The sequence below is a fragment of the Pseudoalteromonas holothuriae genome (assembly GCF_945859825.1).
In the GTDB taxonomy this organism is placed as follows: domain Bacteria; phylum Pseudomonadota; class Gammaproteobacteria; order Enterobacterales; family Alteromonadaceae; genus Pseudoalteromonas; species Pseudoalteromonas holothuriae.
Genome location: NZ_CAMAPC010000002.1, coordinates 1 through 57,671, shown reverse-complemented (window position 1 = coordinate 57,671; position 57,671 = coordinate 1). Strand labels below are relative to the sequence as shown.

General features: G+C 39.1%; 40 protein-coding genes and 1 pseudogene. 17 read left to right on the top strand and 24 right to left on the bottom strand.

The annotated features are described in order from the left end of the window. Positions 1–260: 260 nt before the first annotated feature. Positions 261–1,094: a VC0807 family protein gene (locus OCI93_RS02535; protein ID WP_410007611.1), complete on the top strand. Its 834-nt coding sequence runs from the start codon at positions 261–263 to the stop codon at positions 1,092–1,094. 28 nt (positions 1,095–1,122) lie between these two features. Here the strand turns inward: OCI93_RS02535 and OCI93_RS02530 are convergent, their stop codons facing one another. Next, on the bottom strand, positions 1,123–1,890 hold the full coding sequence (locus OCI93_RS02530) for an alpha/beta fold hydrolase (protein WP_261625860.1): 768 nt from the start codon (positions 1,888–1,890) through the stop codon (positions 1,123–1,125). Between the two features lie 181 nt (positions 1,891–2,071). Next, positions 2,072–2,959 carry a LysR family transcriptional regulator gene (locus OCI93_RS02525; protein ID WP_261625706.1) on the bottom strand — a complete coding sequence of 296 codons (888 nt, stop codon included), beginning with the start codon at positions 2,957–2,959 and terminating at the stop codon, positions 2,072–2,074. 98 nt (positions 2,960–3,057) lie between these two features. Here OCI93_RS02525 and OCI93_RS02520 point away from each other — a divergent pair, with 98 nt between their 5' ends. Both OCI93_RS02520 and OCI93_RS02515 read left to right on the top strand, forming a co-directional pair. Then, entirely contained in the window at positions 3,058–4,593 is a 1,536-nt protein-coding gene (locus OCI93_RS02520) for an NADH-quinone oxidoreductase subunit L (protein ID WP_261625705.1), read from the top strand. A 10-nt stretch (positions 4,594–4,603) separates the two neighbouring features. Beyond that, complete coding sequence (locus tag OCI93_RS02515) at positions 4,604–7,009, top strand: DUF2309 domain-containing protein (protein ID WP_261625704.1); 2,406 nt, start codon at positions 4,604–4,606, stop codon at positions 7,007–7,009. Between the two features lie 98 nt (positions 7,010–7,107). On the opposite strand, the gene OCI93_RS02510 is transcribed toward OCI93_RS02515, so the two are convergent. From OCI93_RS02510 to OCI93_RS02475, 8 genes are all read right to left on the bottom strand, one after another. Beyond that, a complete protein-coding gene (locus tag OCI93_RS02510) occupies positions 7,108–7,941 on the bottom strand; it encodes a DUF6279 family lipoprotein (protein WP_261625703.1) in 834 nt (277 codons plus the stop codon). 187 nt (positions 7,942–8,128) lie between these two features. Next, entirely contained in the window at positions 8,129–8,524 is a 396-nt protein-coding gene (locus OCI93_RS02505; RefSeq protein ID WP_261625702.1) for an ACT domain-containing protein, read from the bottom strand. Between the two features lie 56 nt (positions 8,525–8,580). Next, positions 8,581–9,633 (bottom strand): lipocalin-like domain-containing protein, encoded by a 1,053-nt coding sequence (locus OCI93_RS02500; RefSeq protein ID WP_261625701.1) that lies wholly within the window; start codon positions 9,631–9,633, stop codon positions 8,581–8,583. Between the two features lies 1 nt (position 9,634). Next, positions 9,635–12,052 (bottom strand): FtsX-like permease family protein, encoded by a 2,418-nt coding sequence (locus OCI93_RS02495; RefSeq protein ID WP_261625700.1) that lies wholly within the window; start codon positions 12,050–12,052, stop codon positions 9,635–9,637. Continuing rightward, the gene (locus tag OCI93_RS02490) at positions 12,036–12,689 is read right to left on the bottom strand and encodes an ABC transporter ATP-binding protein (protein WP_261625699.1); all 654 of its coding nucleotides are present in this window, start codon (positions 12,687–12,689) and stop codon (positions 12,036–12,038) included. The genes OCI93_RS02495 and OCI93_RS02490 overlap by 17 nt, the downstream gene beginning before the upstream one ends. A 505-nt stretch (positions 12,690–13,194) precedes the next feature. Further along, positions 13,195–15,621, bottom strand: a complete 2,427-nt coding sequence (locus OCI93_RS02485) for a PAS domain-containing hybrid sensor histidine kinase/response regulator (RefSeq protein ID WP_261625698.1) — start codon at positions 15,619–15,621, stop codon at positions 13,195–13,197. Between the two features lie 213 nt (positions 15,622–15,834). Then, the gene (locus OCI93_RS02480) at positions 15,835–18,288 is read right to left on the bottom strand and encodes a penicillin acylase family protein (RefSeq protein WP_261625697.1); all 2,454 of its coding nucleotides are present in this window, start codon (positions 18,286–18,288) and stop codon (positions 15,835–15,837) included. A 660-nt stretch (positions 18,289–18,948) separates the two neighbouring features. After that, positions 18,949–19,563, bottom strand: coding sequence for a hypothetical protein (locus tag OCI93_RS02475; RefSeq protein WP_261625696.1), 615 nt, complete (start codon positions 19,561–19,563; stop codon positions 18,949–18,951). 682 nt (positions 19,564–20,245) lie between these two features. Between OCI93_RS02475 and OCI93_RS02470 the strand changes: the two genes are divergently transcribed. Next, a complete protein-coding gene (locus OCI93_RS02470; RefSeq protein ID WP_261595267.1) occupies positions 20,246–21,403 on the top strand; it encodes a helix-turn-helix domain-containing protein in 1,158 nt (385 codons plus the stop codon). 333 nt (positions 21,404–21,736) lie between these two features. Next, entirely contained in the window at positions 21,737–22,288 is a 552-nt protein-coding gene (locus tag OCI93_RS02465; RefSeq protein ID WP_261595266.1) for a GNAT family N-acetyltransferase, read from the top strand. 27 nt (positions 22,289–22,315) lie between these two features. Here the strand turns inward: OCI93_RS02465 and OCI93_RS02460 are convergent, their stop codons facing one another. From OCI93_RS02460 to OCI93_RS02450, 3 genes are all read right to left on the bottom strand, one after another. Beyond that, entirely contained in the window at positions 22,316–24,145 is a 1,830-nt protein-coding gene (locus OCI93_RS02460) for a serine hydrolase domain-containing protein (RefSeq protein WP_261625695.1), read from the bottom strand. A 442-nt stretch (positions 24,146–24,587) separates the two neighbouring features. Continuing rightward, the gene (locus tag OCI93_RS02455) at positions 24,588–25,727 is read right to left on the bottom strand and encodes a glycoside hydrolase family 18 protein (RefSeq protein WP_261625694.1); all 1,140 of its coding nucleotides are present in this window, start codon (positions 25,725–25,727) and stop codon (positions 24,588–24,590) included. Beyond that, positions 25,708–26,319, bottom strand: coding sequence for a LysE family translocator (locus tag OCI93_RS02450; protein ID WP_261595263.1), 612 nt, complete (start codon positions 26,317–26,319; stop codon positions 25,708–25,710). The genes OCI93_RS02455 and OCI93_RS02450 overlap by 20 nt, the downstream gene beginning before the upstream one ends. Positions 26,320–26,971: 652 nt before the next feature. Here OCI93_RS02450 and OCI93_RS02445 point away from each other — a divergent pair. The 7 genes from OCI93_RS02445 to OCI93_RS02415 all read left to right on the top strand — a co-directional run bounded on the left by OCI93_RS02445 (position 26,972) and on the right by OCI93_RS02415 (position 35,505). Next, on the top strand, positions 26,972–29,101 hold the full coding sequence (locus OCI93_RS02445; RefSeq protein WP_261625693.1) for a TonB-dependent siderophore receptor: 2,130 nt from the start codon (positions 26,972–26,974) through the stop codon (positions 29,099–29,101). Positions 29,102–29,251: 150 nt separating this feature from the next. After that, entirely contained in the window at positions 29,252–30,073 is an 822-nt protein-coding gene (locus tag OCI93_RS02440; protein ID WP_261625692.1) for a nicotianamine synthase family protein, read from the top strand. 5 nt (positions 30,074–30,078) lie between these two features. Then, the gene (locus tag OCI93_RS02435; RefSeq protein ID WP_261591847.1) at positions 30,079–31,338 is read left to right on the top strand and encodes an MDR family MFS transporter; all 1,260 of its coding nucleotides are present in this window, start codon (positions 30,079–30,081) and stop codon (positions 31,336–31,338) included. 12 nt (positions 31,339–31,350) lie between these two features. Beyond that, the gene (locus tag OCI93_RS02430) at positions 31,351–31,803 is read left to right on the top strand and encodes a hypothetical protein (RefSeq protein WP_261591846.1); all 453 of its coding nucleotides are present in this window, start codon (positions 31,351–31,353) and stop codon (positions 31,801–31,803) included. 154 nt (positions 31,804–31,957) lie between these two features. Then, positions 31,958–32,680, top strand: a complete 723-nt coding sequence (locus OCI93_RS02425) for an ABC transporter ATP-binding protein (protein WP_261591845.1) — start codon at positions 31,958–31,960, stop codon at positions 32,678–32,680. Between the two features lie 25 nt (positions 32,681–32,705). Continuing rightward, positions 32,706–34,148 (top strand): ABC transporter permease, encoded by a 1,443-nt coding sequence (locus tag OCI93_RS02420; RefSeq protein WP_261625691.1) that lies wholly within the window; start codon positions 32,706–32,708, stop codon positions 34,146–34,148. Further along, a complete protein-coding gene (locus tag OCI93_RS02415) occupies positions 34,135–35,505 on the top strand; it encodes a DUF3526 domain-containing protein (protein WP_261591843.1) in 1,371 nt (456 codons plus the stop codon). Before OCI93_RS02420 ends, OCI93_RS02415 begins: the two co-directional genes overlap by 14 nt. A gap of 74 nt (positions 35,506–35,579) precedes the next feature. Here OCI93_RS02415 and OCI93_RS02410 read toward each other — a convergent pair whose 3' ends face one another. The 7 genes from OCI93_RS02410 to OCI93_RS02380 all read right to left on the bottom strand — a co-directional run bounded on the left by OCI93_RS02410 (position 35,580) and on the right by OCI93_RS02380 (position 42,940). Beyond that, on the bottom strand, positions 35,580–37,253 hold the full coding sequence (locus OCI93_RS02410; RefSeq protein WP_261625690.1) for a putative bifunctional diguanylate cyclase/phosphodiesterase: 1,674 nt from the start codon (positions 37,251–37,253) through the stop codon (positions 35,580–35,582). Next, positions 37,250–38,251 carry an ATP-binding protein gene (locus OCI93_RS02405; protein WP_261625689.1) on the bottom strand — a complete coding sequence of 334 codons (1,002 nt, stop codon included), beginning with the start codon at positions 38,249–38,251 and terminating at the stop codon, positions 37,250–37,252. The genes OCI93_RS02410 and OCI93_RS02405 overlap by 4 nt, the downstream gene beginning before the upstream one ends. Positions 38,252–38,255: 4 nt before the next feature. Continuing rightward, a complete protein-coding gene (locus OCI93_RS02400; protein WP_261591840.1) occupies positions 38,256–38,687 on the bottom strand; it encodes an STAS domain-containing protein in 432 nt (143 codons plus the stop codon). A 580-nt stretch (positions 38,688–39,267) separates the two neighbouring features. Continuing rightward, positions 39,268–40,746 (bottom strand): sensor histidine kinase, encoded by a 1,479-nt coding sequence (locus OCI93_RS02395; protein ID WP_261591839.1) that lies wholly within the window; start codon positions 40,744–40,746, stop codon positions 39,268–39,270. 3 nt (positions 40,747–40,749) lie between these two features. Then, positions 40,750–41,472 carry a response regulator transcription factor gene (locus OCI93_RS02390; protein WP_261625688.1) on the bottom strand — a complete coding sequence of 241 codons (723 nt, stop codon included), beginning with the start codon at positions 41,470–41,472 and terminating at the stop codon, positions 40,750–40,752. 39 nt (positions 41,473–41,511) lie between these two features. Next, positions 41,512–42,225 (bottom strand): spondin domain-containing protein, encoded by a 714-nt coding sequence (locus OCI93_RS02385; RefSeq protein WP_261591837.1) that lies wholly within the window; start codon positions 42,223–42,225, stop codon positions 41,512–41,514. A 10-nt stretch (positions 42,226–42,235) separates the two neighbouring features. Further along, complete coding sequence (locus OCI93_RS02380) at positions 42,236–42,940, bottom strand: spondin domain-containing protein (protein ID WP_261625687.1); 705 nt, start codon at positions 42,938–42,940, stop codon at positions 42,236–42,238. A 245-nt stretch (positions 42,941–43,185) separates the two neighbouring features. On the opposite strand from OCI93_RS02380, the gene OCI93_RS02375 reads away from it, so the two are divergent. Both OCI93_RS02375 and OCI93_RS02370 read left to right on the top strand, forming a co-directional pair. After that, a complete protein-coding gene (locus OCI93_RS02375) occupies positions 43,186–44,565 on the top strand; it encodes a hypothetical protein (protein WP_261625686.1) in 1,380 nt (459 codons plus the stop codon). Between the two features lie 408 nt (positions 44,566–44,973). Continuing rightward, positions 44,974–45,480, top strand: a complete 507-nt coding sequence (locus tag OCI93_RS02370) for a cytochrome b/b6 domain-containing protein (protein WP_261625685.1) — start codon at positions 44,974–44,976, stop codon at positions 45,478–45,480. A gap of 49 nt (positions 45,481–45,529) precedes the next feature. Here OCI93_RS02370 and OCI93_RS02365 read toward each other — a convergent pair whose 3' ends face one another. From OCI93_RS02365 to OCI93_RS02355, 3 genes are all read right to left on the bottom strand, one after another. Continuing rightward, a complete protein-coding gene (locus OCI93_RS02365) occupies positions 45,530–46,531 on the bottom strand; it encodes a sphingomyelin phosphodiesterase (RefSeq protein ID WP_261625684.1) in 1,002 nt (333 codons plus the stop codon). Positions 46,532–46,787: 256 nt separating this feature from the next. Next, complete coding sequence (locus tag OCI93_RS02360; protein WP_261625683.1) at positions 46,788–47,384, bottom strand: hypothetical protein; 597 nt, start codon at positions 47,382–47,384, stop codon at positions 46,788–46,790. A gap of 878 nt (positions 47,385–48,262) precedes the next feature. Next, positions 48,263–52,321 carry a hybrid sensor histidine kinase/response regulator transcription factor gene (locus OCI93_RS02355; protein ID WP_261625682.1) on the bottom strand — a complete coding sequence of 1,353 codons (4,059 nt, stop codon included), beginning with the start codon at positions 52,319–52,321 and terminating at the stop codon, positions 48,263–48,265. Between the two features lie 291 nt (positions 52,322–52,612). Between OCI93_RS02355 and OCI93_RS02350 the strand changes: the two genes are divergently transcribed. The 3 genes from OCI93_RS02350 to OCI93_RS02340 all read left to right on the top strand — a co-directional run bounded on the left by OCI93_RS02350 (position 52,613) and on the right by OCI93_RS02340 (position 57,315). Continuing rightward, positions 52,613–52,870 carry a hypothetical protein gene (locus OCI93_RS02350; protein ID WP_261625681.1) on the top strand — a complete coding sequence of 86 codons (258 nt, stop codon included), beginning with the start codon at positions 52,613–52,615 and terminating at the stop codon, positions 52,868–52,870. Positions 52,871–52,949: 79 nt separating this feature from the next. Next, positions 52,950–54,137 (top strand): lanthionine synthetase LanC family protein, encoded by a 1,188-nt coding sequence (locus OCI93_RS02345; protein WP_261625680.1) that lies wholly within the window; start codon positions 52,950–52,952, stop codon positions 54,135–54,137. A 7-nt stretch (positions 54,138–54,144) separates the two neighbouring features. Further along, a complete protein-coding gene (locus OCI93_RS02340; protein WP_261625679.1) occupies positions 54,145–57,315 on the top strand; it encodes a lantibiotic dehydratase in 3,171 nt (1,056 codons plus the stop codon). A gap of 249 nt (positions 57,316–57,564) precedes the next feature. Here OCI93_RS02340 and OCI93_RS02335 read toward each other — a convergent pair. Continuing rightward, a pseudogene (locus OCI93_RS02335) lies at positions 57,565–57,671 on the bottom strand (IS982 family transposase); the annotation flags it as partial.

Genomic DNA, 57,671 nt, shown 5'->3' with positions numbered 1-57,671 from the left:
GGCATATACCCCTCACCTCTGCGGCCAATATTAACCCAGTGTACACAACTTGGCAACATTGATTTTCGTTTGATTTACGCGCAAAGGATTGGTTTATATGAAAATATTAATATTCTCGTACCTAATACGACAAAACATTTATCGCATCAGTCAAGTTATGTTACTTTCTCACTGCCTGTTCGACAAATAAATTAGTTAATAAGTGTGACTGGTTGGTCAAGTGCTTACGTCTTTACGCTTAGCTAAAAACTCAAGACTAAATGTCTAAACCCCAACTTATCTTAAACGAGACGCACTTTGCCCAACCGGCCTACAAATTTACCACCGCAACTGTTTGCCGCGCCCCACCTGTTTGCCGTACACTCAAACTATTATTATTTAAATTCACCGAGGCATGTGTGTCGTCAGCCAATCAAAAACCAACGGGCTTTTTTAGCCAGCTTATTTTTAACATTATTATTCCTGTGGTAATTTTAACCCGCTTTTCTGGGGCTGAGTACTTAGGGCCAACGCTTGGGGTGATTATTGCACTAATATTTCCTATTGGTTTTGGTCTGTGGGAGCGCAATAAAACCGGTAAGTTTAACTTTATCTCGGGGCTGGGCATTATTTCAGTATTGATGACGGGCGGCATTAGCCTATTGGAGCTTGACGCAAAGTATATTGCCATTAAAGAAGCCTTGATCCCCGGGCTCATTGGTGTGGCGATTATTGTCAGCCAGTACACCAAATACCCATTGCTTAAAACCATGCTGTTTAACGATAAGGTAATGGATATTCCCAAAATTGAAAACGCGCTAGAGCAAAAAGGCAACACCAGTAAGTTACCCAAAGTGCAAATCGTAGCGTCTAATATTTTAGCTGGGTCGTTCTTTTTATCGTCAGTACTTAATTACGTATTAGCGAAAATGATTGTGGTAAGCCCAGCAGGCACTGAGGCATACAATAATGAGCTAGGCCGCATGACAGCAATTAGTTATCCAGTGATTATGGTGCCCAGTATGATCTTGTTCTTTTTAGCGCTCTATTACTTGTTTTCTTCTCTTAAAAAGCTCACCGGCTTAAAGGTTGAAGAAATGTTGATTGAACAATAAACATCACGTTAATACAGTTGCTCTTGCATTAAAGAGCAACGCTCCTATAAATATCATGCTCATTTTGAGCTAATTCAAGCACCATCTTATCGATGGCTGCAATGACGACTTCTGGTTCAGTTACTTGTACAAAATGCCCACTCTCATTACACACATACTGTGTGGTGTATGGTGCTAGTTTAAGTAACTCTTTTTGATACTCTAAATGTATATCAAACGCTGCTTGTGGTACAAATGGCATTTTTTTGGCCCCTGATAGTACCGCCACAGGAATGGCTGGAAAGTCGCCAGCTTGGGTAATTTGCAACACGGTTTCATCAATACACTCATCTTCAGAGTGTTTATACTTATCGAATAGCTTTTCAATCTTTTTTACCCCCTCATTAATTACACGAAGTGGCAAAGGCGCAGTAAATAGGCGCTGCGCGGCAATTTCTTCTGGATGAGGCGCATCAACAAACACCACACCAGACACTTCATCAGGGTATGTTCGGGCATATAAATTTGCATAAAGCCCACCCAGTGAGTGACCAACTAATAAATAAGGCGGCGTAATGTCAAGTTCGGCTAATAAGTCTCTGAGCTGATCTACAATCACTTTACCCAATTGATGTTGAAGTGCTTTTTTTGATTGCCCAACACTGAGTCGATTATAAAGCAGTATTTCGTACCTATCACTGAGGATTGTATGTACTTGGTTCCAAGTATCAAACTTCATCCTAAAACCATTAAGAAAAACAATTGACGGTTTTTTAAACCCCATTAAAGCATACTCAAACCCCTGACGACTTATCATCACATCACTCCCTGATTATTTATTACTCTCAATGTCCCATAAAACAGCAGAGTATTACCAGCTTTATTATTACTATTTTATTTCTATTTCATGCATTTAGAGTTTTAAACCTAAGTTTATTATTACTATTTACAACTTAAATACCGTTCGCTGTTTGAATACTTTAAAATCAAATGATGTGCTATACATCAGCATCATTTGATTTTAGCAAGTTAAGCACCGCATCAGAGTGCTGCTTTTTAGGTAAAGAAATAGCATAAAAGTGCTCAAAGGAGCTGGGCAACGCTTGATACTCTTCTAAGCTACCATTTTTTAACTCATCTAATACCACTAATGGCGGTAATACAGCGCACGCTCCACTATCACGACTCAACAAACGCAACATCGCCATATCGTCTGCCTCAGCTAAAATATTTGCTTTGTATTGGTTTATTGCACAAATAGAATCAAAGGCTGAGCGCACTTCTGTATTGGGTGCGGGTAAAACCCAATTAACTCCCTCGTAACCCTGCGGAAAGGGCTTGGTCGGTTTTTGGCCTTTTGGCCCAACAATTGAGATGGGTTGACGACGCAACAGCTGATGTTGCCAAGCTTGTTGGTTGTTGTCGTTACCCACCATACGATTAGTCAATACAAAGTCAAACTCATGGTTTATCAAGCCATCGAGTAAATTCACTAACCCTCTGCTTGAGAGCTTAAGCTGTATATTTTGCGCTGCCAGTAACGGCGCAATAAGCCCTTCAACAAAGTTTCGTGACAAATGCGTTAACACCCCTATCGAAATAGATTGCTTAGTTGATACCACCCCAAATTTTAGTAACTGCTCAAGTTCATCACCGGTGCTAAATATATCTTGTGCATACGTCAAAACACGTTGTCCAGCATCCGTTAAGCGTAACGTACGACCCACTCTATCAAATAGCTTTACACCGTAGCGCTGCTCTAATGAGCGAATTTGCGTAGACAATGCCGATTGTGATAAATGCAGCTCTTTGGCTACCTGAGTTAAGTTACCAAGCGTGGCAACTCGCCAAAAATAATACAAATGATGGTAGTTAAGTCTATTCATAAATGTTCTCTTATTTAGAACGTTTGATTAAAATATATGTATTTTATTTTATCAAGTACATTCGGGCACAATGTGGTCACTATTGATGGAGACACCGCATGCTTGAGTATTTTGTAACTGCATTATTACTACTGGTGCCACTTGCACCAATGATAATTGGCTTTTGGTCTGGCTGGACTGTACAAAACGACACCCTTATTGCTAAAAAAGCGCTGCTGTGCTTGAAAATAAGTATTACATCTTTTGCTGTCTTGGCTGCTATTTCACTATTTTCGTCGACGAGTATTACTCCTGATCTTTGGCGTTTAACCCCTTTAACTTGGGTGATCACCACGTTGGTACTGGGGATAGGATTTGTCGTCACGCGCTTTAGTCGCCAATATATGTATGGCGAACCCCGTCTTGGTTATTACTATCGCTGGCTTTTACTTACATTATCGGCGGTATTAATCACCGTACTCGCTAATAATTTACTGCTATTGCTATTTGGCTGGGTGTTAATCAGCCTCTCTTTGCACAGATTACTGGTGTTTTACCCTAACCGAGCGAGAACCCAACTCGCTGCTCATAAAAAATTCATTATTGCTCGTATCAGTGAGCTCAGCCTAGCATTGGCATTTTGGCTACTTTACGAACAGGCAGGTAGCGCCAATATCACCACCATTTTAAACATGCTACAAACAGGTGGCCTCGCACCATCAACGAGTCTTACCTTGGCAGCGTGTTTTATCGCACTCACAGCCATACTTAAATGCGCACAATTGCCGGTTCATGGTTGGCTTATTCAAGTGGTGGATGCACCCACTCCAGTCAGTGCTTTGTTACATGCTGGCGTCATTAATTTAGGCGGTTATTTATTAATATTATTTTCCCCGGTTATGCAGCAAAGCCCGTTGGCAAATAGCTTACTGCTGGGGGTAGCGGGTATCAGTTTGTTGTTAAGCGCGCTTATCATGCAAACCCGCGTGAGTATTAAGGTTAAGCTTGCTTGGTCAACCAGCGCCCAAATGGGCTTTATGCTGGTTGAATGTGCATTGGGCTTTTATGAACTGGCGCTATTGCACCTTGTTGCCCATTCGCTTTACAAAGCGCATGCCTTTTTATTTGCCGGTAGCACCGTACAGCAATATCAACATGTATTACTCGCGCAGCAAAATAACCACTCTTACACCCGATTGGCTTTAAGTGCCATGGCCGGTGGTATGTTGGTGTTCGGCGCTTCATTACTGGTACATAGTGCTTGGTCACTGTGGCTATTACTCGGTATTGGGCTAAGTCTTCATATATACACACAAGCTTACTCCATCAAAAACCAGCTTGTGGCACTGGCAGGCGCTGTACTGATGACTGCACTCATTGTTACTTGGAAATTATTTGCCAGCAGCTGGTTTGGTTTACCCGAAGTAAAAACTGTGAGTATTTGGGCTGATATGTACTTAATAATTATTGTTATTGCACTGCTTGTACTCACTCAAGCCTTAAGCAAAAAGCAAAAAAATGGCGCAACCTCTGGTTTGCAAAATGCCTTTTTTGCAGGCTTGTATCTTGATGAGTGGTTTACCCGCTTTACCCAACGCGTGTGGCCTATCAACTTAACACCTGCGAATATGACACACTCACATAATGCCAAATAAGGACTTGACGATGAATACTGCGTTAAATACAGCACACTTATCAAAAACGCCTGCATTGCTTGAAACACTGCAAAACGTCAGTCTACAAGTTGCACCGAGTTGGCCGCTTGATCAAATGATAGCCGTTAACCCTTACTGGCAAATGCGTGATATGCCCATTGAGCAAGTAGCAACTCAACTCAAAGCCACCAGCAATATAGACTTACTTTGGCCCTGCAAGCATTATGTAGTGCAATATCATGAAGGTCACATTTCAACACAGGCGATAGAGCAAGCACTACAAGCTCATCCAACGCTTAAGCATTTAAGTGTTAGTCAGTTTGTTATTGAATCAACCAACACCGCGACACTTGAGCGCCATGATATTTCTTTTACATCTTATGTGGAGCAGCAAAGTAGCAATACTCAGTTGAGCATTTCACAAGAGTTAAACTCACATATTAGCCAATTTTGTGCATGGTATTTTCAGCACCATGACAGCCAACCATCACAGCAACTCTCTGGACATTTATATTCGCAATATCAAAACTTTGTAGCGCAAGATCAAGGCTTGTCTATGCTACTTGACATTAAGGCCCTGCATAAAAAATATGCAGACTTACCTGAGTCTGCCCAAGCACTTATCAGCCAATGTGAACAGGCTTTTGAACTACCCAATAAAGCATGGCCTTATTACGCGCAAAATTTATTGTTGCAGCTAAATGGTTGGGCCAGCTGGGTTGCCTATCTAAATTGGCAAGCCAACCTGTATGGTAAACCAGCCGCATGGCATTTAGATCTTATTGCAATTAAATTAGGGTGGGAGCTGGTTTTATTTGAACACCTGCAACAGCAAGACAGCGCTGAATTTGTTCAAACTAACCAGCATTGGCAATTTGCACTTGAGCATTTTGAGCCACGTTTATCGGCTATTGCTCAACATCAAAGTTATCAATTTGTTTGGTGGCGTGCCAAAGAAATTGAGTATCAAACAGCGCTGGCTAAAAAGCTGCAAACTCCAGCGCCTCAAAACCCCCAACAAAGTACGCAACTACAGGCAGTGTTTTGTATTGATGTGCGTTCAGAAGTTTTACGTCGCCATTTAGAGCGTCAAGACGCACATATTGAAACACATGGGTTTGCGGGCTTTTTTGGCCTACCTATAGAGCTTAAACTAAAAGATAACCCTTTAAAGCGGCCGCAACTTCCGGGGTCGCTCGCACCAGTGCTATCAGTATCTCCGATAAATACACCATATTCGCTAATTTCATCTGGCCACCAAGCTGGTAGCTGGGATCAGGTATTTAAACATCCAGCAAGCTCTCTACCAATCGTTGAAAGTGCTGGGTGGCTGGCATTGGTCAATATTATTAAACGCACCATTTACCCAAAAAAATCTAACAAGGTACTGTGCGCGGTAGGTCAAACTGATGACTGGCTAATAGAGCAAGAGGGACTTGAGTTAAGCACGGCACAAAAAGCAGATTTAGCACAAAAAGTACTGCACTTGCTCGGCTTTAAAACCTACGCCCCGGTGGTACTTTTGGTGGGCCATGCTAGTCACAACGAAAACAACTTACATGCCGCAAGTTTGGATTGCGGCGCATGTGGTGGCCAAAGTGGTGAAGTAAATGTACGCGTTCTGTGCGCGCTGCTAAATGATGAAAATGTGCGTAACGAGCTTGCTAACAGGCATGTTGCCCTACCAAACACGACCCGTTTCACTCCCGCGATACACAATACCACCACGGATGAGGTAACCTTGTTATCGCAAGAAAGAGAGCAAATAAGCCAGTGGCTTAACCAAGCTACCATCGCCACTCAAAAAGAGCGTGCGATAAGTCAATCACAAGCTAATGAGCAAGATATACAATCGTTACCGCACACACTAAATCGCCGCCAACTTGATTGGTCAGAAACGCGCCCAGAATGGGGGCTTGCAAATAACAGTGCATTTATTATCGGCCCGCGTGAGTTAACGCGTGCCACAGATTTTAATGGCCGCACATTTTTGCACTCATATGACGAATCTCTTGATACAGACGGCAGCACCCTAGAGTTACTACTTACCGCGCCGATGCTGGTCACCAACTGGATAAATATGCAATATAATGCCTCGGTCACCGCACCAGATAAACTAGGCAGTGGTAACAAAGTGCTGCATAACGCGGTAGGTGGGCATATCGGTGTATTTGAAGGACAAGGTGGTGACCTAAGAGTAGGTTTGCCTTTACAATCAGTACACAATGGTCATGAATGGATGCACGAACCGATGCGACTCACCGTGGTCGTGCGCGCATCTAAAACCGCCCTTGAGCACATTATTAACAAACACCCAGACGTGAAACAGCTTATTGATAACGGTTGGATTTACTTATGGCAATGGTCAAATACAGGCCTGCAACAATGGTCTAATGGTAAGTGGAAAGTGCGTTAAAATAACACTATCAGCAGCGCAATAAATATCAGGTATTTATTGCGCTGCTTGCTCTCAATCAAATGAAAAAAACGAAGTTAAACACCCTCGTGTATCGATTATTTTTTTAGCGATGTTAAGTCATCAATAAGGTCTTCTAGCTCTTCAACTAAATGACGGCGTTGCTTATCAGACATAGTACTGAAAATATCAGCTAAAAATTGGTAGTCATGTTGCCTATTGTGGGCAATGCGCTGTTTTAGTTCAGCAGATCTCAATTGTTCTGGCTCACTCAATAAATTTAATAACCTTGCTTCAAATTCTTTATCTCTATTTGGCTGCATAAACAAGGCCTTGAGTTGCGCTTGATAGTCAATCCTATATTGATACCACAATTCAGCAGTTGTCATTTGCTTATCATACAATGTGACAATCATATTTTCTTGCTCGTCACTTAAATTACCTAACCAGCGCTGTAAGTTATTTTCTCGATTTTTCAACCAACGCTTCTTGCGCTTTTTAGCTGAGCGCTTGTCTCGTTTTTCTTTGCTGTCTAATTCTGATTCAGCCAACTGTGCGAACAACTCAAGTGCTTGCTCTTGAGTAAGCATGGGTGCCATGGCCACCAAGTCAGGTGTTAATTTATCTCTTAGTCGAACCCAGTGAGAGCGCATTTTATTTTGCAGGCTTTCAATACGCTGTGCAGAGATATTACCCGTTTCGACATCCGCCTTTATTTCATTTAGTTGAGCCACATACTTATCTAGTTCTTCACTTTTATGCCAGCTTAACCATTGCTGCAAATGCTCATCAAAGTGCTCCTCTTGCTCATCTGTCAACGAAATATAATCATCTACATACCAGTAAGTCAGCCAGTCTGCATTGCGATAGGCAAACTTTGTTGAGCACCCTGCAATGGTGAGTAACGCGAGCAATATTATTATTTTTTTCATTTTTAATCCTCTAAAGCACTTAATGGCTATTAGTCTATACCTGTGCTTTGCAAAAACGGATTAAAAAAATGTCTACAAATATGTCAATGCAATACATTTGGTGTTTATCACACTCAAATATGCTTGCAAACTCACTGTTTGTAGCAATTATTGCAAAATATAGTGAGTACTTTTTGTTACAAATGCCTTATTGCACAGACTTTAATGCAGCCAAAGCCTGTGATGCTTTTTCAGTTTGTACAAAAATATGGTCATGATAAAAACCTGCTATGACATTTGCACTGATATCATAGCTTGCCAATTTATTTGCAAAAGCAGCGGTTAAACCAACTGCATCAAGGCTTGAATGGACGCTTAACGTAATACATTTAAATACCGACTCATAGGAGTAATTAAATTGATCAGCCATAGATTTGCTAACCACCAGCGTCATGCCTTCTTGCTCCAAAAACATCGCCTTTGGGCTTAATTGTGCGGCATCGCCATATTGACCACCGGCAACACTAATAAACACATACTCCTCATCCAAAAGCTCAGGCTCCATGGTGCTAAGTAATATGGCTAAGTTAGTTTCTCCTGACATTACGACCTCTATTTGTTCATTAATTTTTTAAATACGTAATAATTACGCGTGAATCCTCAATAGCCAGTCAGCTCAGCGTACCCTTTTCCTTCAAAGCCACCCGTTGCTGTCACACGTCCTTCCCAATATGGAAATATCAGCTTGTTTCGCGCATCTTTTGTTACCGTTTCAATAACGATTGGCTTGTGACCTTTTAGAGTAACTTGCCATTTACTCGGATATTGGCTGCCATCAAGCTTAATATGTTCAAGTACTGACAAGGAAATATGCGCTTTAGGGATAGCGCTAGTCTGACCATCTTTTGCTATGTGTGTGCCACTACAATACTCATAATTTTGCGCTTTGCCGCGAATACAAAACAACATTAAGCCCTGCTTATTTGGTGTGTCACTGACCAAGCTAAACCAGTCCCAACCAAGCTGCTGTTTATCAATTAAACTGGCTGACCACTCTCTGTCATACCAAGCGTTGCCAGTCACTTTATAAGTCTTTCCGGCAAAGGTTACACTGCCATTAACGTCTAAAAACGGGTAACTAAAATAATACGACGCGTGACCACTTTGCGTTTTTTGACTATAGCCTTGCTCTCCATGCAAGGTAATTGGGCTGTTACTTAATGATAAATCAACGCCCTCCCCCTCATACACAGCCTGTAGTCGAAGGGGTAAAAAGTCTTCACCTACACTGCTTAAATGCCAATCATCAATTTTGGCACTAAATGGCACGCTGCTTATTTGCGCTTGCTGTGCACGGGCAAAGCGTTCGTAGGCTTTATGCTGTTGTTTGTGTTGAACGGCAAAATGAGCAAAATACAGATTATTATCCCACCAAGGGGAATTTATTTTACTTGGTAATAGCGCGCGAAATAACGTCCATTGCACACCAAAGCTCTCACCACTTTCGCTTTGCAAATTAGCGGTTACATACCACCACTCAATACCTTGTTCCACATGCGGGCCATGATCTTTTGGAAACACCAAAGGCACCCCTTTTTTAACCACAGCTCCCTGCGCTGAATGCCAAGCATGCTGGTTTGGTTGGTTTGGTTGGTTTGGTTGGCATGCCCACAGTAATACACATGGCAATATTAGCCACAACTTTGAAACCATATTATGAGCGCTCCTTTGCACACAGTTGCGTTAATCTAGCGACAGGCAAGTACGCGCATGCCACAGCGACCAACACCAGCGTTAGGCAGGTTAAAAGTAGTGCGCCCACATCTAAGCTAAAATAAATCGTCCAACCGAATGCTATCGGCATCACAAACTCCAGTAACGCCATGCCTAATAGTAAACCTAATGGAATCGCAAAACAGGCCGTAAATAAAACAATACCCGCCGTTTGTAGTAGCTTCATAACCAGCATTTGTTGGCGTGTTACCCCTAAATTTCTAAGCACCACGAGCTGCTTTAATTGCTGTGCACTGAGACTAAGTAGGCTGGTGCATAAGCTTGCCAGTGCAATGGCTAAAATAAAGCCATTGAGCGCTTTAGTCACGACAAACGTATCGTCAAATAATGATTTGGCAATGCTTTTAAAGCGCTGATTAGGTGTAATTTGTGTGCTATCAATATGCAGCTCATTGACAAGATATTCGCTAAACTGGGCAACAGAAGTGGTACTAGCAAGCTTTATTGCATAGCCATAAAAAACGCTATGTAGGCCACTTTCTCGCATTCGCGTTTCAAGCGTTAACAACGACATACTTGGGTTACCATAATCGTAAAAAAAACCGCTAACACGGCAAGTGAAATGTTGTTCATTTTGTACAAATGTCAGTGTTTTACCTAGTTCAACACCATATTTAATTGCACTTTGCTCATTAGCTAAACAACCATTGTGTTTGAAGTGCTCGATGCTTACCCGCTCACCCGTTGTCATCGAAATATGTTGATAAAACTGTGCGTTTTTACCATAACTGGCCAACTTGGTTGGTTGAGTGCCCACTCGCCCCTCGCTTTGCAAGTAACTACTCAATAGTGCAACCTGTGAATGTGCTTTTAACTCACTGACAAGGGCATCATTTTGCGCTTTTAGAGGCAAGTAAATATCGGCGCTGAGTTGTTTTTCTAAGTGTGCATTAAGCGTTTCGCTAAAGCTTTTTACCATCACTTGCATACCAATGGCGCTACCCAAGGCCACTAAAATTGCCACAATAGCGATATGTAAATCTTTAAGATGTGTGCGAGTATCAGCATGTAACCATTGATAAAGTGGGTTAGTTAGCGAAAGAGGTATCCAAAGCAAAGCCCTTAAACATTTTGGTACTAACAATACAAACAACAGCATTAAACACAAACATAATGCCAGCGCTTGAAACTCAGTATGTGCAAACAGGCTTAGCCAAATAAGCAACGCAGTTATAACCACTAATATCAGGTAAAAAAAAGCGTTACTTTGTTGTGCAAAGCGCCTAGTTTGCGCCACCAACATCACAACAAATGCCATTAAATTAAGAGCAAACCCCAGTAATACATTAAACCACTGCCAACTAACAACCAATGCCTTATCAAGCTGATATAATCCAACTAAAGTGCGATTAACATCAATAACTAGCGCATTAGCAATCACAAAACCACCCAATGTACCCAGCAAAGCAGTTAGCAAACTCAAAGCGATTAATTCAATTGCTAGACTGACTGATATACCGAGTTTGGTACACCCCAATAAATGCATTTGTGTTAGCAGTTTTTCTCTTGCACTGAGTGTCAACTTAATTGCATTAAAGCTTAAAAATGCCGCCACCACATAACCTAACATGGCTAATGCACTTAAATTAAAAAAGAAAGCTTGAGATAACACATCAAAATTTTGCTGATCAGCACGTACTAACTGAGCTTTGCCATCAAGCAGCTTTTTAGCAACAGCGGCTTGTTCTTGCGATAAATCTGACAGCTCAATGAAACTCAGCTTTCCTTGAGCATTTAGTAGTTGATCCGCATAAGCAATATCAGTAATCGCCCAAAGCCCTATGCCCTCTTGAAAACGAATATCAGGCTGCCCCTGTTCATGCTCAAAATTAAACTCAATCCGATTTTCAGAGTCACTATAAAGGCGAGGTTTAAACTGCGAGTCTACTAACAATGTTGATAAAGAAAACTCGGCATCAGGTTGCCCTTTACCTGCTTGTTGCTGCAATTGATTGGGCATATTGTTGGACATAGTTATCCACTGCAACGTATCCACACCCTGTATCGCTATATTTTGTCCGTTTTCAGTGGTTAAATTTCCTCGTAGCACAGGCCAAGCATTAACAAAACCATGTCTGCGTAACGATAGCCATATTTGGCCATTGATATAAGATTGACCAATAAGCGGCTTTACAATATGAGACACCGGGCTGTTTACTAAAGCAGAAGAGTGCTCATAACGCGTTTTTGCTTCTTGATTTAACCCTGTAATTGCTGTGAGCAATGCGCTGCCCAAGCTAAAACCCAACACAAACAATGCTAGCAGCCAAGGATGGCGGCGATAAAATGCGATATGTGTCGCAATAACTAATTTTATCTCGTTATTCAAACTGACCATCTCTTAGCACTTTCACATTATCAAAGTAGTCAGTGAGTTGGTGACTATGCGTTACCATTACTAAACTTATTTGCCGTGCTTGGCATAACTCCATCAGCAATTTAACCACTTGATGAGAGCGTTGCTGATCTAGGTTCCCGGTAGGCTCATCAGCAAGAATAATGCTTGGTTTATTCAAAATGGCTCGGGCAATCCCTACACGCTGCTGCTCTCCCCCAGATAACTGATGGGGCAACGCGCTTAATTTATTATATAAACCCAACTTTTGAACCAGTTCATCAAACTGTGCAGGCACTTGATCAGTAAAGTTCAAGTTATGCTGAAATAAAATATTTTGCTTTACCGTTAGACAGTCAAGCAGTTGATAATGCTGAAATATAAGACCAATTTTACGGCGGTACAATGCCAATTGCTGCTCATTCAACTGAGATAACTCTAAGCCATTTACTTTAACCGAGCCGCTGTCGGGCTTGAGGAGCCCAGCAAGAATATGCAATAAAGTGGTCTTGCCACAACCACTGTCACCCAATAAAGCCAAATGCTGCGACTGAGGTACATCAAGAGTGAGTCCATTAAAAATAGTATGCTTTTCACCCCCATCAGCCCGGCTAAAAAACAAATTTGATACTTCTATCACGATATCTCCTTTAAGCTATGAACAAAGTCTAACATTGCGCTGAATAAATAAACACTTGCCTCTAAAAGGCGCAATGTATATCGCTTATTAAAGCTCTTATGTGCCTATAAAAACGGCACACTGTTTATCTCAATACAAATCACTTGTCAGCAACTAAAAAACACCCTATTGTCTAGCCCATATTATACAAACTCGTATTTCATCAAATATATAAGGCCATTGCACATGCGTGTATTAATTGTGGGAGCAGGTATCGCTGGAAGTGCTTTATTTAGATGATATTGCATTCGACTTATTTTGACCGATGAGTATCAACGTAACCTCAAAGCCAATAATGTGTAAAGAACGGCCCTCTTAATAACAACTTATCGGCACATTAACAAAGCATATAGCTCAGCTAACTATTTCTTACCTATACGTTTAAAGTCTTTATCAATAAACGCAAATGACCTTACTGGCCTTGCCTATTTTTATCACACTTGGGCAACATACAAGATTTTCCAAATCACTCTAATTTTATATAATCAGACAAAACGCCATACAAAATATTTAAGTCTATAGGTTTAGGTATGTGAGCATTAAAGCCTTGTTCTAAATAACGATTAACATCTTCAACCATAACGTTTGCAGTCAAGGCGATAACAGGAGTTGCGCGATTGATCAGGCTAATTTCGTGTTGTGCCTGAACGCCGTCCATGATAGGCATATTGATATCCATTAAGACTAAGTCAAATTTTTGTTCTTTAAAAGCATCAACAGCTAAAGCGCCATTGTCGACAAGCACAAGTTCAGCTTTAGTACCTTTCAACATGGTCGATATAAGTATCTGATTTATTTTGTTATCTTCTGCAACAAGCACATACTTCCCTTTTAAATCAGGCGGGTTAAGTGACTTTTTGAACGTCATCTCTGATTTATTTGATGCTCTAGCAAGTGGCAATATAACGTCAATCATAGTGCCACGACCAAGTTCACTGGCTAATTTTAACGAACCCTGCATCATTTTCACTAAACTCAGCGTGATAGACATTCCCAAGCCCGTACCGCCATACTGCCTTGTCGTTGAAGTATCTGCTTGTGAAAATCGATCAAATATGCGTGCTTGAACCTCTGAACTCATGCCAATACCTGAGTCTTTAATGCTTATTTGAACCGCTTGCTCATTTTTATATGCAATGCAACTGAGCTTAATCTTAACAGTACCTTGATGAGTAAATTTAACCGCATTAGAGGTCAAATTTAACAGTATCTGTTTTATCCTAACCAGATCGCCAACCCAACCATCCACATAATTTTCTTCAACTGAGACGATAAAATCTATGCCTTTATTACTTATCAACGAATCGAGGTCGTACTTAACTGACTCTATAACATCCAACAGTAAAAGGGACGCATACTCTAGCTCAATCTTATTTGACTCAATCTTCGAGTAATCCAAAATATCGTTGATGATTGTCAGTAGGCTCTTAGCTGAAAAGGCTGCATTATCGAGTACTTTGCGTAAATCAGGTTTTAATTCGGTATTTTGTAGTAACTGTAAGCCGCCTAAAATTGCATTCATTGGAGTGCGGATCTCATGGCTCATATTTGCTAAAAATTCGCCTTTTGCTTTAGCTGAATTCTCGGCCTCTTTTTTAGCCGCTTCTAGTTTCTCAATCGCATTAATTTTATCCGTTACATCATAATTAACGCCAATTACTTTTATCGGTTTGCCTGTATTGTCTTTAATCACTTCAGCACTGGCTTTTAATGTTCTTACGTTTTTATTTGGATGAATAACCCTAAACTCTGGATCGTAAATTGTATTTTCAGTAAGTGCTCTTTGCAGTGACGCCTTTGCATAGGTTATGTCATCAGGGTGCACAGCCTGTTCCCAGTATTCATACACCCCTGAGAATTGGCTTTTCGGCACACCATACAACTTAAACATCCAGTCATCCCAAATGAGCTCATTTGATATGAGATCCCATTCCCACACACCAATACCAGCAGAATCGTTTGCCAACTGCATTCTAAAAGCAAAAGAGTCAGCTTGCTCCCTAGCTTTGTGTATTTTTGCTTCCGCCTCTTTTTGTTGCGATGTATCTTGAACTACTGACCAGATAAAATCATCACCATTACTATCGGTTATCATTATGCCAGACAATAACACCGGAAAGTGGTTTCCTTTTTTATGAATATACTCTTTATGATATGGACCATAGCGCCCTTTTTCTTGCATATCACAAAGTTGCTCCTGCTCTTGTTTTTCATACTTTCGAGGTGTTAACGCCCAGTAATCCATGCTATTTAATTCATCAACAGAATACCCCGTCATGCTACCAAACTCTTTATTCACATAATGAAAAGCGCCGTCTTTCATAGCATTAATAGCAATACCAATTGGTGCTAAATTAACAAAGAGTTCAAATTTTTCTTTCTCTTGTTGATACGCTTTTTTGTAGCGCTCGATGCTTGACTGAGCCTCATCTAATAGCGCTCTAGTTGCCATTAATTCAGATATATCTCTGCCTATCGCAAGTATTAGGTTCTCACCTTGTATTTGAAATGCACTTAAAGAAACTAAACACGGAAAAATAGAACCATCAAGCCGAGAATGACGCCATTGAAATAGCTGGGGTCCTTCAGTAAAAGCTTTTTCGATATACTCATTGGCTAATACTGCAGAAGGGTTACCACAAGGCTGATATTGCGGTGAAATATCAGAAGGTGAAAGGTCCAAAAAGTTGTTTTTATCTAAAACACCGTGCATGTTTACTGCAGATTGGTTGCATTCAACAAACTTACCTGAATTTAGGTCAATAATCGATAATGCATCACCTGAGGTATCAAAAAGTGCTTTATACTTATCTCTTTCAGAAGACACGCTAGCCAGCTGCGTTCTTAGTTCTTTATTTTCTTGTTCCAAGCTCTTTTGGTGTCTACCTGACATATGCAACCTTGAGACTGACGTATATGATTAAAAATTTCACTTTAGTATTGTCAAAAGCACTATCTTGGTCAATATAAATTAGCAACCCTTTTATAGCATTACCTTATTTTTGGCTATATGTGTCTTGAGGTATGATATGGACCCCCCACAAATGGCAAAAATAAAAAGCGAAAAAGGTCAGCTATTTAAGCTGACCTAAATAGAAATGTTTATTTATGGACGCAACTGTATTTCCTGTACAGTATTCTCATCAATTAGCGAACTTGAGTAATACAGTGGAATACTGCCGTCTGCAGCCCATTCATTAGCAAGGTTTTGGTAAAATGGGCTACTAGGATTGCCCGATTGTCCTGGGGCATTCATCACTTTTGAGTTGTCCCACTCACCCACATCAATTACCATTCGCCACGTTGTGCCCGCAACAGTTGAAAAGTTGCCTGTTAAGTTATAGGCATGCCAATTTGCGTTAACGGTATCCATGGAGCCTCCTCGGCTCAGATTTTGCCATGGGTTGAAATAGCTTTGCAATGGTGCTGGCAGTAACGGCGTAATAGGGTGAACCAACCTTGCCGCATGACTTTGCCCCCATTGAGACGTTAAATTTTCAGCATCTGCTGCACATGCCAGTAAAGTTTGTGTCACTAAGTTTGTCATTTGCGCTTTGCTCAACACCGCTTCTGAATTAAATGCATTTTTTACCATATCAAGTAGCTCGGCTTGGTCACCAAAACTAGACAAATCCGCTAAATACGCGAACGCTTCGGTTGGCACTAACATACTAAGCATGCTTGGTCGTAAGTAACGATGCCACCAAACACTAAAAAAATGCGCTTGAGTGGAAGATGCCGTAAGGTCCTTGTCCCATAGTTGCAAGTCAATTAATAACTGTTGTGCAATAGAATTTGAAATACTGGCAAGTGGAATTGCTGCAATTAGTTCTGTAGCGGGAATCGAGTACGTATCTGCTTGCAGTGCTAAGCTATCATCAATACCGTGCTCATTGCTATTATCAAGCACTTCTTCGATGCGACGAAAACGGTAATCACCCGCCCATTCGTATCCAATATGAAATGGTAAGCTTGATGAAAAATTCATTTCATTGGCAGAGGCAACCCAACCTTTCTTAGGGTTATACTCAAAAGGTAAAAATTCAATTGGAATACGCCATGTCCACTCATACTTGCCATTACCCGGTACCGGCAATAAGCCATCCCAATTTGCACGGTATGGCACATAGCCTGCTGTCTTTAATGCAATATTACCTTGTATATCAGCAAAAACATGGTTCTCTGATGGGTTTTTAAATGCCCCAAGTGCACGGCGATACTGCCACCAATTTCGGGCTTTTTGATACTCTAAGCTCGCTAAATAAGGCACCATCCCAGGCTCTAGCCACGCAGCCCGAATGGCATAGAGTGCATTATTAGCATCATCACGATAAATCACCGGTCCATGCTGTGTAAACTCCAAAGTAACAAGTTCATCTTGCTGCCCTTTTACCGGAATTGCTTCCGTAATAGTCTCTATGTTTTGCCAATAGTGGCGGTATTGATAAGTATTTTTATCATTCGGGTTAAGATCATAGAAATATAAGTCTTCTTGGTCTGCAGAAAAAACCGTAAAGCCAAACGCAATATGACCATTATGACCGAGTGAAACGCCGGGTATGTAAGGTTCACCAGCACCTATCACATTCATCGTGTCAGATTTTAAGTGCACGGCGTAACGACCAGATGGCACTGAATTTACCCGATGTGGATCAGAGGCTAAAATTGCACGACCGGTGCTTGTATTTGACGGTGATATTGCCCAATTGTTGCTGCCAAGCTGCCTTTGAGCACTTGCGGTCAATGCCTCATCTTCCACTTGTTGTAACAAGGCTTTTACAGCTTGTCCTGCAGGCAGTGATGTTGAGGCTGCTTGAATTTGCTGTGAAGAAAACCTTACCCCTGATGTTGCCAACGTGTATAACTTAAGCACATCATCAGGCAAGGAGTCATAGCTAACTCCATCAGGTACTGCTGTACTATGCTCAGGTTCAAGTTTTACCCGTAAAGCATCCAATTCAAGGCTAAAGTCACGAACCATTTTTGCGCGTGTGACTTCACTATTAACATTTCGACTTAAGCCATGGCTACGAATTTTTAAAATATCATCCGCATGCCATTTCGCTGGCTGATACTCTAAAAGGCTAAATTCTACAGGCAACGCCACGGTGCCCGCATCTATCTGATCAATATAGTAGTTTATTCCTGTTACAAAGCTTTCAAGGGCTGTCGCTGCTTCAAAACCATACTGCCAACGTTCATGCTTTATGTTGCCCCGAAAAAGAAATAATCGACTGGCTTTATCCTGCTCTATAAAGGCTGGACCAAATGCCTGTGACAAAAGGCCCAACCCTTTCCTGCGCCACAAATCTATTTGCCAAAGCCTTTCTCTTGCTATATTAAAGCCCTGTGCAAAATACACATCGCTGTCGCTGCTAGCTGTAATATGCGCAATACCAAACTTGTCGATTTGTATTTTTGCAGGTGCGCTTAACTGCTCCGCTTTTAATACGGTCGATTCAATTAGCGGCACTTTAGGTGCGGCACTATTATTCGCAGCAGCGGTTAATGGAAAAAAACCCATTAACATAGCAATACCTATTTTAGTTTGTCGTTTCATTCAATGTTTCTCCTTAACGTTAATGTATGTAGAAAATATGCAAATCGATATTCATACTAATTTAGATTACATATGCTTTATTAAATTAATAATTTCATATTACGGGGAGTTTATTTGCATTAACATTAAACTAAAGTAGTGGCACACTAAGCTAAGTAAATTCAATGAAGCCATGATTAAATAAAGTAAAAAACCTAAAGTTAACATTTTTTAAATTAAAATTTAAAATCACAAACACTGATGAGTAAGATTTAATATTACTTTCAGTAAACAATACTGCATCCTACTTTATGGATATAAAAAATTGACAGTCATTAATAAACTTCACATATACCTATGACTGCAGATCCCTGTTGAGAAAAACATAACCACTTAAGCGCCGCTGTGGAGTTCTTAGTGAATCAGTTTTTTACCGCAAATGACTTATAAAAAGTATTGCCAACTAAATAATCACAGGTTTGGATAAGGGTTTTAAAATAGTAAATGCTTAATAACTTGAACAAAGTATCATTCAATGAATGATACTTTGTTCAATATCAAGCCGCTTTTATACTGTTATAGTCAGCTATTACAGTATAAAAGCAACGCAAATTAGAGGGCTAAGTAACTTAACTAAGCGCTTAAAACTAGGTATTTTGAATTTTAAATTCTTGTTTACTCTTATATTCTTGAGCGTAACGGGGCTTTAAGAAGGATACCGATGGCTAAAAAAGCGATCCCAATAATTGCATTGGTATAAAAATCAAGTGACAGCCCCACTTCAAAGCCCTTTAACAACCCAACTAGTAGCATCACTGTCCATGATGCAACGGGCGCAAATAACAAATACCCTAATCGACTCATGTTTTTAACTAACAAACATGCGATGCCATAACATAAAAATGCAATCACCATCGCAACCATAAATACACCGGTCAATAAACTCAACCCTAATTGAGGCGAATCGGATATACCACTGCCAAATACTGATGTGATGAAAATCCATACAGCAGCTAAAACTAAAGCTGCACCCGCTATTAAAGCAAACCCTGCACCACTTAATGCTAATTTTGGCGCTTGAGGAGCAACACGCTTATATAGCTTAAGTAGTGCAAAGATACTGGCCGATAAAGCGGTTATTGCAGGAACTGCGGCCCATAAAATTGACAACTGGTAGTCAGAATAAGCCCGTATCCATAAACAGGCGGTGTTAACCAGCATAAAAACTCCTGCGATAAGAAAAAGCTTTGCATCCCATTGTGTAGGCCTATTGTTATAAATCATCGCTTTGCTCATTGTTTGCTCCGTAAGGTTTTCCTTTAAAATAATGATATGTAAGTTGCCTTAACAAAGCGCTTTAATCGTCTTAATGGGCCTATTTGAACGTTTTAATTTCATTTTTATTTGTCCAATAAAATTATACTGCTCATTTTGGACCTTGGATTGCAGGTAATGTAAATGGCAAAGTATTGGCTACTTCAAAATCCTTCTCTAAACTTGGTATTAGGTCGTTGTTTTTTACAGCTGTGAGTCATGGTTTAGGCAAGGCTAGCCTTCCCTGCAAAAGTTTCGTCGCACCATTATCTATGTGTGTTAACCAATAACGCTGAATAAATCGTCAAAAAGTAAACTCCACCTAAGTACATACATAGTAAAATCAAGCGAAATGAAACCCAACAAAAAAGCTAAGCTTTTTATTTTATTGAAAAATACCAAAATCAATGAGCTAACATGTGTGAGTAAAGTAAGATTCAACCCCCGTTAAAAGCATATTCTTTTAACAGTATATAATCTGAGATAACGATCTTCGTCATCTCAAATTGTAAGTGTCATTTGTACTACGGGCTTTAAAGGTTTAAGATACAACCGTGCAAGTCAAAGGATATAGTACCCATTAACTTTATATGGCTTAAGGCTGTAAAGTAGTATAACATCATGAATATATTGCTAATAAAAAATTAAAACTGAGGCCACATTCTTGAGTATTGATATTGTACCCACCGTGATTTATTCCAGCATGATGGGCATGACTATATTTGCTTTAGTTGATGTAGCAAGTAGAGATAAGCACAAACAGTCCCTATATCTCATAGGATTATTAGCTTTACTGCTGGTACATATTATTGGAGAGTTGTTTATTTATTCAGGAGCTTATCAATATGCACCTGCATTAGCTGGCTTGCAATTTCCAATTAGGATGCTGCTGGGACCAGCCTTGTACTTTTATGCTTTTGCAACCATGTCACCTGAGAAAGCACTGCCAAAAAAAGCCCACATATTAGCGTTGCTTGGTCCTGTAATTGTCATTATTGGCATGTTGCCTTTCATTTTTGGCATCACTTCAGATGAAAAACTTGCTATGGCCAACCCTGCCACACGAGATCCCGAGCTATTTAAAATAGCGGTGTTTACCTGTGTGTTTAGCATGTGTACGTTTATAGTGTTCACTGGTCTTTATTTAGCTGCCACATTTAAGTTGCAAAATCAGCACTGCTTACAATTAATGGAGCGATTTTCAGATATAGAAAAGCGCTCTATGAACTGGTTTAAAACAGTCTTGGTGCTGTGGGGTTTTGTATGGCTGTTCTTTTCGCTTGATTATGGCATTAGCTTTATTGGTTGGACTTGGTTTGGCTCTGGGGCTATTTTGCATCTCTTTGAAGCCTTAGTATTGGTGATCTTTTGCCACTTCGCCTTGAAACAACCCTTACTTAGCGATTCAGATAAAGGACAACCCCAAAGCAAACAGCCACGAACTGCAACCTTAGATGAAGCAACTATGGCCCTCATTGCCAGCAAGTTAAAAAATGCAATGAGTGAAGAGGCGCTTTTCTTAGAAGAAGAGCTCTCTTTAAAGCGACTTTCAGATGTCATTTCTGTAAGTGAAAACCATATTTCAGAAACCTTTTCTCAGTGCTTACATACTAACTTCTTCCAGTTTGTGAATAGCTATAGAATAAAACAGGCAATGTCTTTACTTACTAGTACAAATAAAACGGTATCAGTAATTGCCTATGACGTAGGCTTTAACTCTAAATCTACTTTTAACACTGCATTTAAGAAAATAGCGGGTGCCACTCCTACCGCGTATAGAAGCCAAGCTAACTCACTATCAAATGAGCAAACAATAGGTTAATTCGTGCTTATTACGATAGTTTATCAAGTTTAAGCTATTGATTTCACGAGATAATGCGATAATGAATAGCTTAGTAACTAAGCAAAAAATTTGGTATCTCGTTATTTTACATGAGTCATTTAGCTCGCTAAAATGATCAATGTTTTAATAAAAACTGGTATTAAATTATGTCACTATGTTGAGAGAATATCTTTTTAAGCCTTTGAATATTAGATTTAAAAAATGTGACATTACGTAATAGCTAATGAGTACGAGCAAGCAACAGATGGCACTGATTTTTCCTTATGTGCTGGTGTTGTCTGCTAACAAAGCCTTAACGAGGTAGTAAATCATATGGATAGCTCACACACTATAAAAATTAGAGCAGCCAACCCAGATGACTCTCTTTTGATTGCCACACTGCATGCTAAGAGTTGGCAAGAAAACTATAGAACTGCGATATCCAAAGAGTACTTACGCGATACTGTTTTTAACGAACGTAAACAAATTTGGCTAACTAGATTAAACCACCCAAAAATCAATCAGCTTGTTTTAATTGCACAAATTAATAATGAATTTTGCGGCTTTATTTGTTTGTATGGTAACAACCACCCTAAGTTTGGCACACTGATTGATAACCTGCATGTAAAGCCTGAAGCTAAAGGGCTAGGCGTAGGCTCAAGTTTACTATCTGCTGCCTCAAAGTGGGCACTAGCACACTATCAAACCCAAGGCTTATATCTTGAAGTACTTGCATGCAACCCCAAAGCGATTGCATTTTATGAGTCAAAAGGCGCACAGAACATAGGGTCAGGTTTTTGGCTCACACCATGTAACAACAAAACTAAAGAGTATATTTATCGCTGGAATTCGCCAGCAGATTTAATAAACAATGCTGTATATTGACTATCTACGATAGCAAGTCAAAGTTCATTACTGCCAAAATATAATCGGCAGTTGATTCCAGTACAACAGCACAATGCACAACTGTAACAGCAGTACGAGTGACGCCGAATCAAATTTTTGCACCTTACGCAACGGCCTCTTTTGATAACAAACATAAAGTGATACCAACACAGAGATAGGTAATAACCCTGACAAAATAGCTAAAGAGATACTTGCTGGTGTAATGTCTCCAAACTCTAAAAATGATTGCTCTGTAAATAAATATCCCGGCAATATAAATAGCAGAATATTTAATAAAACCAAACCAGTACCATACAGCTTTTCTTTATCCCATGTGCATGTTCTAAATAACCCAGTCAATACAAGATATGTTAGACCAAGTATTCCAAGCGCTAAGCTAAGCCAGTAAAAGACCACAGTTATTAACGAGCCTTTTTGGTATGTTTTAAGGCCATTACTTAGCATGAGCTCTTCATCATCATTAACGTATGCAACGTGTGATGGCTGTGCTCGAGTAATGTCTCTAAATAGATTATCACCTAATGGAAGCAGTATTTTATCTTTGCTTTGCAACGATTTTAGCGTTAAGTGGTCATTTGCAGACGCAACCCAAATAAAGTTAAAAATCATGTCAACAAACTCAAATTCTGCTCTATTATTTGGTGCCAGAAAGTAAATTCCTGTTAAATTCTCTAACTCTTGCTCAGCACCGCTAGGTAAAACGACAGGTGCAGACGCCACAGCCAATTTCTCGATAAACAACTTATTAAATTTTTCATAGTCTGCGGTTTCACTGTCGGTGTTAATTGTGTAAAAAAAGCCTTTATTCTCTTCAGGAAATATACAAATATAAGCGCGAAAACCAAATGTAGTACCTGGATGACACATGCCAACAACCCCATGCCTATCTCGAACTGCCAGCGCCAAACCATGTCCTATATTTAGCCCTGCATTATGGGCATCTGTTTTGTTAGGTAGTGATAGCATTGCCATAAGGTGTGAGGCAATAAACACCTCACCGTCCAACATGCCATCACTTAATAAAAACGCGATAAATTTTATCATGTCCTGTGCTGTTGTTGTGAATTGCCCAGCCGCTCTTGCATACATTGGAACCGCAAGCTGTTGCACATTATTTTCGTGATAACCCATTGCCAATAAGGAGCTTGCATTCATACCCTGTTGGCTCACAAATTCAAAAGTGCTGTCATCCATTTCTATAGGCTTTAATAGTTCCGTATCTAAGTAATATTCATACCGTACCGATGTTACACGTTCTATCACCATCCCAAGTAAGTTATAACCCATATTTGAATAAACATATTGTGTACCAGGCTCAGTTCTTACACGCAACAAGGTTGGATCATCAGCTGGGAAAGCCCCCTTTAAAGGCATATTGGGTGATGGCTTCGTACTTAAAAATTGCCACATTCTGATATTGTCCAAGCCTGCGGTGTGTTCAAGTAAGTGCTTGACCCTGATAGGAGAAGTATCACCCCACGGGTTGATAAAATTTAGCTCAGGAAGTAAAGATTCTACATTGGTGTTTAATGACAACTTCCCTTGTGTGATCAAGCGTAATACACCCACGGCTAATACAGACTTTGTAACCGAGCCAACATGCATCTGCGTTGTAACTTGCATTGGTTGAGAATCTGCAATATTGGCATAACCTGCAGCGCCCACCTCTATTTGATTATCAACAATGGTAGACCAGCTGATCCCCACTAAGTTTTCTTTTGTTAACACACCCGATATTTTACTTTCAAATGTACTATTCGCTGCAGCAAAAGAAGTATTCACATAAGAAGTGAACAAAATAAATAGTAGCACTGGGTACATCACAATATTTGGCATTTTCTTCCTTATAGTACCAATTGCATTAAATAAATGACGAGACATTGCGACAAATAAATAGCTTACAAACAGACAAAAAATCGGTATGTCGTTATTCTACATGAGCCTTTTAAACGCAGTTAATAAGTCATTTAGCTCGCTAGAATGATCAAATTTTCAATAAAATTAGTATAAAAATCAAGTTATTAATTTTTTACATTACGCTGCCTACTGAGGCTCGTGCGTAAGTTCATTATATTTTATTGCCAAAGATTAATAAGGTCGCTGTGAAGCGAATGTGAAATACACATCGCAACTGACATAAACTATTATGCTGCATTGCTCATTTCGCGTAATGAATGCCTTTGATTTGAAAAAAATTCATACCTCAAAGATCAACAGACCCTAGTGCTTTCCTAGTGAAAATAAATAGCACACCAATAAGTAAAACATTTCACCATCTTTATTGCAGTTCATTATTTGGGCAATTGTCATTGATTATAGATTGGGCCGATTTAAGTAGGCTATGCTCAGGACTTCGATGATCAGAGGTTACTTCAAACATAAAAATACCACCTAGTAACTCATCCTTTACATAACTAAATTTCTTTTTTATGGTTTGTGGTGATTCAAAATAGATATTATTAAATTTCTCTTTAGCTATATCTGCCAAATTTCCATCGAGTTCATTCACTATACTGCGATAAGAGTGATGATTTATCGTATTATTCGACGCATTTTCAAACTCAATGCCGTACGCTGGTACGCCAACTAAAACCTGATTTCTATTAAATCCTCTGTCTAATACGAACTCGATGGATTTTATGAATGTACTATAATCTGAGTGGTATCCAATCGCTGATTCAGGCCAAGCACCAGTAAAGTCAAATGCCATTAAATTAACGTAATCTGCATGCTTTTGTAGTTCAGGTAGGTATTGCTCTCCAACCCAGTGACCCGCCATAATATCTACCGTAAGAAGCAACTCTGGTTTCATAGTCGCTTTTAAACGTTTAACAAGATCTACTAGTTGTTGACTTTCGATAGGGTCATTGCCACTTTTTCCTTGCACATGCTGGTAAGTCCAATATTCCCAATCTATATCAATACCGTCAATTTTATGATGTTCAACATACAGCAATAAATTAGATACAAACTCTGTTACTCGCTCATGATTTTTATAAAGTTCAACAAACCCTTGGCTCCCCTTACCTGCACCACCGACAGAAATAATAACTTTTTTATCCTTACTATGAGCCAATGAAACAAGAGTATCTACAAATAAATCAGCCTCTTGGGAATGCAGTTCACCGGTAGACATTGGGTAAATTGAAGAAATGGCAATATGCGTGAAATCATTCCAAGGCAATGACTTTAATTCTGCATTACTATGCTTCCAAACAGGATAAACTGCAATAATGGGTTTACAACTCGGTTCAGAGATATGTTCAGCGTACATACTGCCTGATTTTTCAGAACAACCGAATAATGCTAAAAAAGCTACAAAAAAAATATATCTAACAAATAACTCCATACCAACCCGTTTATGCATATCAGTAAGCAACATGCATACTTGCAGCGCTCTACCTGCTAGCTGTTGCAAGACCAACACCAAAACACACAAAAATACTACCACTTACCTTGTTTAAAATAGCGCCGTCTTGTTTTGACGAAAACTTTGTTTTGGCAAGTGAGGCAAACAATGCATAGGCAGTATGAATCATAAGAACCAGTACGCTAAAAGTAACAGCTAAAAGTATAAACTGGGCCATGTAGCTTTGCGTTGTATTGATGAATTGGGGGAAAATAGCGATAAAAAACACAATGGCTTTTGGGTTTGAAACAGAAACGAAAAAACCTTCTAAAAAACAATATCGATAAGAAACGCTTTGCAAAGTGGGCGGTTGATCAACGCCTCCTTTAGATCGCAACATTTTAATACCCAAATAAATAAGGTATATCGCCCCCATCATTTTTACTACAGAGAAAGCGAAAAGAGAATTAGCAAGCAAAACACCAACGCCTGTAGCGGAAATGACAGCAACAAGCAAAATACCGAGCGAGACCCCAAAAATACCAGCTAGTGTTCTTGGTAACCCTCTTTGCATGGAATTGTTAAGCGTTAAAACAACTGCTGGGCCAGGAACCAAAATAGTCACCAAAGCAACACCAATATAAATGAGGTAATTATCCATTTATTCTCCTAATTATAGCTATTAAATAAGCAGTTTTAATCAAAACTAAAGACTCATTGAAATATCCACATTATCGGCCTTTATTAACTAGTCTCTTAAACTCTTTTTTACTAGAAAGTGTTAGCCATTTTTTTGTAGTCAATTTTGCGGCACTTGCACTACCCCAAGTAATATATCAACATATTTCACAACTGTTATCTTTTTTTTGCATTAACTTGTAAGTTTTCATTTCCTATTTTTATTCATCATCTCTAAAGTTGACTGGCTAAATATTAACGCCTTTTACACATATACAAATCAACTTAAAATATGGTGATTACAGTACATTTAATCAGTTAAAATTCTTTAAATACTTCATAGTTAGTAAGTGCTATAAGCTATGTTCAAATATTCACAATCATGCCTTAGAGTATCTTTAAGCTGTTATTTTTCATTTTCATTGGTTAGGCATCCATTTAATAAAAATGAGTGCAAATAAATCATAAACTTATTTCTACTTTCTAATTTATTAGCGCAGAGAAATATAGCGCGCTTATTCACTTAAAAATATTAAAGAACAACCCATTCTATTAAACGATTAACGCTTAACAGCCTGAAAGACTCATGATACAGTACGCAAAATGTTATAACATATCAAAATGAAGGATTGATAATGATACCCTCACATTATGCTTGTCGTTTAAGCGTACTTTCTCTTTCACTGGCTGCCGCTTTTTCGGCTCAAGCGAATGATAACTCAGCAATAGAGACAATTGAAGTCACCGGCGAGCGTCAAGCTTATCGTGGTGAGTTTACTCACTTACAGTCTCCAGAAGCTGTTTTAGAATTTGATGCAGAACTTATTGAAAGCACTGGCTTAAATGGCTTAACACAAATTCTAGATATGTCGGCCTCAGTGAGCCGTCAAAATAGTTTAGGTGGGCTTTGGGATAGTTTTGCTATTCGTGGCTTTTTTGGCGATGAAAATGTGCCCAGTGGCTATTTAGTTAATGGCTTTAATGCCGGTCGAGGTTTCTCAGGGCCCCGTGATGCCTCAGGCATTGAACGAGTTGAGGTACTCAAAGGGCCAAAGGCGGCACTATTTGGCCGTGGGGAGCCTGGCGGGTCAATTAACTTAGTCACTAAGAAGCCAACATTTACGTCTTCAAGTGCGTTTGAATTAACTTTGGGCAGCCGCCAAAATCAGCGTGTAGAAGCCGATGTTAACACTGTATTGTCTGATAATTTGGCAGGTCGATTTATCGGCTTTTACCAACAAGAAGACAGCTTTCGCGACACCATAGAAACACAAAAACAAGGTATTACGGCTGCATTTGCTTTTGAACACAATGAACGCTCTTCTTGGACATATGAGCTTGAATATGCAGAGCAAGAAATCCCATTCGATAGAGGAATTATCGCGTTGCAAGGTAATTTTGATTTTATGCCTATTGAGCGCTTTTTAGGTGAGCCAGGTGACGGGCCCACGACCACAATGGTACACGGACACCAACTGCAGTGGCAATATGATGTCAATGATGTATGGCAATTAAGCTCTGCGCTGGCATTTAGACAAACAGAATTGGATAGCTTATCAAGTGATGCTGATGTGTCACCTTCACGCCAAAAACTATACCTTGATGGTCAAACCTTAACACGCCAACACCGAAGTAGAGCGTATGATACGGATCAATACGTGGCGCGTTTTGAGTTAGCGGGAGATATTGAAGCTGGCGGATTTAAGCATCACATCATCGCAGGTATCGACTATGACCGCTTTGAATTTGATAGAGATTATCGTGTCGCGCGAGCACCCGCTCTTAGCACAAGCCCTACTAACGCACAGTTATATGCATTGAATATACATCAACCAGTTTATGGACAACATACACCACCCACACCAAAGCCTGTGGTTGTACGTCAACAAAACCAGTGGGCGACAGGTATGTATATTCAAGATCAAATCAGTGTGTCTGACTCATTACAAATACGAATTGGAGGCAGGTTTGATTGGTTAAAGCAAACAACTGACGATAAAATACGCAACCTGTCTGCGGAGCAATCTGAGCAACATTTTAGCCCTCAGCTGGGGCTTGTATATCAATTAACTGACAACTGGTCACTCTATTCAACTTATGGTGAAGGATACCGCTTAAACTTTGGAACTGACCATCAAGGTAATGGCTTTGAACCCAATCAAAGTGAGTCTGTAGAGCTTGGTACAAAATGGTCATTAATTGATAACAGTTTAGATATTACGCTGGCCTATTTTGACAGTGAACAAACCAATATTATTGTCGCCGATGTGCAAAACCCAGGATTTAATACCGCTATTGGCGAGGCCAGCAGCCGTGGTGTTGAACTAGATATTGCAGGACAATTACCTGGTGATGCACAAATTAGGTTTTCATATACGTACCTCGATGCTCAAGTAGAAAAAGACTCGATAGATACTGGCTTATACGTTGGCATCAAAGCGGGTGATGATTTACTGAATATTCCAGAAAATGCGGCAAGCTTACAACTTATCAAACATTATAAGATCTATGACAAGAATATGTCTGCAGGCATTGGTTTTCAATATGTTGATAAGCGATTAGGGCAACGCGGTAGTGACTTCTATTTGCCATCTTATGTGGTTTTTAACCTCTTTGCTGAATATGAAGTCAATGAGCGCTGGGCTATCAAAGCACAAGTACACAATGCGTTTGACCGTAAACATTACACTAACTCATATACACAAATGTGGGTTCAACCCGGTGAGCCTCGTAAGATTCAACTTTCAACTTCTTATAACTTCTAACCTAAAAAAGTGCCTTGTCCCACAAGGCATCAATTTGCTTTTAGCAGCATGTATATAGTTTAGGTAAAATACTTCCACACACTTATTTACACACAAGCAATACAAATGATATGTTATAACATAAATTAAGGATGACATAGCAATTTACTTATGACGATATCTCACTCGGTAGAAACCCATGCGGCACACATTGCACATGAATACAAAAATATTACAGCAATGTCTAAACTCGAAATAACACCAGACAATATGAGCAAGTTTCATCGCTTTTTAGACTTATTATCTAATGAGCATGGCAGTGAGTTCGCAACTGGTGTATTAGCTCAACCAGATATTCAGCAAATAAAACCCGGTATCCAACACTTATTCAGTCAAGCATCAAGTTTGTATGAAAGACACTGGGCGCAACGCCTTATTCAAAGCGAAGATTCAGCGACTTTATTAAGACAAGAGTATCCTTATTTTCAACATTATGAGCGAGCAACTGGCCTTGAGATTAACGCGATTTACTCATTGGCTAACGAACCTGTAAAAAATGTTTTAATGGTTGGCTCAGGGGCGCTGCCACTCACCTCTTTGGCGTTGCTTAATGCCGATTTGGTCGTAGAGAACCTCGATATCAACCAATCAGATCTCATGCTAGGCAAAGCGGTTAGTGAAGCCTTGAGGCCAGACAAAAACATGACCTTTATTCACAATGATGTGTGTAAGCAAGACCAATTACAGCAATATGATGTTATTTGGCTTGCGGCATTAGTCGGTGATGAAAAGATTAAAGATCAGATCATTAAACATTTATTTGAACACATGCGCCCAGGTGCGCAATTGGTGGTGCGCACAGCGTATAATTTGCGCACATTACTATATCCTAGTATTGATGAGTCTGGGCTTTTACCATTTGCACTGAAATTAAAGGTGCAAACATATGCAGATAACTTTCACTCGATTTTAATTGCACAAAAGCCAGTGTAATCATTATGTCTATTTTTTCTTCTTATCAAAAGCTCAATAATCAATATCGCTGGATGCTATGCGCCACATTTGTATTCAACTTGGGTTTTTATATGCTGATCCCATTTTTAGCCGGATACTTAAAACAAGACTTACTACTGAGTGCAACACTGGTAGGTATCGTGCTTGGTGTTCGATCATTTTGCCAGCAAGGCCTCTTTTTAGTCGGTGGGTTACTGGCTGATTTATTTGGTGCGAAAACACTCATTGTCATTGGCTGTTTACTGCGTGCGATTGGGTTTTTACTCTTTTTGTTCGCGCAAATAACGCCGATGCTGTTTATCGCTGCTTTTTTAACTGGCTTTGCGGGGGCACTGTTCACACCCGCTGCACAAGCTTATTTTGCGAAACAAGAAATGATCAGTCGAGCACAAATGTTTTCATTAGTCGGGGTAGCAAGAAACGGCGGTGAATTATTAGGCCCGCTGTGTGGCTTGCTATTGCTCAATATAGGCTTCGATATTTTGTGTATTGTAGCATCCATACCATTTTTAATTTTTACCGTGATATTTACTATTTTGCTGCCTAAATCTGCTATTTCAAGTCATACAAAACACAACACTAATACAAGTTCAAAGAATATATCAGGTATGATCACTCGCGTATTAGGCAATAGAGGTTTCTTAAAGTTTTCTGCCATTATGATGGGCTATTTTATGCTCATCAATCAAATTTCTTTTGCGATCCCCATTCATATTGTTAATCAATCTGGCGAATTACAAGATGTGGCATGGGTGCTTACACTGTGTGCAATTATTGCGATTTGCTTGCAATTTCCAGTAACTCGGCTGTGTGAGCGATGGCTTGCACCTCAACATTGGATAACAGTTGGTATCGCGTTGATGGGCTTATCATTTGGTTCCCTTGTACCAGATTGGCCTTTTAATGAAGGTATACTTTACTACGTACCACTGAGTGTGTTGGCAATCGTATTTACACTGGGCACCATGGTCAGCTTTCCTTTTATCATGAGTCAAATATCAGATTTGGCTAACAACCATTATGTTGCCACACATTATGGGTTCTTTTACCTGTTTGCAGGCGTTGGACTTATCGCCGGTAGCAGTATCGTAGGCCTCGCATTTGACTTATCGGATATTAGTACACACTTGGCATGGTATTGCTTAATGGCTATAGGTCTGGTGAGCGCAGTATTACATGCACTGCTAATGCCCTCACATGTAGAGCAAGAACAAAGCCGGTTAACTCACCCATCTACTCATTAGTAAGGAAATTTTATGATTCAACTTAGCCCAAAGCAACAACGTGCCTATATGTCAGACTATTTAGAAAATGGCTGGCGAAAAGAAAGAATGTCATTTAGCTCAGTGTCATTAGAGCCTGGTTACATAGACGGGCGCATTGACGTTGAGTACTTTCAAATGCCCGGAGACGGTCAATTTCATTTTAGTGCGCAAAGTGCCATGATTTGGATTTCTCAACTGGGCATCATCTATGGATGTTGGGATAACAAGTTAACTAAAAAAGCCGGAGAGGTATATCTGCGTGATCTAGATATTAAATTTAAACGCTCAATAAATACAACGCAGGCAGTTCGGTTTGAAGGTTTCTTTCCAAAACAGTGTAAAAAGCAACTATCACAAGGGCTTGTGTACTATAAAGATGCACAAATTCACGTTGAGGGCGGTGCTTTCACTGGTACGGCAAGTTTTTTAGTGCCTCTAAGTTAACAAAAGTTGTTTCTATTTAGATATATTTTGATATGTTATAACAAAATACTATTCATATTTCATTTGCTCTGCTTTAGTCAAAAATACATGTTCATTGTTTCTTTGAATACGTAACTCTCAGCGCTAAGCGGATCTTCATTAAAGGAGTGCTTTCATGTTAGAAGCCATAAATTTAAGTAAATCATTCTCAGGTAAACAAGTACTCAACGACCTTAGCTTTAAAGTCGTTCAAGGCGAAATAATGTGCCTGTTAGGTGCCAATGGCGCAGGTAAAAGTACCACGCTTAATTTATTTCTCAATTTTTTACAACCAGACAGTGGTCAAGCATTAATAGACGGAATGGATGTTCACAGCACGGATAGCAGTAAAGATAAACTGGTGTATTTACCCGAACAGGTCAACCTTTATCAAGAGTTTAACGCCATAGATAATTTAAAGTACCTGGCGAGCTTATCAAACTTAGATGTATCAGAGGCGCAAATTAATGCCGCATTAGATGAAACAGGGTTAGCGCCGAACGTACGTAAACAGTTACTCAAAAGCTACTCTAAGGGCATGCGACAAAAAGTCGGGATCGCATTTGCGATTATTCGCCAAGCAAAAGTTCTGTTATTAGATGAGCCGACTTCAGGACTAGACCCAAGTGCCACTCTTGAATTTATTAAAGTGATTGAACAGTTAGCCAAAAAAGGCGCGGCAATTTTAATGGTAACGCATGATTTTTATTGTGCACACACACTCGCCAACAAAATAGCCATTATGGACAACGGTTGCCTATTAACTCTGCTCGATAATAAACAGCTACCAATCAACCTGCTAGAGAACACTTATCACGAGTTAATCTCATCAAAAAGCCCAATAAAACAAGCCAGCTAAGCACTCACATAGGAAGTTTTTATACATGATTAATCAAAGGGTAATGAAGATATTTAACCATGAGCTGGCTATTAAGCGTAAAAGCCCAAGCTTGTGGTTGCTCTTCATCATGATTCAGTTGCTACTTGCAGTCGCGTTATTTACCGGCTGGCAGCAATTTCAACACAGTGTTAAAACCCAAACTGCCGCACAAGCCGAAGTGGAGCAACAGTGGCAAGCCCAACCCGATAGACACCCACATCGCGTAGCGCATTTTGGTCACTTTGCATTTCGCCAACCCAGCGCGCTGAGCTTTTTTGACTTAGGGGTGAATGCATGGGTTGGAGACAGCATTTTTCTCGAAGCCCACAAGCAAAACAGTGCCAATTTTGCAAATGACCAAGATGGCGGAACATTGCTGAGGTTTTCAGAGCTAAGCAGTGCCAACATTTTACTGACTATTTGGCCGCTACTCATTATTGCGCTTGGTTTTGCAAGCATTAGTGGTGAGCAAAAAAGCGGCACACTCAGACAATTAATGTCTATGGGAGTGTCTTTTCGTGAGTTGATCACAGGGAAGAGTTTAAGCTATCTGCTGTTGTCCGTGGTGTTTATCTTGCCCGTTTTTATTTTATCACTGATTTTAGCAAGTAATGCAGGTGCAACACTTTCATCTGAAGGTGCCCTAAGATTGCTGCTTTTGTTCTGTGTGTACCTCTTATATTGTTTATTTTGGATTGGGCTAACATTGTTTATCTCAAGTTGTGTTAAAGAGCCTAAACAAGCGCTGGTATTACTCACATCGGTGTGGTTTATCTTGACCATTTTAATGCCTCGTATATTGGCCGAAGTTGCTCATAACCAATACCCTCATCAAAAGCGTAATGACTTTGAACTGGCGGTTAAATTAGACAATCGCAAGGTCGGCAACAGTCACAACCCTGATGACCCCTATTTCAATAAATTTAGAGAAGATACGTTAAAAAAATATGGTGTAGAATCCGTTGAAGCGCTTCCCATTAATTACAAAGGACTAGTAATGCAAGAGGGAGAAAAGCTCAATGCACAAATCTATCAAAAGCATTATGAACAACAGCTGGTGCAATTTGCAGCTCAGCAGCAGTTTATACGTCAGTTTTATTGGTTAAACCCCTATTTGTTTGTACGCGACTTTTCAATGGCTTTGACACGTACAGATACCAATCACTTTTTGGAATTTGAACAGCAAGCCGAGGCACATAGATATGCGCGTATCCAAAAATTAAACCAATTGCACACCAATGAAATACACCATCATAATGACCGAGATCAAAAAGTAGATAAATCATATTGGCAAGAGTTTGAGCCATTTCACTACCAGAGTCCCACACTGTCTTGGTCACTCAGAACATTTTCTTGGCTGTGGATACTGCCGTTATTGATCGTGATAACACTGTTCATCGTTTTAAATTCAACACAAATGCAAAGGAGGGTTTATGCAACTGTTTAAACTCGAATGTAAGCGGCTATTTTCAGGAAAAATTAATAAACTGGTGCTCATTTTGTTTCTTCTATCTGGTGTTTTTGCCATTTATCAGGGCGCGCAAGGATACAAGTCAATTCGTATTGATCAGTATAAATCTCAAGTTGTATTTGAAAAAGAACGAGCGCATGTAACCAGCCAAGATAGCCTTCCTGCAGCAGGATCATTGGCCTACTATGCCAGTGCTCCCACTCAATGGCAGCTTAGCCCTTGGGCTGCGTTGTTTGTTGGTGAAAGTCAATCGTCAATGGTGGCAATGAAAGTGCGTGCAACTGCACTACAAAGCCAAATTTTCAACCGAGAAATCGTCAACCCCTCTCAGCAACGCGCGGGCGGGCTCGATTTAGGTTTTGTGCTGGTATACCTTTTACCTCTAGTCATTGGCATTATGACAGTCACGCTTATTTCCGATGAGCAACACGCAGGCCGTTGGCGGCTGCTAAACGCTCTGCCAACCAGTGCATTTCGTCAAGTCTGTAAACAAATTGCATTACGGTTTATTGTTATTTGGTTGCTTGTCGTCACCTTGCTAATCAGCGCCGCGTTATTGCTATCACTGCCGTTTGATGTGCTATTTTGGACTGTGCTGATTGCAACCAGCGTGTATATGTTGTTTTGGTTTGCAATTGCAGCGTTTATTATGAGCTTTGATAAAAGCAGCGTATTCAATAGCCTAGCTTATCTCAGTAGCTGGGTACTATTTGCGATGTTGATACCGGGTGCAGTACAACTGTTTTTATCCAATCAATACCAAACACAAGCACCGCTGCAAATTAGTTTAAAACAACGCATCGAACTCAATGATGGCTGGGATAAAGATAAACAAGCAACGCTAGATACGTTTTTAAAACATGAACCACGTTGGCAAAATACTGCCCCGCTGGGTGAGGCATTTGATTGGAAATGGTATTATGCTCAGCAGCATATGAGTGACATTGCCGTGCAAGATCAATGGTTAGATTACTTACAAAATAGCTACGCACGGCATGGGCAATTACAAACGCTCAGCACCCTCTCCCCCGCGTTATTTTTTCAACTAAAGCTAAATCAATTAGCAAATACAAGCAGTGAGAATCAAACCCAATATCTGCAAGAGATTGCTGATTACCATACTAAAATACGACATTTCTTTTACGATTATCTCTTTTTTAATAAAAGTATTACTAAAGAAGATGTGGATAATTTTGTGTTATTTGAGGCACAAAAACACACTGGAGAAAAAAGAGGCACACAAGGATTTTGGCAGTTATTCTTCAGTATGCTAGTCGTTTTGGTTATTACTTCATTGGCAATATTTAGGTTAAAGCAGCTTCGCCCTGTTTAACAAACATATTCGCAAAACATGAACGCGCACCGATGTTCATGTTTTGCTATCAAAACTTTATCCAATAAACCAAACTAACCAATACTGTATAACGCCTTGTTCTTTTTTTGCTTCTCGCTAATAAGCTCCGTAAGCAATTGTGGCTTATGAATATAAAAGCCCTGTGCGTAATCGACCCCTAACTCCTCAAGTCTTTTCATAATAAGCGCATTTGAGGCAAATTCAGCAATCGTTTTAAGCCCAATTGTATGAGCAAAGTCATTAATAGAACGCACCATAGCATGTGAAAACTCATCATCGTCAATGTCTTTTACGAACATACCGTCAATCTTAATGTAATCAATGGGTAAGTTTTTTAAATATTGATAAGAAGACAGACCTGTACCAAAATCATCTAACGAAAAGGTAAAGCCGTTATCTTTTAGTGAACTGATAAAGTCTTTCGTTTTTTCGATATTTTCAATTGCTGCTGTTTCTGTAATTTCAAAAGTGACTTGCTCAGGGTTAACTTGATATCGCTGAGTCAGCTCTAAGATGAAGGTTGCGAGTGTCATATCAGACAATGATTGTCCAGATAAGTTAATAGATAGATTTAATTCTGGGGTGATTTTTGAAAACGTTTCTGCAATAACCCAACGGTCAATCTTTGACATTACCCGTGAGCGTTCAGCAACCGGAATAAATAAATTCGGTGGTATATTCGCGCCATCTTCAGATTTTAACCTGAGGAGTATTTCATAATGCTGATGCGCCATATTATTATGCATAGGTGCGATTTCTTGCGCAACAAGATAAAACGTATTATTGGCAATCGCGTTATTAATGACATTTAATAGGTTGGTATCTTTCAGGTAGCTTGCATACTCGCCATTGCAGGTATCAATAATATGAATGCGATCTTCGTTATCAGCTTTGGCTAAACGACAAGCTGTATCTGCAGCGTTAATAACCTGACTCGCATTATGGTACTTAGTTGGCTCAATAGGCGCAATGCCTGCGGAAAGACTCACATTGAGTACTTTTCCTGAATGTATTAAGTTTATGTTTTCAACCTTTTGCAAAATAACTTTCACAATGTCTTTCGCTCGATTTAACGAACAATTCTTAATTAATATCGCAAATTCATCTCCACCAATTCGCGCAGCATCATCAATGTCTCTCACACAACTTAAGATAGCCGTAGTCACGCGTTTTAGTACTTCATCACCAAAGGCATGCCCTGCAATATCGTTAATCAATTTAAACCTATCTAAATCTATAAACGCCAATACGGATGTGCATTTTGTGCCACTTTCTTTAAACTTATCTTCTAGTCTTTGTTCAAAGCATTGACGATTAAGTAATTGTGTTAAGTGATCATGCGATGTTTCATAGAGTAAGGCTTTTTTCTCAGTACGGTCTTCAATAATAAAAAGCGTACCTTGGAGCATTTTTTGACACGTAATATATAAATCTAACTCGTTTAGTATGCTAGTAAAAGGTAATGAAAAGCTGGCCCTTTTACCTGTCACAATCAGATTTTCGTATTTATCAATAATCTGAGGTACGTACGATAAAGTGTCTTGGTAGTCTTTATCAATAATATCCGAGGGTGTTTTGTCATCAATACCGATGTAATCCAGTGCTGATGAATTAATGATCTCAACTTCATGAGAATCAGACAATACAACCACGCCAAACGGAATGGCAGCAACAATACTTGATAGCTGCTGGCGTAAGGTAGTAGTTTGGTCGAATAGATTGTTCATAATTTATCTCTAATAACAATTAATGTTGCATCGTCATTGGCGAGTGCTACTTGGTTGTAGAGTTGACAGCTGCTACGCTCTAATGAAATTTGACTATCTAGATTAATATCATTAGGTAATACCACACCATCGGAATGTAAAAAAACAGTCAAGTTTTTAGGTCTATCAATTTGATGAATATGAATTTTTTTAGGAAGTGTTAAGCCCACGCTACCATCATGAACAGCAAAGCTTTCTTTGCTGTCAGCAATGATTTTTATGCCTACATCACCAATGGCACAAAACTCAAGTGAATCAGGCGTTAATCGTAATAAGGCCATTTGTACAGGGCGAAAAGGTCGACGAATTTTAAGAGCACAGTGGCATTGTTTAATGATGGAATCAAAACTATCTCTGTAGTGCTTTTGAGCGATACCTAATGCGTATTGAGATGCAACGGCTGCATTAGCCCCTTTGCCAGCGCCATCTATCACACAGGCAAAAAGTTTATCCCCTTGATATTGCTTTAAACAATATTGATCACCATTGTCATGAAGGCCAACAGCTGGAAATGAAATGCCAATTTTTTCAATTAAATTGTCAAGTAGTGGTAAATAGTGACGTAGCGTGATTGACGTACCGTTAGAATCGGTTTTATTGACGATAAACTCTTCAACACACCGATTAGCAGATCCTAATCCTTTACCAATACTCGGCTCGCAGTGGGTACTAAAACCATCAACCATCGCCTGTTCAAGATCTGAAATACCGGGCCCGTTATCTTCGATGGTAACTTCAATTCCTTTGTCTAGTTCAAGTTTTTTAAGGGTAGCGATGCCGGGCAAAGCATAACGCACAACATTAGTGGCAATTTCTGCCACTGCAATGGTTATCATACCAATATCAAAGTCAGAAAACCCAAGCTCAAATGCCAAATGTCGCGCTTCTTGTGCGACATAATACGCATCTTCAGGCTCTTCAATCGTGATAACCACACTATTTGTTACAGCGATATTCACACGCTTACTGCTTTTGTATTTTTACCAATTCAAAACCAATCGACTTATAGTAAAAAACCAATGCTGACTTTAAGTCTCTCGCGATTTTGAATATGTCGAACTCGACACCTGCGGTGATCATAGTACGTGCAATATTGCCTTTGATGCCGCAAAAAATAACTTTTACACCAACAAGTTCGAGTACTTTACCTAATCTAACTAAATGTGTTGCTACCGCAGTATCAATCGCGTCTACGTTAGCTAGGTCAACAATGACGGCTTCAGATTTCTCTTTTTCGCAGCGTATGGTCAAAGAGTCGGTAATTTGGGCCATTCGCCCAGAATCAATTGAACCAAAAAAGCCAGTGTATAAGCAGCGTTCAGCAATTTCGCAGACGATCATCGGCACTTCACCAATAATATGTTTACGGCTAATGGCTACATCTTGAGGTGACATAGAATTCCTCCTTGGAACATGAATAACTTAATATCAACTTATAAAATGATTATAGTCAGTATTAAAAAATGTACATATATAGGTAGAAGGAAATTAATTTTTACACGACTTACATTTACAATTTGATAACAAGAGGTGTGCGATATAAATAATGGGTAGTTAATAAAATAACGAAAAACACCAGACTTTAAATTTTTTATATTTTAAAGTCTGGTGCTTAGGTACTGATATTTTTACACTGCAATTTTAAAAATGCACGGTAAAAATAATGACCAATCAGAGCATTAGCCTTAATCGTTTTGTACTGCAAAACTATGAAGACTGATTTAGATAACAACAGCATTCAGCCTATGTTAGGGGCTTTAACACTTTTGCAGTACACTTTGACTCGCTCACCACTCAAAATGCGCTTATTTTTACTTTTATACCATTGCATTAAATAAACTACCTGATAGTGCGACAGATAAATGATTTTTAACACAGTTAATGAGTCATTAAGCTCGCTAGAATGATCAATATTTTAATAAAATAGGTATTACACTCGCCTTCTTGCGAGCCACTTTAGTTAAAATTACGACTATTAAATATAAGGTTCGGCTTCTCTAAGTTGAAAACTAAATTCAGTCCCTACGCCTACTTTACTTTGTACACGTATTTCAGTTTTCAATAACTTAATTAAACGTTCAGTGATGGCTAAGCCAAGTCCTGCATGAGACTTTTTACAACCTTTGGCGTTACTCGCTCGATATCGAGCTTCAAAAATATACGGCAACTCTTTGGCTGAAATTCCTACCCCAGTATCTTTAACTGCCACCGTTAAATGCTCACCATATTGGTTAATTTCAATGCTAATTGCACCGTTTTCATTCGTATGGCGCAGTGCATTCTCTATTAAGTTGGTGAGTACTCGCTCTAGTTTACCAATGTCTGAGTAAGCTTTTATGTCACACTCGGTAGGAAATATAGCTAATGACACCCCCAGTTTTTCAGCACGAATGGCAAACTTAGCCATCACATCGTAAAGTAACTCCCCTAAATTGAACACTTCAAATTGCACATTAGTACGACCTGACTCTAAATGCGCTAATTCAAAAATTTGGTCAATCAACGATTTAAGCTGACTGCAATTTTTCATTGCAATATCTAGGTGAAGTGCTTGCTGTTCGGGGCCATGTTTTTTTAGTGAAATTACTTCCAAATAGCCTTGCAGCGATGCTAAGGGGGTGCGCAAATCGTGAGATAAATGGGCAAGTAATTGACGACGTTGCTCATCAAGTTCAGCCAGTTGTTTAACTTGATGGTCAATAGTTTTAACCATTTTGTTAACACTGTAACCTAGCTGGTGTACTTCATTACTATGCGCCTTGTCCCAATCTAGCAAGGTGATTTTGCTGATATCAAACTGCACATGTTCCAACTGCTTTATATGTTCGGTTAATGCTGCTACAGGACGGGTTAAATATCTAAACAATAGTAATAAAGCCGTAAGCAAAAACCCTAATGCAAGACCTAACCAACTAAGCCCTATAACTACTTGATCATTACTTTTAATATTACTAATAATGGAATCATAGAGTTTTGAACCAATAATAACGTACAAGTAGCCTTGCAATGTGTCTTCATTATATACAGGAGCAACAGAAAAGATTTTTTCACCTGACAAGTTACGCGGATCGTCACCATAAATAGGTAAGTGCTGTGGTCGCTCAATTAACTTTATTAAAGGCACTAAATCAATATGCTGGCGTTTTACTTCACCGGGTTTTGCTGAGTATGTGAGTAGCTTTCCACTGGGGTCAATAAAGTAAAACTCAAACGATGGACCCAGAATCATTAAAGTATGAAATAGATTTTCAAGCGCCTCATAATCATAAACGCCTTGCTTGAGCAAAGGGTTATCTCCCACTAGATGCTCTGCTAACCCCAAATGTAACTGTTGTTCTGCTTGGGCACGCGATACTTGCGACAGCGCTTGTGTCCACCAAATAAACAAAGAGGCAATTAAAATAAAGATACCTGCCAGTGACATAGCAAGCTTATGATATAGAGAAAATTTCATGGCTTATGCCTGTGTTAGTTGTTTAGTGCTGAGCTTGTACCCTACGCCCCAAACGGTTTCAATAACGCCTTCTCCGCCAAATTTTTCGAGTTTACTGCGCAATCTATTAATATGTGAGTTGACGGTATGCTCATAACCCGAGTGTTGATAGCCCCAGACTGATTCAAGCAACTGGTTTCTTGAAAACACTTGATTTGGGTGCGCTGCAAAAAAATGCAGCAACTCAAATTCCGTCGCGGTTAAATCCAGTGTTTTAGCCCCTAAACTGGCTTCATGACAAATAGTATCAATGCCTAATCGCCCTAATTGTAAAGGCGCATGTTCTGGCTGCGCATTTTGATGTTCTGTGGCTTGCAGTAACCTAACATGACGCAACTGCGCTTTGACTCGCGCTTGGAACTCTCTATAACTGAATGGTTTGCAAATATAATCATCAGCGCCCATTTCAAGGCCAATAATGCGGTCCATTTCACTACTTTTAGACGTTAATAGCACAACACTAATATGGGGTGTTGAAGTTTTAATCTCTCTACACAGTGTTAAACCGTCAACCCCTGGCAGCATGATATCAAGTAAAACAATGGCGTAGTTTCCATGTTGCAGCTTATCGATTGCGCTTTCTCCATCAAACACATGATCAACACCCAATGATAATTCAGTTAAATGAACTTGTAGAAGACGCGCAATATCTTGATCGTCTTCTACTATAAGTACCTGTGGTTGCATAATGTGGCCTTTTCATCGCCCACACTGTGCGTATAGGCGTTATTTAACTCTTGTTATCGTTACGGCCATGAGCGGGTTGTCGAATTTGTGTGCTGAGGTTAGTACTGACGTACTTAATCCGTCATCATTACTTACAACTCCGGGGTGCATAGCCACTTTATCAACATCATCACGCAGTGCATTAAAACCCTCTCCACCATCAGCAGGACCTGGCATAGAACCACTTTGTTCAGAGTTAGCTTCAGTGCCCGAATCATAAGCTCGGGTAGTCATCTTGGCGTAATCACCAACAGACATTTGTGATACATCGATGCTATTAAGACCCGTAAAGCCGTCATTTGTATTCACCATCATGCTAACTAACGATAGTTTTTGATCCATTAAGCTCGTTGTAGTGAGCATTAGCTCAATCATTTGACCCGGCCCAACAGCACCTTCACTCGATGCTGAACTGTTCACAACAGGTAGTCCAAGTAAGCCTGAGTTATCGCCACCTTCAGCTAATTGCTCTAATTCAAGACTTGCCATTTCACCAATTTGCCAAAACTGACCACTGGTATGTAATGCAGCACCCAGTGGCGATAAAGGCTGAGCATTTGTTAAGTTAATTGCTGTGACCTTAAACTCATATTGCATTGGTGCAGGGTCTGGTGTTGGTGGAACCGGAGTAACAATCGTGTTGCTATCGTTATCACTACCACATGCCGCCAGTAGCAAACATGCAAGAGGAATGATTGGGGTAAACTTATTCATAATATGCCCCTTATTTAACCGTTACTGTCACTTTAGCAACAGGGTTTAACCAACGGTGAACCGTGTTGTGTAAATCACTTTTTCCTCCGACAGCTTCATCATCCCCTACGTTTCCGCGATGAATATGTACCATCATGTTACTTTCGGTGGTTGTAAGACCACTGCCCTGTGTGCCAGGCGCCATGCCTGGTGAGGCTGGGATCCCAGGCGTACCCGGTGCGCCAGAACCGTCAACAACCAATTCGTTGTTTGCTTCAGTACCGGCATCGTATGCATTTAGGTATATATGATAAGTACCGGCTTCAGTTGGTATTTCCCAACCATCTAAACCAACAAACCCATCATTGGTAGGGAGCATCATGGCAACGATAGACAGCGTGGTATTGTCTTGTGTGGTGGTTAAGCTGCCCATCGCAGAACTGGCTGGTGCCAATAAACCTGCTGCTGGGTTTGCTAGTGTATTGGCATTAATACTATCTAGAGTTGCTGATAACGCATCAATACTGCCGCCCTCTGCCATGGCTTGCAGTCCATCTGATGCAGTTTGGCCTGTTTGAAACAAATGCGCATCGCTATTGTGCGCACCAACGAGTATTGGTGTGAAGTAAATACCTTGAGTGAGGTTAGTAATTTTTACATCTATATCAGCAGCCTGTGCTACTGACATTGCCAATAAACTGCTCGTGCATACAAGTGATAGTAATTTTGCCTTCATGATATTCTCTTTCTTAGTTGTTATGACAAGACTAAGAATGCAAGATAAATATCTCGTTGGTTTCACCAAAATATCACTTTTTTATCACAATCTAAGTACAAGTTAGTCACGACCCATCCAACAATAAAACGACTAAATCACTAAATACAGGCCAAACAAAAACACTATTAATAAACATAAACCAATGTAACTAAAGCATTTGTGCTAAACTATAAAGACATTAATATAGGAGGTAGTAAGTAAGAGTGAGTAGAGCAAAACTAAGCCAAGACGAAAATTTATCCTTCAAGATTAACTATCAGCTTCTTCCTAAAGAAACCAACCAGCTCGACCTTTATTTTTCAATCCCTACCGATATGGGGATCAATGACAGTACGCTCAACGAAGTTGATTTTTTCAATGCTAATATTAAATCTCACAGTGCTTACTACTCTGAACAAATACATCTGCCACTTGTTCATAGTCGCTTTATTAGCCAAACCAAAAGAGAAAAAACAGGCTATCGACTCAACCTCAACCTATTTTGTTATCAACTTAGAATTGCATTGGAAGCCGACCTGAAAGCGACACTACAACTTAAAGAACCTAATGATTTTTTTCCAGCCGCTGCAGTGTTGGTAGAGCAAACTGATCGCTTGCTGAAAAACTTACGGCGCTACACCCCACCTGATAATAAACTCAAATCGTACTTTCAAAACGCCGATAACTATCTTAGTTGGCATACCGAACAAGCATTTTTAAAGCTATTGTCTAATGGCCCAAAATCAAGTGAATTTAGTGAAGAGCGAACCATACTTATCAACTTTTGTCAGCAAGAAAACCAATACCGAGCCGCGCGAACATATAACTCGCAAGTAACACTAGAAGACCCAAATAGAATCACTAATAAAATGAAGTTACTTGAGCGGCTTATTGAGTATGGTGTTGTTTTTAATAAACAAACCATAGACTTAACATTAAACTTAAAGCGACTTGTAAAAGGTCTAGTAACTGGCGTTATCATGGCATTTGTGATGTTTATTGTGCTCAATGCGCGCTCGAATTTTCAAGAAGTAACCGTGGCACTTATCGCGCTATTAGGTGTAATTTATGGACTACGAGAAACATTCAAAGAAGACTTAACCCAATGGGCATGGCGAACAATTCAACGAGGTCGGCCCAAGTGGCGTAATAATTTCAAAAATTCAGTAAGCGAAGACATTGTTTGCACGCAAACCATTTGGCTTGAGCATATCCGCAAAAAAGACCTGCCCCCTGAAGTGGACAAGTTACTTAAACAACGTAGGCAGCAAAACAAACAAGCTGCCAACTTAATGCATTTTTGCAGCAAAAATCAGGTTAATGTGAGTGAGTTTTTACCTGGGTATGATGAAGTACAACAACGTATTACTTTTAACATGGCCTCATTTGTTCGCTACCTTAAAAAAGGCGCAGGAAAACTGTATACCTTAGATGGCCAAAAGATATCAAAAAAATCTGTAGAACGTCGCTACCAAATTAACCTTGTACTGCGCTTTACTAGCGAACAAAGCACACAGCTAGAGCGATATAAATTAACCATGAACCGCTCTGAAATAGTTGCTATCGAGCTAATGGATGAGGCAGTAGAAAACAAGCCGCAGTAGTGCTTTATAATGTGGATTACAAAAATGTTCAATTATAAGTATTTTAATTGTTACGCAACTCGTTCGACCCTTTGCAAATCAAGTTAGAAACTTTAAAACTATACTCTTATTAAATGCACCTATAGAATAAGCTAGCAGCCGTTAATCATTATCGCGCTGCTAAATTAGCAACTAAAATAAAATTAGGTGTTAAGCTGAGTAAATACCAAAGTTTTAGTATTTTACAAGTGAGTGTAGCGTTAGTGATTACACATGGATATTACAATAACGTGAGAGCACATTATTTTAACTTCGACTTAGCCCTAAGCAAGCCTGAAGTTAGCTAACATCACATACAAAAGCCTCCTTTACTCAAAACTTAGGGTAATTAAAGATAGTCCATAACAAAGATGAAACAGCAGGTACGCTATGAAATCAAAATCCTACATTATCGATAGAGCACTTCACTGGGGTGTAGCACTATTACTATTATTTATGTTAATGAACCTTTCAAGCCAACTTCATAACACCGATTGGGCTATTAAAGGCCAAGATTTACATCGCCAAGAAGCAATTCAAACACATGCAACAATGGGTATTTTATTGGTTTTATTAATCGCTGCTCGGTTAGCTTTTTTATTCACAACTAAGGCCACTCTGTCACGGGCTAAACCTAAAAATAAATTCCACGAATGGGTTATTAGAATTGTTCATGCCACCATGTATTTAAGCGTTTTTATGCTCATGGGCACAGGCATCGCTATGATAAATAATTATGAGATCCCGTTGGTCATATTCGGCATGGAATTTACCCCTGATAAAGCTAATTTTTATGGTATTTTCCCAGAGTTTCATGATTACCATATGCTATTAAAGCAAGTAATATTATGGCTTATTTTTGTACATTTTTTTGGCGCTTTACTTACAAAGAAGTAAAACGCACTACTAAAATTATGGCATTAGATTGTTTACGCCATTACAAAAGTTAAAATTCTAGGTTAACTTGTACTGGGTAGTGGTCAGATAACTCATTGTAATAACCATCATGGTAATAGCGGCCATCACTTAGATTCCAATTACCTCGCAGATAGCTCCAGTACCAATTATTTTGTGCTTTAGGGTAACGAACCGTCATACTTGGAGCATTGATTGGCTGCTTGTGGTCACGGTGCCAAAATACATAATCGAGCGTGTCGTTATAATCTAGGCTGTACTCAAAATAATAAGCGTTGGCTTTAGTAAACCAGTTATCTTTTGCTGAAAATGAGCCAACTGCTGGCGTTTTAAAATTCAACTCTGCATGCGCGGTAGCTAGCATATCAGCCACTTCATGCTGTTTACTCCATTCAACATTCATATCACCGCCTATGATAACTGGTTCATTTACAGGAATATTCTCAGTCTCAATAAAAGATTGAATTTCACTCAGTTGCCCCATACGCACTTCGTGCTCTTGTTCAGTATTACCATCATGGGTCGCTTGTAAGTGTGTGCCAATTAAATGATAGCGTTGCGTGTTTTTTTCTATTTCAACATAAGCAAAACCTTTATTCGCCATGTAATCCCAACTGCCACTTAAGCTATTATTAAATACATGGGCCTTTTGTGAAATGATGGGGTACTTAGACAAAACAACTACCCCGCCTCGAATAACAAAAGGGCTATTTGAGCAATTACCGGTTAAAGCATCCCAACCACTGCCACTGCAATCTTGCCCCACATTAGGCGTTTGATAAGGGTACAAGGTAGATAGCGCAGCCAATGCTTGTTCACCATCACTATTAAACACCTCACTCACTAAAATTACATCTGGACTGTCACTTAGCGACATTAAAGCGGCAGGTAAACGCTGTGCTCGATTAGCTTGATCCCAATCCTGTACGCTTAATTGCATAATGTTATAAGCCATCACTTTGAGTGAATCAGCCATGCTATGTGTGCTGAGCAGCATCAAAGTAGCTAACATCACTTGCTTTATTATTCTCATTTTGTTCTCCAATACTTCATTTTTAGTTTTATATAGCGGTATTCACGCAATAACTTGCAGAATATAAGCAGGTAAACCGTGAAAATTCAGGAGCCCAAAGGTAACGATGCAAAATGTCAGAATGATTGCGTTAAGTTAGGTTTTTCATGAAGGTTTTTTATGATTTTGTTGAAAGAGATATGACTTTTTTGAGTGGGTTAAATATCTTATTTTTGCTAAGCTGAGGCAGGCACTGAAGGACAGTGCCTGCTATTCGCTATGAAGCGACAGTAACACCCCACGTCTTAGTTATTTTGGCATCTTTATCAAACGCAATGTTTACTTTTTGCGCAACTTCACTGGGCATAATACCAATATAAAAATCGTAGTTTTTTGGAGAGTCAATATCACCGGCGGCGTCCATATTCACGCCAAACTCGAGATCCCCAAAAGCGTTAGCAACTAAACCTTCGAGGCTATCGTCACAGTAAAAACAAGGATAAAAGATTTTATCTTTAGGGTCATAGTCATAAACAGTAAACTTAAATTTAAATTTTACTTTGGTGTCGCTCAATATTGTATGCTTAAGTATAATGGCCGTGGTTTTATTTTCAGTTGAAATGCGACACGCTATATAAATAGGATCAGCATGTCCGCCCATCCAGAAGATATTTGAAATCACACCAACAACTTTCTCTTTGGTTTCCTCATCCCCACCTACTTTTGTGGGATTAGAAACTGCCATGTCCATTTTGAACTTACCTTTATCATCACTAAAGATTTCTAATTCTGATAAATGCCCAATTAAACATTGTACATCTTTTTGAAAATTAAACCCCTGCTCAACATTGCAGGACAAGTTGGTTGAAGCCATTCGTATTTTCCTTTTCTTCAATCAGCTAATAATAAATTGGGTTTCAAGTTGAGGTGAGGTTGGCTCATATTTTGATGGTATAAATAATATAATGCTCAACCAATTTTGTAGATCTAATATCGTTCTTTTGTGACAGAGCTAAATATATAAAGTTCTACGTTTTGCTATAAAATTGAGCACTAGTAAGTCAAAAATCAAGACCCAACTCTGAAGAACTGTTTAAACAGCGCAACACTGAACCCATTGCAAAAATGAATATAAACAACAATATTTACTTTTACTATTACATGCAATTACAGTTAAATTTTTGATTAAAACTCTACGAACATCGTCACACTGAAATACATATGGAAAACGCCGAGGCTGGCAATAATTTTTAATGGGTGTCATTGTTTCTTTTTTCCTGTATGTGAATATAATCTAAAAAAATGACTTCTAGCTCTTCCCAATTGAAAACATTCGCTAGAGCAATCAGTTCATAAGTAGGGTCTAGTTGTTCTATTAGGTCGAAGAAACCTAATTGGGGATGGTCTATTGGTGTATTTTTTAGCTTACTTTGACCAGAAACTAATTCAATCTCGGTAAACCACTGCCTCTGGCGGTGAGACTCAACAAGGCTTTGCCGTTAAGGCGTGCAAATCTGAGAAAATGGCCTTTTTAACAGAACCGGCAAGTTTGAATAAGGAGGCCAAAATGAGAGAATAGAAAAGCTAAGCTCACCTAAAACATTATTGCAAATATCATATAGTATTTGTGCCTAAATACACAAAAAGCAATATATGGGACAAATGGCCTAGCTCTTAATTAAGCTGATAGAAAACCGATCTATACTCGGCTTTTTATACCAACCAGAATACTTAACCCTTCATACGAAGTAGTTATTCAGAGGTGCCTTGTTGTGATTGAGATTGTTTTTCATATTCGGTATAAGTTGCGCCAAATTCGTTTCTAAAGCATTTACCAAAATAAACCGAGGTTGAGAAACCAACCAAGCCACTAACTTGTGATACTTGTAAACCTTGGTTCATATAGTTGAGAGATTTGCGTAGTCGATATTTTCTCAAGTAATTAGAAAAATTGTTATCTACTAATGCTGAGAGTTTTCGGTTTAGTTGGCGCTCGCTCAGTGCCATAGCGTTAGCGACTGTTGATCTGTTTAAATTCTCAGATTGGTAGTTCCGTTCTATTACTTGCTCAAATCGCTCCAAGAACTTTTTGTCTTTGGCCGTCACATCGGATATTTGTGTAGTCTCGACAGGGCTTTGTTCTGCTAGGCAGTCGCCAAACACTCGTTTTAGCGCCTCGCGATTATTGAGTAGGCTAGCTAACCTTAGTTTCAGCTCTTCTATATTAAAAGGCTTAGGGATGTAATCATCAATATTATGCTTCCAACCTTTATGGCGAGCTTCAGAGTCGTTTCTAGCTGTTAACATAATAATTGGAATATGGCATGTAGGTTCGTTTTGCTTTAATGCTTTGGTAACTTCAAATCCGCTTATACCCGGCATCATAAGATCGCACAGGATAATATCTGGAATCACATTGACTGCAATTTCTACTCCTTCTTCTCCACTTTGGGCCAGATAACATCGGTAGTTTTTCTGCAAGCTGTCGTGCAAAAATACATTAAGTTCTCTATTGTCTTCTATAATAAGGACTGAAGGTAGCTCAGTGTTGATGTGGCTAAGCTCATTTTCGTCAACTGCTTTACCTATTTTACCGCTGGTTATCTCTGGTGAATGGAGTACTTTTGGGAAAGAAATATTGATGTCTGCGTCTTTATTTGTGATCGGCAAAGAAAGCGTAAATACTGAGCCTTTGCCATATTCGCTTTCAGCCTTAATGGCACCACCGTTAGATTGAGCTAACTCTTTTACCAATGCTAATCCTATTCCTGTACCTTTGAGGCTATCGTCATCAACACTAGGTGCTCGCTTGAACAAGTCAAATATGGTAGGTAGCTCTATTTCTTTTATTCCTATGCCTTGGTCTTTCACTTTGATGAAGGCAACTTCCTCGTTGCTCTCTATTGTTATTTCTATCTGCCCGCCTGGTTTGTTGTATTTAATAGCGTTGGTTAGAAGATTAATGAGCATTTTTTCCAATGAATCGTTAATCAAATAAAGGGTGGCGTCTTTAAATTTGCTGACTTTCAAAGATAAATTTTTATCTTTGAAATAGAAGTCTAAAACGCCGACGATGAAAGTCAGAGTTTGCTCTAAGGAATAAAAACTGCGGCTTAATTCTTTTTGCGATTCTACTTTAGCCAAGTCTAATAAGTGGTCAACCATAGTGAGCAATCGGTTTGCGTTATTGTTAATTACCGTTAGCTGTTTTGTTTTTCGTTCGTCTTCTTCTTGTTTTTTTAGTGCTTGCACCGGACCTAAGATTAAGGTTAATGGCGTTCTGAATTCATGAGACATATAAGCAAAAAGCGCTTGCTTATCGTGAAGTAGCGACTCAATTGCATCTTTTCTTTGCTGTAATTCAGCAGTTCTGGCTTTAATGCCTTTTTTCAATTCTAGGTTTCTTTGTGTTATCGACCTAGTCTTAAACAGAGTGAATAGGTAAACGCTAAATAGTATTATGATGAAGTAGGCTATATAAGCAGGAACTGTAAACCAAGGTGGGGGAGCAATCGAGATAATAAGGGGCGCTGAGTGGCTAGTTAGATTGTTTATGTCCTCGCCACTTTTCACTTTAAAAGTATATTGTCCTGAGGGCAAAGTAGTATAAGTTGCAAATGGAGCTCTTTGGTCAGTCACCAGCCATTCGTCGTCAACGCCCTCTAATTGGTAAGCGTAAACTAAGTCGCTTGTTGAATAATGTAAGCCATTGAAGTTAATAGAAAATACATAATCTTTGTAAGTCAACTTTAATTCATCTGTATAAGCTAGGTCTTTGGTTAAAGGCGACTGCGGGTTAAGCGATTGAAGAGTGACGCTTTTATTTTTAAGTTTAAAGTCCGTTAGCATGGTTGGGTAATCGGCCAGAGATTTGTCCAACTGCTCTGGATTAAACATTAGTATTCCGTCACTTGCTGCTAGGTATATATCGCCAGAGGACGCGGTGATTGTATTTGCTTTGTTGAACTTTCTTACTTGTATGCCATCTTTTGTGGTGAATTGAGAGATTTTTTTGTTTTTCTGATTGTATTTAAATAAGGTGTTATTGGTGGCTAACCAAAGGTTGCGTTTAAGATCTTCGGCCATTGCTATGACACTTCCACCCTGTACACTGTCAAGTAAAGTTACTTTTTCTATTATTCTAGAATCAAAATAGTACCTGAACAAACCCACCTCATAAACACTGAACCAAATTGTATTACTGCTATCGGTTAACGTGCTGTTTATTCTTCCAATATCTTTTAACTCATCGATTGAGTCGAACGGGCTTAACTCCTTGGTACTGGTATTAAAGGTTTGTATGTTTTTCGGAGTGATAAGTAAGAGGTTAGAATTATCTATCGCCTTTGCTTCCAACGCATTGATCTTAGATTGAGCAGCTTCAAACTGCTGTTTTTGCTTGTTGAATAGATACAGCGCCCCAAACTTTTGTGGCAAGTGAGCAGCATAAGTGGAAACCCAAACTTCTCCCGAAGCTGTGATTTCTATGTCCAGTACGACTCCACCTTGGAGCCCAGATTCTGTATTTGGATAGAAGTAGTTTTGTTCTTTGTTATGAGGATTGTAGCTCAATACGTGGCTGCTGCGGTAAAACGACATCCAAATTTGGCCATTTGGGGCTTGCTCCAGCTCGTAAATCTCTCTATCTGTTTGGAGTTCGAGCTGTGGCCTTTGCATCCTAATGTCGGATGCTTTGTATAGACGATTATCACAACTAAACCATATATCTTGTTGGTTACTTAGTAGGGTTTGCTTGCGTGAGCAAACTTTTGAACCTTGATGTTTAAAGTGATGAAACTCTCGACTTATTTTAGAAGATTTAAACACGCCTTCTGAGGTAGCAAGCCACAAGTTTTCGGCAGCATCTTCGATAATACTATGGCTTACTAGCCCCTTGATTGGTGTACTCTCCTTAGTTACAGGATCGAGAGTAGAAACTGTCTTTGACTTGAGGTCGATAACAATTACTCCAGACTCCCAAGTGCCTACCCATAGGCTGTTTGTATCGACTTGGTCAATGCTACTGATCACATAGCTATTTAATTTTTCAAATGATTCAAGTTTACCAGTATCAAGGTCGAGCTTTTGTAGACCATTAAAAGAACCTATCCATAAGTGCCCTTCCTTATCTCGTAACAGCCTAGTTAATTTTTTACTTTGCAAAGGCAAAGATGTTTTATTCGGCACAAACGGTTTGAGCTCATTTGAGTTAATATTCCAGTAGTACAAACCCTTATCGTAAGTCGCAAGCCACAATTTATTGTTGTTATCTAAAGCAATATCCTTAATATTTAAATCGCCGTGCTCTTTGTTAGGAAAGTGCCTAATCATATTATTTGTGTTGATATTTATGCTCGACAACCCATAAGAACTGGCTATCCAGAGCGTATCTCCGTCAAGTTTCATTCTTGTTAAATAATTGCCAGCGATGGAATTTACATTGTTTTTGTCGTAGCTAAACTGACTTAATTTTTCCGTGGCTAAATCCAGCTTGAACAAGCCATGCTCTAAGGTGGCTATCCACAATGTCGTGCTGTCTGTTAACACTAAATCAAAGGGTTGAGCTTGTTGGGACAGCGATATTTTCTTGAAATTATCTCCGTCATATCGAAATAAACCGTTGGACATAGCGAACCACAAAAAGCCTTTTTGATCTTGTACTATGGAGGTAACTGCACCAATAGAGCCCTTATCTAAGTTCACTATTTTTACTAGAGTGGGCGAAGCAGTAAACGTTAGACCATTAGCACCGGCGTGTTTCGGTAATAAAAAAGCGATGAATAGGCTTAATATAGGCAGAAATTGCTTCATTTATAAATTTATAACCTCTTGTTATTTTTATTTTTTTGCTTTTTGTCTCATTCGGACACTTTTCTGTCCCAATAGTATTGATGAAAGTCTCATTAGTATTATTGCATTCGAGTTTGTTTCAAAGATAGTAGTTATCATCAATTACTTGTGAATAAAAATGCATTAATTGATGAGTTTTGATGCTTTTTGTTGTTGGAAAGTTAAATAAATCCCATCTCCAATAAGTAACTAAAACGTTTCGAGATATACCTTCTCGGCAGAGAAATATAATTTTTAATAAGGAATAAAAGCATGAAATTAACGTTAAAAAAAAATACGGTTATGCAGTTATCTAATGATTTAGACGTTGTGCCAATGTCACAAACTAAAGATATCGCAGGTGGTGGTACCAACGGTTGTGCTGGTACCTATGAGTGCGAACATTCAGGGCAATGTCCTACAACCCCACATATGTGTAATAACCAAAATACAAATATACTGAATTCTTGTATGGATGCGTGTTTTGGTGGTGGTGGTGGATTTGGTCAGAGTAGAGTTTTTTGTCCATAAATATAGGAAAGTAATCATCAATTAATTTTAGGCAACCTTTTAAAGAATAGATTGACTGGTTGCCTTATTGAGTATGTATATGTGTTTAAATTTAAGTCATAAAAATAAAGCCATTAAGGTTCTTGAACTTATTATCCAAAAAATCACGTCAACGATAATTTCAGAGCAGCATGCCGGGTTATTTACAGGTATGAGTGGGCAGCTACTTTTTTTAGTCTATGCGGAAATGAGTATACCAAATAGTGTCGATAATAAATTAATTCAAAATTGCATTGATAAAATACAGAGAGCTTTAAAAAGCCAAAGTCTAAATATGGGGTTAACTTCCGGCGTCTCTGGTATTGGCCTGACATTAGAGTTAATACAGAGAATAATAGATGAACCGGCTAATCTGAATGAAAGCCTAGACCTTCACTTAATATCAGTGTTAGAAGATGAATCTGAGCAAATTGAATATGAACTACTACAAGGTTTAACCGGAGTTCTTTTATATGCATTAAATCGCTCTCAATGGGCAACAGGAGAAAAACTCTTAAATATTGTATTGGAACAACTAATAAACAAAAAGATTGAACTCTCTGAAGGGCTTGCTTGGCCAACTCATATAACATCAAACTTTAGGTTTAGTGCGTCACAGGACGTTGAGTTTAATCTAGGATTGGCGCATGGCAATGCCGGAACGTTAGGTGTATTGACTAAGGTATATCAAAAATATCCAACAGAGAAACTAAGAGAAGTTATTAAAAATCACGCTTATTGGATGTTATCTCAGGGTATCGTTAAAGCTGATCATAGCTATTTTGGTTATTGTAATAATGATGAGAAAAACTCTAGGTTAGCTTGGTGTTATGGAGACCTCTGTAATTCATTAGTGTTGTGGCATGCAGGAAAAATTTTAGGTAACGATTTTATAATGAACACCGCCCAAAAAATTGCTTTGGTTGCCGCATCGTTAAAATTAGAAAGTAGTGGGGTCGTTGATATGGCACTGTGCCATGGCGCTGGTGGAAATGCTGTTATTTTTCAATCCCTATATTTTCATATGAAATTAGAACCGCTTAAAAAAGCGTCTATTTATTGGTACACCTTGCTATTAGATTCAACTGATACAGCTAAAGGTCTCGACTCACTCTGGCAGTTTAACTCCGTCAACAATAGCTATCAGGAAAACTTCAATTTATTAGAGGGGTATGCAGGAATAGGTTTGGCTTTGCTATCGTCTCTTGATTTCGATTCTAGCTGGCAAACTTGCCTATTAATGGACTAACAATAGAATGACTGATAAAAACTCACCCACATTAAGCCATTATGCTGCCGACTTCTTTGTTCTGCGTAGTCCTCGTCTTTCCTTACAACATTTAGTTAATTGGCAACATAGCGATAGACAGCAACTTCGTGACCAATTGCATCATTGGTTAGAGTTGGATGAAACTCAAGAAGCGCTCTATATTGCTTCGCCATCACTCTTAGATCGAATTGAGCAATGGTATGATGATCCTGACTCTAAAAAAGGGAGAAAACTTGAGTTAGCTCTAGCAAAGTATTTTATTCGTATGACCGGAAGGCCAACACCGTTTGGCTTGTTTTCCAACAATAGTTTAGGAAAGGTATCTGATACCACCCTCCTTGCATTGAACTCCAATGCAGGAATTAAACGAAAGTCTCGTTTAGATATGCATTATTTATCCATGCTACAAGAACAATTAGTGAAGGAACATTGGACAAATAAAAAGTTATTGCTATCGACAAATCCAACGGTCTATAGCATGGGGGATCAAATTCGATATATTGAAAGTTACACCGCAAACGATGAAAGGCATTATAGGTTATCATCAGTTGATTATTGCCCGTTTGTAACATCTATGCTGGAGCATGCAAAGCTGCCGATTGATACTAATGATTTAGCAGCGGAGTTATGTCGCCAAAGTGATGAGCTATCAACTGAAGACGCACTAAGCTTTATTCAACAGCTTGTTAATGCGCAATTATTATTACCGATTTTACCACTTGCGTTAACGGGCGGCTCCCCAGATAGTAGCTTTGCAACTAGCCTTGCTTTAGCAGGATTTGATAAGCATACCAGTGTGATAGAGGGCGTTTTAAAGTCACTAAAACACATGGATTCACAAACGGTTAATACACCGAATGAGTATCGTCATATAGCAAAACAACTAAAAGCTATGTCAACTCCGGTTAAAGAAAATAAACTCATTCAAGTCGATTGTTTTCGTTCAGACACTAACTTGCAGCTTGACAAAGCGTTGTGCGATGAAATCATAAATGATGTTGTCCTATTTAATAGCATTATACTTCCATCAAAAAATTCATTACAGGCAGTTATCAAAAAAATTAATACAGATTTTGTTGGACGAATGATGCCATTGCAACAGTTTATTGATGATGAGAGCGGTTGGTCAATGTCGAGTGATAAGGGCTTTTCTACGCCATTATTAAAAGGAATTGGTCTTAGTCAAACCGTTAATCAAAATGATGCAGAAATATCGATGACTCCCTTTGAACAGCTTATTATTGAAAGCGTATCTTCAATGGTAGAACCGTTTCAAAAAGAAGTCAGCTTTTCAAGTAAAGACGTTAAAGGTTGCTTGATCAACCAACAGGTTATGCCGGACTCAATGGCCGTAATGTTGCAACTATTTACTAAAAAGAAAAATAACGATGAAAAGGAAGTGCTATTCCGTGGGGGGTATGGCCCATCAGCGGCTAATCTTTTAGGTCGATTTTGTCATTTAGATAAAGAACTTGCAGAAAAAACAATCGGCTTATTAAAACAAGAAGAAGCCTGCAATCCAAACGCTATTTATGCTGAAATTGTTCATTTACCGCAAGGACGTCTCGGTAATGTGATTGCACGGCCAATATTAAGGCAGTATGAAATTCCCATTGTTGGTGATTCAAGTGTAGCTCAAGACTACCAAATTAGTTTAGATGATTTATTTGTTTATGTGGAGTCGACGCGCGTAAAGCTATGGTCGAAAAAGCATAATAAAGAAATTATTCCTCGCCTCTCTTCTGCGCATAATTATTCCGCTAGAAGTTTAGGTATATATAGCTTTCTTTGTATGCTACAAAACCAAAATGTTAGTTTACCGCGCTTTGCTCATTCAGCTGTGTTTGATTCAGTTAAGTATATGCCGCGCATTAAATTAGGTAACTTACTTTTAAGTAAACGCCGCTGGAAAATAAGACGATCAGAGATAAGCTCTTTGTTGAATGCAGATTCTACTCTGAACGGTGAATATTTGCAGAGCTTACAGAGTAAACTAGAATTGCCTGAATGGGTTAGCTACAGTGTTTCCGATAATACCTTACTGATCAACCTATCTAATCCCATCATGCTTGAGGTATTGCTAGCAGAAACCAATGGACATGATTGGATTACTTTAGAAGAGGTACTCGATTTTGAGTTTAAATCACTGTCGACACTTGATGGACAGTGTCTAAAGCATGAATTAATTCTGCCTTTAATACGCAGTCAAAATATTAATGACGAAGAGACTAAGCAGCCTCCAGTTGATAAATTACAATGCATAGCCGCTAGTAAAGTAGCACGTAGCTTTGCACCCGGAAGTGAATGGTTGAGTGCTAAAGTTTATCTCGGCAATAGTACAGCAGAAAATGTACTTGCTAATGTTATCTATCCACTAGTAACGAGTTTGCAGCATCAAGGTATCATTCAAGGGTTTTTCTTTTTACGTTACGGCGACCCTGATTGGCATTTACGATTACGCTTTAATGGCGATCGACAAATGTTGTTAACTGAAGTTTTACCCAGATTAAATCAAGCTTTAGAGCCCTTACTATTAAATGGGCCCGTTAATAATATTGTGTTAGATACATATGAGCAAGAAGTCGAGCGTTACGGTGGTGGTAGTGGTGTTAAATTAGCCGAAAAACTTTTCCATAGCAATAGCAATACATGCTTACAACTACTTAGAAAAATTAATGAACTGCCTGACGAATATCGCTGGCGCTCAGTATTGCAGGGTTGTGATCAACTATTAAACGCTTTTGATTTTGATCTTACTCAAAAGCTTAGCTTTATAACAAACCTAAGGGAAGGGTTTGGTCGTGAATTTGGTGATTCAGGCACTTTAAGAAAAGAACTTGGGAAAAAATACCGTCAATACCAAGAAGTGATAATAACTGACTTCACATTGGATAAAAATGACGAAATAATTAAGAGTTGTAAAGATATAATATTAAGTCAGGTTTCAGAAATACGCCAAATTGCAATTCAGTATTATAGGCTTGAAGAAAGCAATCAACTCACTGAATCATTAAACAATATTTTATCGGCCATTCTTCATATGTTTAATAATCGCATGTTTGTCGCTTATAGTCGACAACAAGAATTTGTAATTTATGATTTATTGAGGCGTTATTATGAATATTCTTGTAATCAAGAAGATAGGACTAAAAGTTAGCATATTCATACCTTGAAAGATGAGAGTGAGCATAGAACAATAAATTTATTTTACGATGAAGACATCTAATTTTATAAGTTATGGATAGAGAAATTTATGACTTAACGTAACTATTAGTCATGGAAATCTTCGGCGTTATTTTAGTCAAATTATTTGATAATTTTATTGTTATTTAATTTTAACAGTGTATATAGTTAATGAAGTCTCTAAGCGTAGAGATTTCATTAGTTTAGGTAACCTGAGATCTGCTTAAGCGATAACTAATGCGTTAAGCTCTACGTCAGTTAAATTAAGGTGTGGCTTATTTTCTTTAAAGCAATAAGCCACCAATCCAGCCACTAAATTCAACATAAAGC

Excerpts from the sequence above, each read along its gene's own strand:
- OCI93_RS02535 (WP_410007611.1), top strand. The coding sequence starts at position 261 with ATGTCTAAACCCCAACTTATCTTAAACGAGACGCACTTTGCCCAACCG.
- OCI93_RS02530 (WP_261625860.1), bottom strand. The coding sequence starts at position 1,890 with ATGATAAGTCGTCAGGGGTTTGAGTATGCTTTAATGGGGTTTAAAAAA.
- OCI93_RS02525 (WP_261625706.1), bottom strand. The coding sequence starts at position 2,959 with ATGAATAGACTTAACTACCATCATTTGTATTATTTTTGGCGAGTTGCC.
- OCI93_RS02520 (WP_261625705.1), top strand. The coding sequence starts at position 3,058 with ATGCTTGAGTATTTTGTAACTGCATTATTACTACTGGTGCCACTTGCA.
- OCI93_RS02515 (WP_261625704.1), top strand. The coding sequence starts at position 4,604 with ATGAATACTGCGTTAAATACAGCACACTTATCAAAAACGCCTGCATTG.
- OCI93_RS02510 (WP_261625703.1), bottom strand. The coding sequence starts at position 7,941 with ATGAAAAAAATAATAATATTGCTCGCGTTACTCACCATTGCAGGGTGC.
- OCI93_RS02505 (WP_261625702.1), bottom strand. The coding sequence starts at position 8,524 with ATGTCAGGAGAAACTAACTTAGCCATATTACTTAGCACCATGGAGCCT.
- OCI93_RS02500 (WP_261625701.1), bottom strand. The coding sequence starts at position 9,633 with ATGGTTTCAAAGTTGTGGCTAATATTGCCATGTGTATTACTGTGGGCA.
- OCI93_RS02495 (WP_261625700.1), bottom strand. The coding sequence starts at position 12,052 with ATGGTCAGTTTGAATAACGAGATAAAATTAGTTATTGCGACACATATC.
- OCI93_RS02485 (WP_261625698.1), bottom strand. The coding sequence starts at position 15,621 with ATGTCAGGTAGACACCAAAAGAGCTTGGAACAAGAAAATAAAGAACTA.
- OCI93_RS02480 (WP_261625697.1), bottom strand. The coding sequence starts at position 18,288 with ATGAAACGACAAACTAAAATAGGTATTGCTATGTTAATGGGTTTTTTT.
- OCI93_RS02475 (WP_261625696.1), bottom strand. The coding sequence starts at position 19,563 with ATGAGCAAAGCGATGATTTATAACAATAGGCCTACACAATGGGATGCA.
- OCI93_RS02465 (WP_261595266.1), top strand. The coding sequence starts at position 21,737 with ATGGATAGCTCACACACTATAAAAATTAGAGCAGCCAACCCAGATGAC.
- OCI93_RS02460 (WP_261625695.1), bottom strand. The coding sequence starts at position 24,145 with ATGCCAAATATTGTGATGTACCCAGTGCTACTATTTATTTTGTTCACT.
- OCI93_RS02450 (WP_261595263.1), bottom strand. The coding sequence starts at position 26,319 with ATGGATAATTACCTCATTTATATTGGTGTTGCTTTGGTGACTATTTTG.
- OCI93_RS02445 (WP_261625693.1), top strand. The coding sequence starts at position 26,972 with ATGATACCCTCACATTATGCTTGTCGTTTAAGCGTACTTTCTCTTTCA.
- OCI93_RS02440 (WP_261625692.1), top strand. The coding sequence starts at position 29,252 with ATGACGATATCTCACTCGGTAGAAACCCATGCGGCACACATTGCACAT.
- OCI93_RS02435 (WP_261591847.1), top strand. The coding sequence starts at position 30,079 with ATGTCTATTTTTTCTTCTTATCAAAAGCTCAATAATCAATATCGCTGG.
- OCI93_RS02430 (WP_261591846.1), top strand. The coding sequence starts at position 31,351 with ATGATTCAACTTAGCCCAAAGCAACAACGTGCCTATATGTCAGACTAT.
- OCI93_RS02425 (WP_261591845.1), top strand. The coding sequence starts at position 31,958 with ATGTTAGAAGCCATAAATTTAAGTAAATCATTCTCAGGTAAACAAGTA.
- OCI93_RS02420 (WP_261625691.1), top strand. The coding sequence starts at position 32,706 with ATGATTAATCAAAGGGTAATGAAGATATTTAACCATGAGCTGGCTATT.
- OCI93_RS02415 (WP_261591843.1), top strand. The coding sequence starts at position 34,135 with ATGCAACTGTTTAAACTCGAATGTAAGCGGCTATTTTCAGGAAAAATT.
- OCI93_RS02410 (WP_261625690.1), bottom strand. The coding sequence starts at position 37,253 with ATGAACAATCTATTCGACCAAACTACTACCTTACGCCAGCAGCTATCA.
- OCI93_RS02400 (WP_261591840.1), bottom strand. The coding sequence starts at position 38,687 with ATGTCACCTCAAGATGTAGCCATTAGCCGTAAACATATTATTGGTGAA.
- OCI93_RS02395 (WP_261591839.1), bottom strand. The coding sequence starts at position 40,746 with ATGAAATTTTCTCTATATCATAAGCTTGCTATGTCACTGGCAGGTATC.
- OCI93_RS02390 (WP_261625688.1), bottom strand. The coding sequence starts at position 41,472 with ATGCAACCACAGGTACTTATAGTAGAAGACGATCAAGATATTGCGCGT.
- OCI93_RS02385 (WP_261591837.1), bottom strand. The coding sequence starts at position 42,225 with ATGAATAAGTTTACCCCAATCATTCCTCTTGCATGTTTGCTACTGGCG.
- OCI93_RS02380 (WP_261625687.1), bottom strand. The coding sequence starts at position 42,940 with ATGAAGGCAAAATTACTATCACTTGTATGCACGAGCAGTTTATTGGCA.
- OCI93_RS02370 (WP_261625685.1), top strand. The coding sequence starts at position 44,974 with ATGAAATCAAAATCCTACATTATCGATAGAGCACTTCACTGGGGTGTA.
- OCI93_RS02365 (WP_261625684.1), bottom strand. The coding sequence starts at position 46,531 with ATGAGAATAATAAAGCAAGTGATGTTAGCTACTTTGATGCTGCTCAGC.
- OCI93_RS02360 (WP_261625683.1), bottom strand. The coding sequence starts at position 47,384 with ATGGCTTCAACCAACTTGTCCTGCAATGTTGAGCAGGGGTTTAATTTT.
- OCI93_RS02355 (WP_261625682.1), bottom strand. The coding sequence starts at position 52,321 with ATGAAGCAATTTCTGCCTATATTAAGCCTATTCATCGCTTTTTTATTA.
- OCI93_RS02350 (WP_261625681.1), top strand. The coding sequence starts at position 52,613 with ATGAAATTAACGTTAAAAAAAAATACGGTTATGCAGTTATCTAATGAT.
- OCI93_RS02345 (WP_261625680.1), top strand. The coding sequence starts at position 52,950 with ATGTGTTTAAATTTAAGTCATAAAAATAAAGCCATTAAGGTTCTTGAA.
- OCI93_RS02340 (WP_261625679.1), top strand. The coding sequence starts at position 54,145 with ATGACTGATAAAAACTCACCCACATTAAGCCATTATGCTGCCGACTTC.